Below are 52,587 nucleotides of genomic sequence, written 5' to 3'. Positions count from 1 at the left end.
CTATAACCTCACGGCCAAACTGTAATGAACGCTTGCACAAAAGGGGGCGTCCATGTACGGGGACGACGAGTAAAGGGCGCTGGAACGACGATCAGATCGCCATCTCCCTGAGCACCTTCGACGCCTCCCGGCTCGCCGTCAACACCACCCCATCCCGCATCTGGATCACCAGCTGCGACTGATCGTCCGCCCGCATCGAATCGACAAAATCCAGGTTCACCAGCGCCGAGCGGTGCACCCGGATGAAGCGCGCCGGGTCCAGCTGCACCTCCAGTTCCGAGATCCCGATCCGCACCAGGAAGGTCTGTCCGCGCGCCGCGATGGCCGTGTATTTGGAGTCGGCCTTCAGGTATTCGATCTCGTTCAGCGACAGCGGGAAGATGCGGCCGCGGTCGCGCACGAGGATGCGTTCCAGGGGCTTCGGCGCGCGTTGGGCCGCCTGCTCCAGCGCGGCGTCGACGATGGCGCGCGGCGGCGTGGGCGACTCCAGCAGGCGCGCCACGGCGGCATCGAAGCGGGCGCGCGTAAAAGGCTTCAACAGGTAGTCGACGGCGTTCAGCTCGAAGGCCGTGACCGCGTACTGGTCGTAGGCCGTGGTGAACACGATGGCGGGCGTGCAGCTCAGGCGGCGCAGCACTTCCAGGCCGGTCATCTCCGGCATCTGGATGTCCAGGAAGACGACGTCCGGGCGGATGCGCTCGATCTGCTCGAGGGCAGACGCGCCGTCGCCGGCTTCGCCCACCAGGCGCAGGGCCGGATGGGCGTAGATGGCGTCGCGCAGCAGGTCGCGGGCCAGCGGTTCGTCCTCGGCGATGAATACGGTTTTGGTGTCCAATGAAAGCTCTCTCAGGCAGGTTGCAGCGGGATCGACATCGTGACCGTGAAGCCGGCGCCGGGCGCGGTGGCGATCGCCAGCCCGCCCCGCTCGCCGTACGCCAGCTGCAGGCGCCGTTCGACGGTGCGGATGCCCAGGCCGTTCGACGCCCTGACGGCGGCGAGGTCGGCGCCCGGACCGTCGTCGCCCACGCTCATGGTCAGGGCCTGCGCCGCATCGTCGACGCGGGTGCGGATGCGCAGCAGGCCGGGACGGCTATGCGGATTGAAGGCGTGCTTGATGCTGTTCTCGACCAGCGGCTGCAGCGACAGCGCGGGCAGCGGCAGGCCGGCGGCGTCCATGTCGAGCTCCCACTCGATCTTCAGGCGCGGCCCCAGGCGCAGGCTTTCCAGCTCGAGGTAGTCGCGCACGAAGCGCAGTTCGTCTTCCAGCGTCACGCGGTCGCTGCCGCTCTTTTCGGTGTCGAGCACGTAGCGCAGCATGTCGGAGAACTGGAAGAGGGCCGTCTCCGCAGCCTCCGGATTGCGGCGCGTCAGCGCGATGATGGAGTGCAGGGTGTTGAACAGGAAGTGCGGGTTCAGCTTGTTGCGTAGCGCGTTCAGCTCGGAGGCGACCAGCAGGGTGTGGGCCTGCTGGATGGCGATGGCCTGGCGCTGCCGGGCATGGTTCACGCGCACCAGGTGGAACATGGTGGCGATCACCCCATAGCTCATGATGCCGTACAGGACGGGCCAGACATACCAGGACAGCGCCTGCTTCAATCCGGTCACCAGGAACAGCAGGGCATAGGAACCGATGGCGTAGAAACAGGCATTGAACGCATGCAGCAGGAATTCCAGCACGGGCCGGGGGCGCTTCCGCTCAAGCCAGCCGCTCAGCGGCCACAGCAGGGCAAGGATGCATGCCTGCGGTGCGGTCCACATGGCCTGGCCGATCACGGCCCAATTGAAACGGCCGGCGCGCAGATCGTCGACTTGCAGCGCCATGATCAGCAGGCACAGGTAGGCAAGCCAGCCCAGCGCATACAGGCGCCACATGCGGCCGGTCGGGATGTCGTGGTGTGTGGTGGTCAGTTCCATAACGGAAAGTATGGCGCATAAGCCGGGCCAGAGCGATGCCCATGACGCCAACTGCGGATTTCGTGCAACGAATTGCGGGATCGGCCTGGAACCATTGGCGCGCAGCAGCTTCGGGGGCGGTGCTATATTCGGCTGTACTGCGTAGCTCGCAGCAGGGCAAGCGGGGAGTTTGATGGCTGAAGCAGGCAGCGATGACATGCGCGCTTTTCTGCGCGAACACAATATCCACGAGGTCGAGTGCGTCATCGCGGACATGACCGGCATCGCACGCGGCAAGATCATTCCGAAAGACTTGTTCCTGTCCGGCGAGCACATGCGCTTGCCCAAGAGCGTGCTGCTGAACACGGTCCACGGCGAGCAGCCCAACAACACGCCCTACGTCGGCGCCATCGATCCCGACATGGTCTGCGTGCCCGACCCGGCAACGATCCGCGTCGTCCCCTGGGCCACCGAGCGGGTCGCCTGCGTGATCCACGATTGCCAGAACTTCGACGGCAGCCCGGTCGGCCTGGCGCCGCGCTCGGTGCTGCGGCGCGTGTTGGAAAGCTACCGCGAGCGCGGCTGGAAGCCGGTGGTGGCGCCCGAGATGGAGTTCTACCTGGTCGCGCGCAACCTGAACCCGCACGAGCCCCTGAGCCCGCCGACCGGCCGCAGCGGCTTCACGGAGCAGGGCCGCCAGTCCTACTCGATCGACGCGGTCAACGATTTCGATCCCTTTTTTCTCGAGCTGTCGGCCTTCTGCAAGCAGCACGAGCTGGGCGTCGAGACCTTGATCCACGAAGCCGGCGCCGGCCAGATGGAAATCAATTTTACGCACGGCGATGCGCTCGAGCTGGCCGACCGCGTCTTCCTGTTCAAGCGCGCCGTGCGCGAGACGGCGCTGCGGCACGGCATCTTCGCCACCTTCATGGCCAAGCCGATGGAGACCGAGCCGGGCAGTGCCATGCACGTGCACCAGAGCGTGGTAGACATTGCTAGTGGACGCAATATGTTCTCGAACGAGGACGGCAGCGAAAGCACGCTGTTCCGTCAATTCATCGGCGGGCTGGAAAAATACGTGCCGCCAGCGACCTTATTGTTCGCGCCCCATGTCAATTCCTTCCGCCGCCTGTCGCGCTTCCAGTCGGCGCCGATGAACGTGCACTGGGGCTACGACAACCGTACCTGCGGCATCCGCGTGCCGAATTCCACGCCGCTCAACCGCCGGGTCGAGAACCGCGTGCCGGGCGTGGACGTGAATCCCTACCTGGCGATGGCGGCGACCCTGGCCTGCGGCTGGCTGGGCATGACGGAAGGCTTGCAGCCGGCGCCGCCGACGGCGGAAAGCGCGGAGCACGTGCATGGCGAACTGCCGCGCAACCTGGAGGATGCGATCTTCAAGCTGCGCGGCTGTCCGGCGCTGGCGGAGATGCTGGGGCCGCTGTTCGTGGCGGCGTTTTGCGAGGTGAAGGAGCTGGAGTTTGCGACGTTTTCGCGGGTGATCAGTTCCTGGGAGCGGGAGCATCTGATGCTGCTGGTATGACGGCTTCGAGACCGTCGTCCCCGCGCAGGCGGGGACCCAAGTTTGCGTGTGGCGTGTTAGCACGTGCTATCGGCCCGCGACGAACTTGGATTCCCGCCTTCGCGGGAATGACGGTTACACGCAGGGGAGGGTGATCGTCAACCGGGTGTGCCCATCCCCCGTATCCATCGCCGCCCCGCCACCCTGCACCTCGGCCATCAAGCGAATCGAGTAGGTCCCCAACCCGGCCCCATCTTCCTTATCGGCGGTCGCATACTTCTCGAAGAAGCGTCCGCGCATGGTCAGCGGCACCTCGCCCTCGTTGTCGATCACCACGTGCAGGCTGCCGTAGCCCGGCGAGACGTCCACCTTGATGACGCCGCCTTCCGGCGAGGCCTCGGCCGCGTTCTTGAAGGCGTTCGAGAACATCGAGTAGCACAGCAGCGGTTCGCCCAGGCAGCTGGTGTCGCCAGGCGCCGCAAAGCGGATGTCGATCTGGTTGGGCGCGAAGGCGAGGCGGGTCTGCTGGGCCACGCGCTCGAGCAGGGCGCCCAGGTCGAAGGCTTGCAGCGCCGGCTGGTACTCGCCCTTTTCCATGCGGTAGATGTCGAGCGTGCGGTTGATCATCTCGAGGGCGTTATTCGCCGCCATCTCGATCATGCGCGCGTGCTCGCGCTGGCTGTCGGTCAGCGCGGAGTCCTGCAAGGCCTGGCTGCCGTGCAGGGCGACGGCCAGCGGGCTTTTCAGGTCGTGGCGGGTCATGCGCTCGACGTCCTCGCGCAGGTGGGCATTCTCCACCAGCAGCGCGTTCTGGCGCTGCAGGTCGGCGGTGGCCGCGGCCAGCGTCAGGTGGGTCGCGATGCGCGCCTTCAGGATGGTCGGGTCGGCCGGTTTCGATACGTAGTCGACCGCGCCCAGGCGCAGGCCGCCGACCACGTCGTCGACCGCGTCCTTCGCCGACAGGAAGATGATCGGGATGCCGGCCGTCTTCGGGTTCGCCTTCAGCTCGCGGCAGGTCTCGAAGCCATCCATCACCGGCATCATGATGTCGAGCAGGATCAGGTCGACCTGGAAGCTGTTGGCGATCTCGATCGCCTTGCGGCCGCTGATGGCCACCTTGATCGCGTACTCGTCCTTCAGGGCGCCGGCCAGGATCTCGATATTCGTCGGCACGTCGTCGACGATCAGCACTGTGCTCTTCTTGATGCGTTCCGCCAGCGGCTGCTGCAGGCCGATCACATGGGCGCCGGTGTCGAGCGGCGCGGCCAGCGGGGCGGGCGCCGGCGCCGGTGCAGCTGAAGGGGCAGGGGCGGGCTTCGCGGGCGCGGCCGCGCGCTGGAAGGGCAAGGCAGGCGCTTCCTGGGGCGAGCCGATCATCGCCATGAATTTGCTGGCGAAGCTGTGCACCGTGAAGGGCTTGATCATGTAGGCGCTGACGCCCGCCTGCAGCGCGCTGCGCACCGAGGCCGGATTCGACTCGGCGGTCAGCATCATGTACAGGGTCCTGGCGTAGCGCGCGTCCTTGCGCATCCAGCCCAGCAACTCGATGCCGCTCATGATCGGCATGCTCCAGTCGCCGATCACGATGTCGATCGGTTGTTTACGCATCAGGTCCTGCGCGGTCTTGCCGTTCTCGGCCTGGAAGATATTGATGAAGCCGAGTTCCGTGAGCACCTGGCGCACCGCGGTGCGGATCAAGAGGTAGTCGTCGACGATCAGAATGGAGGCGGACTTGTCCATGATTTTTAACTCTTTTTCTATTGGCCGAGTGTAACAACGAAACCGCTCCCAACCAACTAGCAGTGCCTGATTTGTTGTCAATATGCATGCAGAATACGCATGAACATGCTTAAAATTTGCATGTATGTGCTGGTTTATGCGTAAACGTGTAAGATGATCCATCGAACAAACGAAGGACAGGTATGCAGTTAGCGGAAGAGCGTCGGCAACGGATCGTCGACATGGTGGACCAGCAGGGCAAGGTGCTGGCTGCCGAGCTGGCGCTGCGTTTCCAGACCTCCGAGGACACGATCCGGCGCGACCTGCGCGAGCTCGACGCCGCCGGCCTGCTGCGTCGCGTGCACGGCGGCGCGATGCGGCGCACGCGGGCCGAGCCCAGCTTCGGCCAGCGCGTCGACGACGCCGGCGCGCGCAAGGCGATGCTGGCCCAGGCGCTGTGCGAGGCGGTACGCCCCGGCGATACCGTACTGGTCGACGCCGGCACCACCAACCTGGCCTTCGCCCGCCTGCTCGAAGACGGGCGCGCCGCGGCCATCATCACCAACAGCCCGCAGATCGCGCTGGCGCTGGGCGAGCTGCGCAAGACCAGGGTCATCCTGCTGGGCGGGATCTATGCCGGCCATGCCGGCGCCGTGCTGGGCGCGCAGACCGTGGACGAGATCCGCAGGCTGCGCGTGAACCTGGCCGTGGTCGGCGTCTGCAGCGTCGAGGCCGATCGCGGGCTGGGCGCGAGCGATGCCGAGGAAGCCGCCGTCAAGCGGGCCATGCTGGCCGCCGCCAGCCGGCGCGTGGTCGCGGCGCTCAACGAACGCCTGGAAGCGCCGGCGCCCTTCCTGATTGCGCCCCTGGGCGAAGTCGACCAGCTGGTGCTGGAAGCCGCCTGCCCGCCCGAGGTGCTGGAGCGGCTGCGGCAGCTCGACCCCACCCCCGACATCAAGCTCGCAGCGAAAGTCAAACCATGAAACCGGCCGAGAATCTCCAACCAGCCGGCACCGGCACGGTCGACAGGGCGCGCTGGGCCATCTCCACCATCTTCCTGCTGAACGGCGCCGGCATCGGCCTGTGGGCCGCCCACGTGCCGCTGGTGCAGGCGCGCGCCGGCATCGACACCGGCGTGCTCGGCCTGCTGCTGCTGACCATCGCCGGCGGCGCCATCGCGGCGATGCCCTTGTCGGGCTGGCTCGCGGGGCGCTGGGGCACGCGCACGGTGGCCCTGGTAAGCGCCTTCCTGTTCGCCATCACGACCGCGGTGCTGATGAACGCCGACGGCCTGCCGGCCCTGTTCCTGGCGGCCTTCGCCTTCGGCGCCAGCAACGGCGTGCTGGACGTGTCGATGAACGCCAACGCCAGCGAGGTCGAGACCGCGCGCGGAATCCCGACCATGTCCTCTTTCCACGGCTTCTTCAGCCTGGGCGGCTTGACCGGCGCGGCGCTGGGCGGGATGCTGATCGGCGCCGGGCTGGGCGACGGCCGCGGCGCGCTGATGGCGGGTGTCGTCATCGCGCTTGTCGTCGCCCTGTGCGCGCCCTTCGTGCTGAAAGTGGCGGCGGCGAAGCACGAGAGCCACTTCGCGCTGCCGCGCGGGCCGGCGCTGTTCCTCGGCTTGCTCGGCCTGCTGTGCTTCGCCGTCGAAGGCGCGCTGGTCGACTGGAGCGCGCTGCTGCTGACCGGGCGGACCAAGGCCGATCCGGCGTCGGCGGCCTTCGGCTACTCGGCCTTTTCGGTGGCGATGGCGGCCTGCCGCTTCGCCGGCGACCGCCTGGTGCTGCGCTTCGGCCCGATGCGGGTGATGGTGGCGGGCGGCCTGGGCATGTTCTGCGGCCTGATGCTGGCGGTGCTCAGCACCCAGTTCGTGCTGTCGGCCTGCGGCTTTGCGCTGATCGGCCTGTCGGCGGCGAACGTGGTGCCGCTGATTTTCTCGGCCGCCGCGCGCACGCCGGGGATGTCGGCCGGCGGCGGGCTGGCGACGGTGGCGACGCTGGGTTATGCGGGGCTGCTGCTGGCGCCACCCTTGATCGGGTCGGTGGCGGCGCATACTAATATCGCGGTGGCGCTGGGGATCCTGTCGATATCCGGCATCGTGATCGCGGCGAATGCGCGGGCCGTGAAGGGGTAATGTGCAACGTGGGCACGGTGTGCCCACCCTACGGCAGCGTAATCGTAGGGTGGGCTCCCCAAGCCCACGCGGACATCGTTACCTGTATTCGCGCAGCACGGTATAACCGCTGCCATCACCAGTCTTGGACTCGACCAGCGTGTAGTGGTCAATCGGCCAGTCAATCGACGGCCCATTCGCAGGAATCTCCACCCGGCCAGCCCGCCGCGCCATGGTCACATGCGGCCGATAATCCCGCGCCTCCGGCTGCAGTCCCACACCAGGCAAGGCGCCCGACAAGGCCGCATGCAAATCGATCAGCTCTTGCGGCACGGAGGAAGGCGCCAGCACCGCAATCCCGCCATGCCACAACTCGGCCACGCCAAGCTGCAGGCGGAACGGCGAGAAGGGCACGGCCAGGCCATCCAGCAGCGCAGGCACGGCATCGCAGGGCTGGTTGCCGAGGAAGTGCAAGGTCATGTGCAGCTTGCCGGTATGGACCGGCGAAGCGCCGCGCGGCCAGTCCCACAAGTCGCGCCATGCGCGCAGCTGCTCGCGCACGGCCGCATCGGGCCAGAGCGCGAGGAACAGGCGCGTGGTGTCCATCTCAGAAGCAGTGTTCCGGCGCCGGGAAGCTGCCGTCCTTCACCGCCGTCACATAGGCCGACACCGCGGCGTCGATACTGGTTTGTCCGTCCATGAAGTTCTTCACGAAGCGCGCCTTGCGGCCCGGGAAGACGCCCAGCAGGTCGTGCATCACCAGCACCTGGCCGGTGCAGTCCGGACCGGCGCCGATGCCGATGGTCGGCACCTGCAGCATCTCCGTCACTTCCTTGCCCAGCGCCGCCGGCACCGCTTCCAGCAGCACGATGGCCGCGCCGGCATCCTGCAGCGCTTGCGCATCGCGCTTGAGCTGGTCGGCGCCTTCGCTGGTCTTGCCCTGCACCTTGTAGCCGCCCAGCTGGTGGACGAATTGCGGGGTCAGGCCGATGTGGGCGCACACCGGGATGCCGCGCTCGACCAGGAAGCGCACGGTTTCGGCCAGCCAGGCGCCGCCTTCGATCTTGATCATCTGGGCGCCGGCGCGCATCAGGGTCGCGCAGCTGTCGTAGGCCTGCTCCTTGGTGCCGTAGCTGCCGAAGGGCAGGTCGGCCAGCACCAGCGCGTTCTTGCGGCCGCGGACCACGGAGGCCGTGTGATAGGCGACGTCGGCCACCGTCACCGGCAGGGTCGAATCGTAGCCGGCGCAGACCATGCCGAGCGAGTCGCCAATCAGGAGGATCTCGACGCCGCAGCGGTCCATCAGCGAGGCGAAGCTGGCGTCATAGCAGGTGAGCATGGCGATCTTCTGGCCGGCCGCGCGCATGGCGCGCAGCGACGGAATGGTCACGGCCATCGGGACTGGTTTCGCCGGGGCCGCAACCGGCGCCTGCGCTCCGCTGTCCGCGCCCGGTGCCGCCATGTCCTTGCCCTGCAAATATCCGCTCATCGTTTTTCCTTTGTAGATCGTAAAAAAGCCTGCCGGCTGCAGCCATGGCGCGCCGACGGCGTAGTGTAATGCCAGTACGGGATTTTTGCCCGCCTGCCCGCGGGTGGCTGGCCTAGTACAATGCGCTACCCCCGACTCAGGCCGCCCCGATGTTACAGCTTCCGCTCTCTCCCGCCGTGGTATTACCGATCGCCCTGCTGTCCACCGCCGGCGTGCTGGTCCGGCCGTTCCGGGTCGCGGAAGCCTGGTGGGCGGTGCTGGGTGCGCTACTGTTACTGTTGACCGGACAGGTGGAACTGGCCGAGCTTGCGCGCGCGGTCGGGCAGGGCACGGACGTCTATCTGTTCCTGATCGGGATGATGCTGATTGCCGAGATGGCGCGTATCACGGGGCTGTTCGACTGGATCGCGGCGCACGCGGTGGGCTGGGCCAGGGGGGCCGCCAGCCGCCTGTTCTGCATCGTGTACGCGGTCGGCATCCTCGTCACGACCTTCATGTCGAACGATGCGACCGCGGTCGTGCTGACGCCCGCGGTGCTGGCGGCCGCGCGGGCGGCGAAGCTCGAGCGTCCCCTGCCTCACTTGTTCGCCTGCGCCCTGATTGCCAATGCCGCGAGCTTCGTCCTGCCCGTCTCCAATCCCGCCAACCTGGTGGTGTACGCCAGCCGGATGCCGCCGCTGCTGGACTGGTTGCGGCTGTTCCTGCTGCCTTCCGCCATCGCGATCGCCGTCACCTTCGCCGCCCTGTACTGGACCCAGCGCGCCGACTTGAAACTGCGCCTGAACGAGGACGCCGAAGTCCCGCCGCTGTCGGGGGACGCGAAAACCGTGGCGGGCGGGATCGGCCTGATGGCCGTGCTGCTGCTGGTGGCCTCGAGCCGCGGGATCGACCTGGGCTGGCCCAGCTTCGCGGCCGGCCTCGCCACCTTCGTGGTCGTGTTCCTGCGCGCCCGTCCGGCGGCGCTGAGCGCGGCGCGCGAGATGTCCTGGTCGGTCCTGCCGCTGGTCGGGGGTTTGTTCGTGCTGGTGGCGGCGCTGTCGAAGATCGGTGTCGCCGACGCGCTGGCGCGCATGCTGGAACAGCTGCACGCGACGGCGCCGGCGTGGAGCGCCTGGGCGGCCGGCATCGCAACGGCGCTGGTGTCGAATATTGCGAACAACCTGCCCGCCGGCCTGATCGCCGGCGCGACCATGGCGGCCAGCCACGCGGCGCCGAATGTGAGCGCCGCGACCCTCATCGGCATCAATCTCGGGCCCAACCTGTCCGTCACCGGTTCCCTGGCGACCGTCCTGTGGCTCACCGTGCTGCGGCGCGAGGGGATCGAGGTCGGCTTCTGGCAGTTCCTGAAAGTCGGCGCAATCGTGATGCCGCTGGCGCTCTTGCCCTGCCTCTGGGCCGTCGCCTTCAGCTGAAACTAGCGCAGCCTTTCGATGGCCTGGTCCGCCACGCCGGGCAGCAAATCCGCCACGCGGCCGCGGCCGGGAATCGCCAGCCCCGGCGCCAGCTCGGCCAGCGGCGCCAGCACGAAGGCGCGCTCGTGCATGCGCGGGTGCGGCACAAGAAGCGCGGGAGCGTCAGCGATGACCTCGTCGTCATACAGCAGCAGGTCGAGGTCGAGGGTGCGCGGGGCATTGCGGTAGGGGCGCTCGCGGCCGTGGGCCTGCTCGATGCCGTGCAGCGCGGCCAGCAGGGCGCGGGGGCTCAGCGAGGTGTCGAGTTCGGCCACCGCGTTGACGTAATCCGCGCCCGAGGAATCGATGGGCGCGGTGCGGTACAGCGAGGACGCGCGCAGCAGGCGCACCCCGGGCACCCAGGCCAGGCGGTCCAGCGCATCGAGGACGTTGGCGTGCGCATCGCCCAGGTTGGCGCCGATGCCGACCCAGGCGCTCATTCGTCGTCGGTGCCCGCAGCCTGGACGCCGGCGTCGTGCTGGACCCCGCCGTCCTCGCCGGTCTTGCGCGGGCCGCGGCGGCGCGGGCGCTTCTTCTTGTCGGCGCCGGCCGGTTCGCGGGCGGTGTTGATCAGGCGTTCGCGCTCGGCGATGTCGCCGGCATAGAAGGTGGCCCACCAGTTGCCCAGCTCCGCATCGAGCTCGCCCGATTCGCAGCGCAGCAGCAGGAAGTCGAAGCCGGCGCGGAAGCGCGGATGCTCCAGCAGCTTGTACGGCGCCTTGCCGGTGCGGCGTTCGAAGCGCGGCTGCATGGCCCAGATGTCGCGCATGTCGGTGGCGATGCGGCGCTGCAGGGCCAGCGAGTCGGTCTGGTTGTCGAGCACGTCGTCGGCGGCCAGGTGCAGGGCAGGGATCGGCGCTTCATTGGCGGCGCGGTAGGCGTTCCACTTTTCCAGCACCTGGTGCCACAGCAGGGAGGCGAACAGGAAGCCGGCCGAGACGCCCTTGCCGGCGCGGACGCGGGCGTCGGTCGATTCCAGCGCCAGGGTCACGAACTTCATGCCGATCGGCTGTTCCAGCACCACGTCCAGCAGCGGCAGCAGGCCGTGGTGCAGGCCGGAGGCGCGCAGCTCCTTCAGGCAGGCCAGCGAGTGGCCGGACTGCAGCAGCTTCAGCATCTCGTCGAACACGCGCGCGGCCGGCACATTGTTGATCAGCGGGGCCATCACCGGGATCGGGGCGCGGGTGGCCGGCTCGATCGTGAACTGCAGCTTGGCCGCAAAGCGCACCACGCGCAGCATGCGCACCGGGTCTTCGCGGTAGCGCGCTTCCGGCTGGCCGATGATGCGCAGGATCCTGGCGCGGATGTCCTCGATGCCGCCGTGGTAGTCGAGCACCGACTGCGTGGCCGGATCGTAGTACATGGCGTTGATGGTGAAGTCGCGCCGCTCGGCGTCTTCGTGCTGGGGGCCGAAGTTATTGTCGCGCAGGACCCGGCCGTGTTCGTCCTTCGGTGCGTTGTTGTTGACGGCGTTGCCGCGGAAGGTGGTCACCTCCAGCAGCTCCTGGCCGAACATCACGTGCACGATCTGGAAGCGGCGGCCGATGATGAAGGCGCGTCGGAACAGCTTCTTGACTTCTTCCGGCGTGGCGTCGGTGGCGATGTCGAAGTCTTTCGGCTTCACGCCCAGCAGCAGGTCGCGCACGGCGCCGCCGACCACGAAGGCCTTGAAACCGGCTTCCTGCAGGGTCTGGGTGACGCGCACCGCATTGGGAGAGAGCAGCTTCGGGTCGATGCCATGCTCTTCAGCGCCGAGGATCACGGGCTGGGTGGGGTCGCGCTCGTCTTTCACGCCAAGGATCTTGCGGATGAATTTTTTAATCATTGAACAGGTGAAGTAAAGGCCAGCCGTGGGTGCTTGCGTGTTCGGCCAGTCTGGCGCTCGGATTGGTCGCCACCGGGTGCGAGACGACGGACAGCAGCGGGATATCGTTGTGCGAATCGCTGTAGAACCAACTACGCTCGAACGTGTTGAAGGGTTTGCCCAGGCCTTCCAGCCAGGCATGCATGTGCACGACCTTGCCGTGGCCCTGGGTCGGGGTACCTGCTAGCCTCCCGGTCGGGTGGCCGCGTTCGTCCAGGTGCGGGCGGGCCGCGATCAGGTGTTCCACGTTCAGCGCGCGGGCGATCGGCGCCGTCAGCCAGCCGTTGGTGGCGGTGATGATGGCGACCAGGTCGCCGGCGTCCAGATGGCGCTTCAGCAGCTCGACGGCCTTCGGCTTGATGGCCGGTTCGATCACGTCGCGCATGTACTGCGCGTGCAGGTCCTGCAAATGGGCGGGCTCGAAGCCGGCCAGGGTGCCGAGGGCGAATTCCAGGTACTCGACCGGGTCGAGGGTGCCGGCCTGGTACTGGGCGAAGAATTCTTCGTTGCGGCGCTGGTAGGCATCGCAATCGACGACCTTGTTCCGCACCAGGAACTGGCCCCACTCGAAGTCGGAGTCGATCGGCAGCAGCGTATGGTCGAGGTCAAACAGCGCGAGATTGCTCATTCTTTTACATCGTTTTGCGGGTTTCCCTGCAGCAGCAGGTCACGCAACAGGGGCAGCGTGACCGGGCGCTGGGTCTCGAGCGAATACTGGTCGAGGGCGTCCAGCATGGTCGACAGGGAGCGCATGTCGCGCTTGAAATGGGACAGCAAATAGGGTAACACGCTGGCCGACAGCGTCAAACCGCGCGCCTCGGCGGCCTGGGTGAGGGCGGCGATCTTCTCGTCGTCCGACAGGCCGTGGATCTGGTACACCAGGCCCCACCCCATGCGGGTACGCAGGTCTTCGCGCACCGGCAGCACGGCCGGCGGCACCGGGCCGGCGCAGACCATGTAGGCGCCGTGCTCGCGCACCTGGTTGAACAGGGCGAAGGCGTCGATCTGGCGCTTGGGCGACAGGCGGTTGATGTCGTCGACCAGGTAGAGGCTGATGTCCGGCGTGTACGTGAATTCCTTGGCGCTTGCGTCGGCGGCGATGTAGCGCGAGCCGGGCGTGGCGGCCAGGCCGTGCAGGATGTGGGTCTTGCCGGCGCCGGTTTCGGCCCACAGATAGCAGAAATGCTCGCGCGAGGCGCGTTGCGCGAACTGGTGCATCAAGTGCGCCATTTCGGCATTCGCTCCTATCTGGAAGGTGTCGAGGCTTTGCGCCGGGTCGGCCGCGCCTAAATCGAGCACCAGCTGTTTCATGGCTTGCATCTCATCCGGGCAGAGGGAAAAAAGGCATCTTCTTCTTGTTATTGCTAAAATAGCGGATTGACCAGTTGGCCGTTCCCGGCAGTGACGCGGGTGCGTTCAGTTGATTCACCGCTATCTATTTTACCGCCTCCGCTGCCAAATATCATGAGCCAACCGTCTAATGTTTCTCTCTCCTACCGCGATGCCGGTGTCGATATCGATGCCGGCGATGCCCTGGTCGAAGCGATCAAACCGTTTGCCAAGCGCACCATGCGCGAAGGAGTGCTCGGCGGCATCGGTGGTTTCGGCGGCCTGTTCGAGATCAGCAAGAAGTACAAGGAGCCGGTCCTGGTGTCCGGCACCGACGGCGTCGGCACCAAGCTGCGCCTGGCTTTCGAGCTGAACCGCCACGATACGGTCGGCATCGACCTGGTCGCCATGAGCGTCAACGACATCCTGGTGCAGGGCGCCGAGCCGCTGTTCTTCCTCGACTACTTCGCCTGCGGCAAGCTGGACGTCGCCACCGCCACCGCCGTGGTGAAAGGCATCGCCCTGGGCTGCGAACAGTCCGGCTGCGCGCTGCTGGGCGGCGAAACCGCCGAAATGCCGGGCATGTACCCGGACGGCGAATACGACCTGGCGGGCTTCGCCGTCGGCGCCGTGGAAAAATCGCAGATCATCGACGGCTCTAAAATCACCCCTGGCGACGTCGTGCTGGGCCTGGCATCCTCGGGCATCCACTCGAACGGCTACTCGCTGGTGCGCAAGATCATCGACGTCGCCAAGCCGGACCTGGACGCCGACTTCCACGGCCGCAAGCTGGCCGACGTGCTGATGGCGCCGACCCGCCTCTACGTCAAGCCGCTGCTGGCCCTGATGCAGTCGATGGAAGTGAAGGGCCTGGTGCACATCACCGGCGGCGGCCTGGTCGAGAACATCCCGCGCGTGCTGCAGGATGGCCTGACCGCCGTGCTGGATGCCAAGTCGTGGACCATGCCGCCGCTGTTCCAGTGGCTGCAGCAGCATGGCGGCGTGGCCGACGCCGAGATGCACCGCGTGTTCAACTGCGGCATCGGCATGACCGTGATCGTCTCGAAAGAGAACGCGGACGCCGCCATGGCCCAGCTGCAGGCAGCCGGCGAGACCGTCTACCGCATCGGCGAAATCCGCGCCCGCGCCGAGGGCGAGGCCCAGACCATCGTCAACTGAGAGGCTGGAAACGATAAAAAAGGCGCCTGTTTTTACCAGGCGCCTTTTTTGTTGCCTTACTGTATCACGGCGTCCTTGCCGATATGCCTGTCGAGGAAGGTCTCGACGCGGCCCCAGAAATCGATCTGGTTCTTCGGCAGCGACCAGCCGTGGCCTTCGTCCTGGTACTCGATCCATTCGACCTGCTTGTTGGTTTTGGTGACGGCGTCGTAGAACTTGCGGCCATGGTACATCGGCACACGGTGGTCGACGCCGCCATAGGCCATCAGCAGCGGCTGCGTGATGCGCGCGGCCTGCTGCAGCGGCGAGGTGGCGGCCAGCTGCGCCGCATCCTTGACCGGGTCGCCGACCATCTCCGGCATCCCGTACGACTTCCACTCGTCGCTCATGTCCGATTTAAAGCTCCAGTGGCCGTCGTACAGCAGCTGGATGTCGGTGACGCCGACCCAGTCGACGCCGCAGCGGTACAGGTCGGGATCCTTGACGAGGCCCATCAGGGTCGCGTAGCCGCCGTAGCTGGCGCCGGCGATGCAGATGCGCTTCGGATCAGCGATGCCCTTGGCGATGGCCCAGCGCGTGCCGTCGGCGATATCGTCCTGCATCTTGAGGCCCCACTGCTTCCAGCCGGCCCTGAAGTGGCGCGCGCCGAAGCCGGTCGAGCCGCGGAATGCCGGCTCCAGCACCGCATAGCCGCGCGAGGCCAGGAACTGGGTCTGCGCGCTCCAGCCCCAGCTGCTGCCGTGCACATAAGGGCCGCCGTGCACCAGCACTACCATCGGCAGCTTCGCGCCTTTCGGGGTGCCGGCCGGGATGGTCAGCAGGGCCGGGATCTCCAGGCCGTCGCGCGCCTTGTAGCGCAGGACTTCCTGGCTGGCCATGCGGCGCGTGTCGATGGCGGGACGGGCTTCGCCGACCTTGTTCAGCTTCCCGCTCTGCACGTTGTACAGCATGTAGACGGCGGGCTGCACGTCGGAGTAGGAACGTACCAGTACCCAGGGTGCGTCCGGGCTTGCGGCCACCGAGACCATGTTCACGGTGGAAGGCAGCAGCTTGTCGATCTTCTCCTGCAAGGCCTTCATGGCCGGGTCGAACCAGATGCTGGCCTGGGCATCGGTTTCGTAGCGCACGCCCAGCAGCTTCGCGCGGTTGGCGACCAGGTCGCCCGTGAAATCGTAGCCCTGGGTCTCGATCAGGGGCTCGTCCTGGACCTTGCCGGCCTGGTAATCGAAGGCGTACAGCGCCAGGGTGTCCTTGCCGCGGCGCGCGGTCACGTACAGCGTGCCGTCGGCGCCGAAGCCGAGCGGGGTGAAGCCGCCCTTGCTGCCGGTGAAGGACTGGTAGCTGACCAGGGCGCGCCACTTGTCGTTGGCCGGGTCGAGGTAATACAGGGTGGTCTGGTCGCGCTCGTGGCCCATGGCCAGGCGCGGCTTGCCCTGGTGGTCGAGCATCCAGCCGTCCACGCGCGCCGGGCGCTGCACCACGCTGCTTTGCCCGGTCAGGGTGTTCAGGCGCAGCAGGTTGACGTTGCGGACATGGCCATCGTCGTCGTCGAAGTCGTAGCTGGTGACGTACAGCCATTCCGAATCCTGGGCGCCGTCCTCGCCCATCAGGAAGGTGGACCAGGGCAGGATCTTCTTCGCCGCAAAGCTGCCGGCCTCGCTGACGAATTCCTCGCCGCGGCGGTCGGCCAGCTGGCGCATGTTGCTGCCGTCGCGGTTGACCGCGAACAGGCCGGCGCCGAGGTAGGTGTCGCGCGGGCCGACTTCACGGTCGGTCAGGTCGAAGGCCAGGCGCTCGTCGTTCACCCAGGTGACGTGGCCGATGTCGGCGTCGCGGAATCCGGCCACCACCTTGAGCGTGTTTTGCTGCAGGTCGATCACGGCCAGCACGGTGCGGCGGCCGGGCGCGCCGGAACGCGCGGCCAGGTAGCGGCCGCTGGGCGAGAGCAGGGCGCCGCCGAAGCTACTGCCGTCGAAGAAGCTGGCCAGCGGGACCGGGGCCGCGGCATTGCCGGCTGGCGCGGACTGGGCCGAGGCAGCGGGCGCGGCGGTGGCGGCGAGCGGCAGGGTAAGCAGGAGTGCCAGCGCGGCGCGGCGGCACAGGGACGGGAAGTACATGCGGATCCTTGACGAAATGCGGCGGCAGGTTCGCCGCCGCGGTTCGAAAAGAATAACAGCGTGTAAATTCTTTGTAGGCAACATTTCTGAAAAACGTTGCCTTCGTGATACATCTTTACAATTCCTCCGGCGCCCGGATATGGTCGACCAGCCCGATGGTCTCGCGCGGCGGCGCGGGAGTGAGCAGGCTGACCGCGGCCAGCACCGCCAGGCCCGCCGGCACTCCGAACACCCCGGCCGAGATCGGCGCGATGTGGAACCAGGCGCTGTCCGCGTTGCCGCCCAGGATCGGGTTGGTGTGCAGCATGTAGTAGACGCAGACCAGGAAGCCGGCCAGCATCCCGGCGATCGCGCCCTGCTGGTTGGCGCGCTTCCAGAACACGCCCGCCACCAGCGCTGGAAACAAGGTTGAACCCGCCAGCGAGAAGGCGGCGCCGACCAGGGAAAGGATGTCGGCCGGCTTCTGCGAGGCGACGTAGGCGGCGATGAAGGCCACCGCCAGCAGCAGCAGTTTCGAGATCGTGACCCGCTTCTGGGTCGAGGCGCCCGGGTCGACCATCTTGAAGTAGATGTCGTGCGAGAGCGCGTTCGAGATCGCCAGCAGCAGGCCGTCGGCGGTCGACAGCGCCGCCGCCAGGCCGCCGGCCGCCACCAGGCCCGAGATCACGTAGGGCAGTCCGCCGATCTCCGGCGTGGCCAGGGTCAGCACGTCGCCGTCGATCGCGATCTCGGCCAGCTGCACGATGCCGTCGCCGTTGATGTCGGCGATGCTGATCAGGGGATTCGCCTTGTCGACGTTGGCCCAGTAGGACACCCAGGTCGGCAGCTTGGCAAAGTCGCTGCCGACCAGCGCGGTGTAGATGTCGTACTTGGCCAGCACCGCCAGGGCCGGCATGGTCAGGTAGATCAGCAGGATGAAGAACAGGGTCCAGAACACGGATACGCGGGTCTCGTGCACCGAGGGCGTGGTGTAGGCGCGCATCAGGATGTGCGGTAAAGCGGCGGTGCCGAACATCAGGCAGAACACCAGCGCCAGGAAGTTGTTGCGGCGCTGGTTTGACTCCTCGCTGGTCTTGCCGGGGAAAGGTTCGGCGTGCGGCTCGGGCGGCTGGGCGCGCGCGAGGTTGGCCGCGCGTTGCTCGAGCCAGATGCGCGCGGCTTCGTCGGCGGTGCGCGGATAGGCGATCAGCTCGCGCTCGGCGTTGCGCACCTCGCCCAGCGAGGCATTGCGGGCGCGCGCCTTGTCGAGGCGGCGCTGGACCTCGATGCGTCCGGCTTCCCAGGATTGCGGCAGCGTGGCGAGGCGGGCCGCGTATTCGTCGGCCCTGGCCTGGAAATGCGCACGCACTTCCAGTTCGCGCGGATCCCGCGCCAGCTGGGCTTCGCGCTTGGCCAGCTTGGGCAGCACCGAGCCGTAGGCCACCTGCGGCACCGGATTGCCGGCGAACTTCATGGACAGCCACACGGTCGGAATCGAAAAGGCGACCAGGATGATGATGTATTGCGCCACCTGGGTCCAGGTGATCGCGCGCATCCCGCCCAGGAAGGAGCAAACGAGGATCGAGGCCAGGCCGAGGAAGATCCCGACCGAGAAATCGACGCCGGTGAAGCGCGAGGCGATCAGGCCGACCGCGTAGATCTGCGCCACCACGTAGGTGAAGGAGACCACGATGGTGGCGCTCACCGCCAGCGCCCGCACCACGTTGCCCCGGTTGTCGCTGCCGCCGTAGCGCGCCGCCAGGAAGTCCGGCACCGTGTACTGCGCGAACTTGCGCAAATAGGGCGCGATCAGGAGCGCCACCAGGCAGTAGCCGCCGGTCCAGCCCATCACGTAGGCCAGGGCGTCGAAGCCGTGCAAATACAAGGTGCCGGCCAGGCTGATGAAGCTGGCCGCCGAGATCCAGTCGGCCGCCGTCGCCATGCCGTTGAACAGGGCCGGCACCCGCCGCCCCGCCACGTAGTACTCGGACACGTTCGAGGTGCGCGCCACCACGCCGATGATCGCGTACAGCACGATGGTGGCGAACATGTACAGGTGGCCGATCCACTGGCGCGGCATGCCCTCGTTTTCGAGGATGGTGAGCGCCACCAGGAACAGGGCCAGGCAGGCCGTGAACCACAGGTAGTAGCGCGACAGGCGGCGGAAGTAGCTGCGGTTCTTGCTCTTCTGCGTGTTCACGCGCCCTCCCTCAGCATGCGCACGAACTCGCGGTCGAGAATCCGCATGCGCCAGGCGTAGGCGCCGAGGATGGCCAGGTAGATCAGCGAGGCGCCCTGGGCCGCCAGGTAGAAGGACAGCTGCCAGCCGAACACGGACAAATGGGCCAGGTCGCGCGCGAAGAACACGGTGCCGAAGCCGGTCGCCAGCCACAGCGCCAGCAGGACCAGGACCAGGCGGCGCGTGCGCTGCCAGTGCCGGGCGCGGGCGGCGAGGATGCGTTCGCGCGGCGGCGGGGGAGGTGGGGAGGCGCTGTCAGTCGGCATCGGGTTCTAGCGGTGCGGGTAAGGGTGGGAAGCTCAGGCGGAACAGGCTGCCCGGGTATTTTTTCTGGATGCTGCGCGGGTTGTTGAAGATCTCGATCTCGGCGCCGTGCTGCTGCGCGATCTCGCGCACGATCGCCAGACCGAGGCCGGAGCCGGAGGCGCTGGAGCCGAGGATGCGGTAGAAGCGCTCGAACACGCGCGGACGCTCGCCCGGCGCGATGCCGGGGCCGGTGTCCTCGACCTCGAGCAGGGCCAGCTCGCCATCGCTGCGCACGCGCACGGTGACGCTGCCGCCTGCGGGTGTATAGCGCAACGCATTGTCGATCAGGTTCGACAGCAGCTCGCGCAGCATCATCGCGCTGCCGGCGATTTCCAGCGCGCCGTCCGGGTCCTCGTAACCGAGGTCGATCTCGTGGACGAAGGACGCCGTCACCCAGTCCTGCACCACGCTGCGCGCGAGCGCCGCCAGGTCGAGCGGCTCCAGCGCCAGGCCGGCATGCGGCTGGTTCTCGGCGCGCGCCAGCGCCAATAACTGGTTCACCAGGCGCGTCGCCGATTCCGAACTCTTCGCCAGCTGCTCCAGCGAGCGATGGATCTCTTCCGGATCGACCTGGCGCAGGGCCAGTTCGGACTGCATGCGCATGCCGGCCAGCGGGGTCTTCATCTGGTGCGCGGCGTCGGCAATGAAACGCTTCTGGGCGTCGATGGTGTGCGCCAGGCGCGCCAGCATGTCGTTCAGCGAACCCACCAGCGGCGAGATCTCTTCCGGCACCTGGCGCGAATCGATGGGCGACAGATCGTCCGGCGGCCGTGCGCGGATCCGCTCCTGCAGCTGGGCCAGCGGCGACAGTCCCCGCGACAGCGCGAACCAGACCAGGGCCAGGATCACGGGCAGGATGATGAACTGGGGCAGGATCACGCCCTTGATGATCTCGTTGGCCAGCTGGGCGCGCTTTTCCAGCGTCTCCGCCACCTGCACCACGGCCAGGCGCGCTTCCGGACTGGCGGCGCCGGCATCGAGCAGCGGCTGGAGCTTGACCCAGGCATAGGCGACCCGCACCGGCGTGCCGTGCAGGCTCTCGTTGCGGAAGTGGACGCGGCCGCTGCGCTCGGCGTCGTCCAGCGGCGGCAGCGGCAGCTCGCGGTCGCCGTCGATGACTTCGTTGCGCGGCCCGGTGATCTGGAAGTAAACGCTGTCGACGTCGTCGGCGCGCAGGATGTCGCGCGCGCTGCCGGGCAGGCGCGCCACCACCTTGCCGTTCACTTCCTTGACCTGCTGGGCCAGCACGGTGACGCTGTCTTCCAGCGCATGGTCGAAGGGTTGGTTGGCGATCGATTTCGCCACCAGGTAGGTGATGGCGATGCTCATCGGCCACAGCAGCAGCAGCGGCGCCAGCATCCAGTCGAGGATCTCGCCGAACAGCGAGTGCTGGATGCTCTCTTCGGCCTCGGGGGGCGGCGGCACATACACCGGTTCAAGCGCAGGCTCGAGCGCCGTGTCGTAGCCGGCGACGGGCTCGGGCGCGCGGCGCCGCTTCAGGGACCTCACTGGGCAGTCTTGCGCGCGCCGTCGGAATAGCGCTCAAGGCAGTAGCCCAGGCCGCGCACGGTGGCGATGCGGATGCCGCCGGTTTCGATCTTCTTGCGCAGGCGGTGCACATAGACCTCGATGGCGTTGTTCGACACTTCCTCGCCCCATTCGCACAGGTGGTCGACCAGCTGTTCCTTGGACACCAGGCGCCCGGTGCGCGCCAGCAGGATCTCGAGCAGGCCGAGTTCGCGCGCCGACAGGTCCAGCATCTGGTCGTCGATGTAGGCGCTGCGGCCGACCTGGTCGTAGGCCAGCGGGCCGTGGCGGATCACGGTCGAGCCGCCGCCCTGGCCGCGCCGGGTCAGGGCGCGCACCCGCGCTTCCAGTTCCGACAGGGCGAAGGGCTTGGCCATGTAGTCGTCGGCGCCGGCGTCGAGGCCGCCCACGCGCTGCTCGATCGAGTCGGCCGCGGTGAGGATCAGCACCGGCAGCAGGGAGCCGCGCGCGCGCAGGCGGCGCAGCACGTCGAGCCCGGACAGCTTCGGCAGGCCGAGGTCGAGGATCAGCAAATCGAACTCCTGGGTCGAGAGCGCGGTGTCGGCATCCTGGCCGTTCTTGACGCAATCGATGGCATAGCCGGACTGGCGCAGGGAGCGCGTCAGGCCATCGGCGAGTACGCTATCATCCTCGGCTAGTAAAATACGCATCTCTGTTACCCTCGGTTGTTGGTTGGACCCTGATTGCTTGCATATTGTGTGTGATCTTTCGCAACATGTCGATTGCGTCAAACGGCAGTAAATATCGCTTGCCAAAACCACTGGGATTTTATACAGTACTTCCTATTGAAATCGCGCGAGCGGCCCTTATCTTGGTTCACTCTAGGACAGAAAGAAAGTTATGGACGACAAAAAATCCGCAGTAAACGCAGCAGAGAAGGGCAAGGCGCTGGCAGCAGCCCTCGCGCAGATCGAAAAGCAGTTCGGCAAGGGCTCGGTCATGCGCATGGACGCCAACGCGCCGGTCGAGGAAGTGCAGACCGTGTCCACCGGCTCGCTGGGCCTGGACATCGCCCTGGGCGTCGGCGGCCTGCCGCGCGGCCGTATCGTCGAGATCTACGGTCCGGAGTCGTCGGGTAAAACCACGCTGACCCTGCAAACCATCGCCCAGATGCAAAAGCTGGGCGGCACCTGCGCCTTCATCGACGCCGAGCACGCGCTGGACGTCGGCTATGCGCAAAAGCTGGGCATCAAGCTGGACGAGCTGCTGATCTCGCAGCCGGACACCGGCGAGCAGGCCCTCGAAATCACCGATGCGCTGGTGCGCTCGGGCAGCGTCGACCTGGTGGTCATCGACTCGGTGGCGGCACTGACCCCGCGCGCCGAGATCGAAGGCGACATGGGCGACTCCCTGCCGGGCCTGCAAGCCCGTCTGATGTCGCAGGCGCTGCGCAAGCTGACCGGCTCGATCAACCGTACGAACACCCTGGTGATCTTCATTAACCAGATCCGTATGAAGATCGGCGTCATGTTCGGCAGCCCGGAAACCACCACCGGCGGTAACGCGCTGAAGTTCTACGCCTCCGTGCGCATGGACATCCGCCGTACCGGTTCGATCAAGTCCGGCGACGAGGTGATCGGTAACGAAACCAAGGTCAAGGTCGTCAAGAACAAGATCGCGCCGCCGTTCAAGGAAGCCCACTTCGACATCCTGTATGGCGAAGGCACTTCCCGCGAAGGCGAGATCATCGACCTGGGCGTGGACAACAAGATCGTCGAGAAGGCGGGCTCGTGGTACAGCTACGGTGGCGAGCGTATCGGTCAGGGCAAGGACAATGCACGTCAGTTCCTGAAAGACCGCCCGGCCCTGGCGCGCGAGATCGAAAACAAGGTCCGTGCCGCCCTGGGCGTGCGCGAACTGGCGCCAGTGGCTGCCGGTGAAGCGCCGGCCGCCGTGGCAGCCGCTGCCGACGAGTAAGCGTTTGTTGGCGCCCCAGTGAGGCAGGTCCTTAGTCTGAAAGCGCGCGCATTGAAATACCTTTCGATGCGCGAGCACAGCCGGCTCGAGCTGGGGCGCAAGCTGTCTCGCTATGCCGAGGAGGGTGACGATGTCGAAGCCCTTCTCGATTTCCTTGAAAAGAACAACTGGCTGTCGCAGGAACGCTTCGCCGAATCCCTGGTGCACCGGCGTGCCGGCCGCTACGGCAACAGCCGCGTGCTGGCCGAACTCCAGCAGCATGGGGTGAAGGGCGAGGATCTCGACGAGCTCAAGTCCGGCCTGAAAGAAACCGAAGTTGCCCGCGCCCGCGAAGTATGGCGCCGCAAGTTCGACCGGGTCCCGCAGGACGCCGAAGAACGTAGTAAACAAATGCGCTTCCTGATGGCGCGTGGTTTTTCGCAGGGCGCGATCCGCAGCGCCATGCAGGGACGGGACGAGGACGACGAGTCCTGATCCTCAACGCGTCATCCTTAACGCGTCTAACAAAGCCCTCAGGGCAAGGCGCACCGTCGAAGACAGTACGTTAGTACGGCGAGACGGAGCAACGCCGCCATGAGGGCTTTGTTAGACGCGGGAGGCCCAAGCGCACAGCGCCATCCGCCGACGTGCCCTGGCACGTCTCCTCAACGGCGGAATGACGCTGTGCGCTTGGAACACAACAATTCTCTTTATCTTCCTTGCAAAACTGCCTACAAAATCAGCAGCCGGGTGCATCCGCCAGCGCCCTGTGCTAAACTTTCATGGTTTAAGCAGCGCCGCAAGAGCGGTTGTTGCCGTAGAAGCTGCGGCAACGTGCATCAGGCACAACGGCTGCATACTTTTTTCGCCGCATTCCGGCATTGGTGTTTATGCCCCTGTCATCCCCCGCTCCGCGTAAGCTAAGGCACACGCGCGCCATTACCGTCGAAGCGTACGCGCGCGACGATGGGCTGTGGGACCTCGACGCCTGCATTCGCGACATCAAGACCCACGATATCGAACTGCCTTCCGGCCAACGTCCGGGCGGCCTGCCTGTGCACGACCTCAAGCTGCGCGTGACCATCGACCGCGACATGCTTGTCACGGACGCCGAAGCTTCGTCGGATGCCGTACCCTATCCCGGTTATTGCGACACCATCGCGCCCGCTTACAAAAAACTGATCGGCTTGTCGCTGATGAAACATTTCCGGCTGCACCTGAAGGACCGCCTGTCCGGTGTCCTCGGATGCACCCACTTGACCGAGCTGGCACAGGTCCTGCCCACCGCGGCAATCCAGGCCTTTGCCGACGAAGCCATGGAAAATCGCGAAGCCGCGCAATCGGCCGAGCGTCCATATGAACTCGACCGCTGCCACGCGCTGCGCACCGACGGCCCCGCCGTCGCGAAGTACTACCCGCGCTGGGCCTTGAAGGTGGTATCGGGGTAGTATTTTTATTTATCCAACCGTATTCACATCAGTAAACGAAGAAGGGAAGCCAGCATGAAAATCCATGAGTATCAAGGCAAAGAGATCCTCCGAAAGTTCGGAGTGACCGTTCCGCGCGGCATTCCGTGCATGTCGGTGGACGAAGCCGTCAAGGCAGCTGAAGAGCTGGGCGGCCCGGTCTGGGTAGTCAAGGCGCAGATCCATGCTGGCGGCCGCGGCAAGGGCGGCGGCGTGAAGGTTGCCAAGTCGATCGACCAGGTGCGCGAGTACGCGAACCAGATCATGGGCATGCAGCTCGTCACCCACCAGACCAGCCCGGAAGGCCAGAAAGTGCGCCGCCTGCTGATCGAAGAAGGCGCCGACATCAAGCAAGAACTGTACGTCTCGCTGGTCACCGACCGCGTCACCCAGAAGATCGTGCTGATGGCCTCGTCGGAGGGCGGCATGGACATCGAAGAAGTCGCGCACAGCAACCCGGAAAAAATCCACAACGTCGTGATCGAGCCGTCGGTCGGCCTGACCGACGCGCAGGCTGACGACGTCGCCCGCAAGATCGGCGTGCCGGAAGGCTCGATCGCCGCTGCCCGCGCCAACCTGCAAGGCCTGTACAAAGCCTACTGGGAAACCGACTGCTCGCTGGCCGAGATCAACCCGCTGATCGTGACCGGCGACGGCAAGGTCATCGCCCTGGACGCCAAGTTCAACTTCGACCCGAACGCCCTGTTCCGTCACCCGGAAATCGTGGCCTACCGCGACCTGGACGAAGAAGATCCGGCTGAAGTCGAAGCATCGAAATTCGACCTGGCCTACATCTCCCTGGACGGCAACATCGGCTGCCTGGTGAACGGCGCCGGCCTGGCCATGGCCACCATGGACACCATCAAGCTGTTCGGCGGCGAGCCGGCCAACTTCCTGGACGTGGGCGGCGGCGCAACTGCCGAGAAGGTCACCGAAGCATTCAAGATCATGCTGAAGAACCCGGGCCTGAAAGCCATCCTGGTCAACATCTTCGGCGGCATCATGCGCTGCGACGTGATCGCCGAAGGCGTGATCACCGCATCCAAGGCCGTCTCGCTGAAGGTGCCGCTGGTCGTCCGCATGAAGGGCACCAACGAAGACCTGGGCAAGAAGATGCTGGCCGATTCGGGCCTGCCGATCATCGCCGCAGACACGATGGAAGACGCAGCGAAGTCGGTCGTCGCCGCTGCTGCTGGCCAAGCCTAATTCGCAAAGGAAATAACATGTCGATTCTGATTAACAAAGACACCAAAGTCATCACCCAAGGTATCACCGGCAAGACCGGCCAGTTCCACACCCGCATGTGCCGCGATTACGCGAATGGCCGTGAAGCCTTCGTCGCCGGTGTGAACCCGAAAAAAGCTGGTGAAGACTTCGAAGGGATTCCGATCTTCGCATCGGTCAAGGAAGCCAAGCAGAACACCGGCGCCAACGTGTCCGTGATCTACGTGCCGCCGGCAGGCGCCGCCGCCGCGATCTGGGAAGCCGTCGAAGCCGAACTCGACCTGGCAATCTGCATCACCGAAGGCATCCCGGTCCGTGACATGATGGAAGTCAAGGACCGCATGGCCAAGGCCGGTTCGAAGACCCTGCTGCTGGGCCCGAACTGCCCAGGCCTGATCACCCCGGACGAGATCAAGATCGGCATCATGCCGGGTCACATCCACAAGAAGGGCCGCATCGGCGTCGTTTCGCGCTCGGGCACCCTGACCTATGAAGCAGTCGGCCAGCTGACCGCACTGGGCCTGGGCCAGTCGTCGGCAGTCGGCATCGGCGGCGACCCGATCAACGGTCTGAAGCACATCGACGTGATGAAGATGTTCAACGACGATCCGGACACCGACGCGGTCATCATGATCGGCGAGATCGGCGGCCCGGACGAGGCGAATGCTGCTCACTGGATCAAGGACAACATGAAGAAGCCGGTCGTCGGCTTCATCGCTGGCGTCACCGCGCCTCCGGGCAAGCGCATGGGCCACGCCGGCGCGCTGATCTCGGGCGGCGCCGATACCGCGCAAGCCAAGCTGGAAATCATGGAAGCCTGCGGCATCAAGGTCACCAAGAACCCGTCGGAAATGGCTCGCCTGCTGAAGGCCATGCTGTAATCGATTCGTTCTAATAGTAGTGATGCAAACGGGGAGCTTCGGCTCCCCGTTTTTTTTGCCGGGATGCCGACATTTTTCGACAAGGGACAATTTTTGACATACCCGGCTGACAAAAATTGTCATACGGCAAGGGTAGTACTGACAAAAAGTGGCGCTGGCACGGCGTTTTGATGTCTCGGTGCTAACGATTCTGCCTGGAAACGACCTGGCACGGCGGTTGCATATAGTAGAGGGCAGAAGCAAGCAGTCACCCTTTAAACGTCGTACCAAAACTGGAGAAACACCATGAAAGCACCGAAAATGATGAAGAAAGCCGAAGCCGGCTTCACCCTGATCGAACTGATGATCGTTGTTGCCATCATCGGTATCCTGGCAGCTGTTGCTATCCCGGCTTACTCGAACTACACCATCAAGGCCAAGGTTGGTGCGGCAATGAGCTCTGTTGCTTCGCTGCAGACCGCGGTTGCTAACTGCATCCAGGAAAACGGCGGCGTGGCAACTACCTGCGACAGCGGCACTGCCGAAGTCCCGGCCTTCACCCCGACCAAAGAGCTGTCGGGCGCTGTTGTCACCGACGGCGAAATCGTCGCAACCTTTGCTGCAGCCGGTATCGGTAGCGGTGTGAATGGCACGACCTTCACGATGACCCCGTCGGCTGTCGCAAATCAGACCACCATTACTTGGCGCGTCACTACCACTGCTTCGAATAGCACGGCGGCACAGACCCTGACCAAGAACAGCGTGACTCCTCCGTCGGGTTCGTAATCTGACCACAGTACAAGAAAGCCGCCCTCGGGCGGCTTTTTCTTTTCCTCTCAAAAATCCTCCAGGCACGAGGTGACCCATGTCCAGCTCCGCACATCCGGTTTCGCGCTTGTCTCTTCCCGCATTTTCGGACCGGCCCTGGTTCTCCCTGCTCCTGATCGCCGCCATGGCAGTGGCGTTCCTGTGGTGCTCCGGCCACGACGAGCAGCGTTGTGCCCAGCTCGTGCTGCTGGCAATCCTCGCCGGCGCGGTCATCGCAGGGCGCGGTGCGGCGCAAGCCGTTAGCGGCATGCGTCCCGCCGCCCGAATGTGCCTGGCAGCTTTCTTCACGCTGGGCGCGATCTCGGTGTCGATGGCTTTTTCGCTGCGCCATGCGATCTACGAGTGGTCGATCCTGTTGCTCCTGCTGCTGGCCGCAGCACTCCTCGCCGCGGAACTGGCCCGCACCGGCAAAGGCGGCCTGCAAGCCGTCCTGGTCTGCATGGGCGTGGCCTGCCTGCTTCATTCCCTGCGCGTCCTGCTGATGTATGCGGCGGCGCTGACCAGCGGTGTGCAGATCGACATGCATGTGCTGGCCGTCGGCTTCAGCAATGTCCGCTTCCTGAACCATACCCAAACCGCGCTGCTGTCCCTGATCGTCCTGCTGTGCCTGCAGGCGCCGAAAAGAACCGTCATACGCCGCACCTGGTTTGCCCTGGCCGCGTTCTGGTGGGCGCTTCTCTTTGTCAGCGAAGCGCGCGCTACCATATTGGCGTTCGGCGCCGCCGGCGTCGCAGTCCTGCTCTTGCGCCGCTCGCATGCACGCGCACTGCTGGAAATGATGGCGCTGACCGCCCTTGCCGGCGTCGTCGTCTATGTGCTCGGATTCATTCTGTTGCCTCTGCTCGCCGGACTGGGGTCGATCGGCGTGCCATCGAACGTCGTGGCACGCACGGCGGCCGACCCGTCTTCGGGCCGCACGCTGCTGTGGAAACTGGCGCTGCAGCTGATCGCTGCCCACCCCTGGCTGGGCGTCGGCCCGCAGCACTTCGCGCACGAGGGTGCAAAGCTTTATATTGGCGCCCACCCTCACGATTGGCTGTTCCAGATCGGCGCCGAATGGGGCGTTCCGGCCCTGCTGTGCCTGCTCGGCGCCATCGTTCTGGGCGTGCGCGCATTGGCCGGCAGCGGTAAACGGATTGCGGCGGAGGATGTGCACAACCAGCAGATCCTGGCCGCCTTGTTGATGGCTTGCGCCGCCATCTTCGTGGATGGCCTGTTTTCGGGCGTGCTCGTGATGCCGCAGAGTCAGCTTGCCATCGCACTCGTCATCGGCTGCGCCGGCGGCTGGCTGCGTTCGCTCGATGCAGGTATGGCGCCGCCGGCGCCATCGCCGGCAGCGCGCATCGTCACGGCCATGCTTGCGGCGGCAGCCTTGTGCGGACTGGTATGGTCGGTAGCGCCCGACTTCATGCGCCATGCCCGGGGCGATGCACCGACGCCTGCCGAAAAGGCAATCAACAACAAGGGAAACTGGCCCCGCCTCTGGGAAGCCGGCTACTTCTAGACGATATTCTGCCGGTCCGCCAGCAGCACCTCATAAGTGAGGTTCTGGATCATCGTGTGGTGGACCGGGTCGAGATCGAGGAACTGGACGCCGTAGGCGAACATCTCGCTGCCGTCGGCCTCCTTGCGAATCGCATTCACGTTGCGGACCACTGCCTGGGTCCGCACCCGCATTTCGCCGTCGCCGAGCGGTGAGGGCAAGCCGAATTCCAGCGTGATCTCGCCGCCGCTTTCCGGCAGGGTGAGGGCCGACTCGATGCGCGCGCCGCTGACACTGACATTGCTGAGCGCGCAGTCGACGGCTGCGCCGGCCTGCGGCGGCAGGACCTGGGCCGGGATGTCGACCTTGACCCGCATCGCCGCGCGCAGGCTGGTGCCCTGGATGGTGTCGGGGAAGGACAGGTGGACGTAGAGCAGGGGGCGGTCGAAGACGCGCTGGACCGTGCAGGCGAAGGAGCACACATTCATGCCTGAGAAGACCCGGATGGTGATGCGTTCGCCTTCGACCAGGCCCACCGGAGTGCCGTTTTCCAGCGGAACCTTGACGATCAGGTACTCGTCCTTGACGTAGCCGATCAGCGTCGAAAAATACTGCATCGGCTTGATGCGCCGATAGGTGATGAACTGCAGTCGTACGCCGACCTGCAGGTTCATTGACTCGAATGTAAATTCCTTGGGCGCGAGTTCGCGCTCCGTCTGCATACTGCCCATGTTGTTTTCTGTGGTTTCACTTGCAAAATGGCAACCAAGAATGATAGCACTGGGGTAATTTCTACGCAGCTTGCATGTAAAAAATGCCCGCTCCAAGGCGGGCATTGTGTCAAGCAGACATCGAATCAGGGCTTGATGTGCTGGTCGAGCCAGTCGATGACGGTGTGGTGCCACAGCACCGAATTGGCCGGCTTCAGCACCCAGTGGTTTTCGTCAGGGAACACCAGCAGCTTGCTCTCGATGCCCCGGCGCTGCAGGGCCGTGAAGGTCGACAGGCCCTGGGCGGTCGGGATGCGGAAATCTTTATCGCCTTGCACCACCAGCATCGGCGTCTTCCACTTGTTCACGTGCAGGACCGGGTTGAAGCGCTCGTGCTTTTCCGGCACCGAGAAGTAGGGGCCGCCGTTTTCCCAGTCGGTGAACCACTGTTCCTCGGTCGAGTAGGCCATGCCGCGGGTGTCGAACACGCCGTCGTGGTTGACGATGCACTTGAAGCCGTCCGACCAGTTACCCTCGATCCAGTTCATCATGTAGCCGCCGTAGGACGCGCCCAGCGCGCAAGCCTTCGAGCGGTCCAGCCACGGGTATTTCGCCACGGCCGCGGCCAGGCCCTTTTTCAGGTCTTCGAGCGGCTTGCCGCCCCAGTCGCCGCTGATGGCGTCGGTGAATTTCTGGCCGTAGCCGGTCGAGCCGTGGAAGTCGAGGAACACGGCGGCATAGCCGGCGCCGGCGTAGGTTTGCGGGTTCCAGCGGTAGCTCCAGCCATTGCCGAAGCTGCCCTGCGGGCCGCCGTGCACCAGGAAGGCGATCGGGTATTTCTTGCCCGGCTCATAGTTCCAGGGCTTCATCACGTAGCCGTGGACGGTGTCGCCGTTCGCGCCCTTGAAGGAGAACTGCTCGTACTCGCCAAAGCGGACCTCACCCAGCTTGTCCGTGTTCACGTCGGTCAGCTTGACCGGATTGCTGGCGCCCAGTTTCATGGCGTACAGCTGGGCGCTCGAGGCCAGGCTTGCCTGGGTGAAGGCGACCGTGTCGCCGCGCACGTCGAAGCCGCCGATCGAGCCCTTGTTGGTCAGCGCGGTGACCTTGCCGTTGGCGACATCGATGGAGAACAGCTTATGCTGGCCGATGTCTTCGGCGTCGGCGATCAGGGTCTTGCCGTCGCGGGTCCACTGGATGCTGCCCGGCGAGCGGTCCCAGCTCTCGGCGATGTTGCGCTTCTTGCCCGTCGCCATGTCGAGCAGCACGATGTGGTAGCGGTCGGCCTCGAAGCCCGGACGCGTCATCGACAGGTAGGCGAGGGTGCGGCCGTCCGGCGAGAACACGCCCTTGGTGTCCCAGGCTTTATTGTCCGCGGTCAGGTTGCGCGGCGTGCCGCCGCTGGCCGGCACCGAGTACAGGTCGAAGTTGGTCGACCAGGCTTCGGTCTTGCCGGCGATGCGCACCGAGAACACCACGGTCTTGCCGTCCGGGCTGAAATGGAATTCCTCGCGGTCGCCGAAAGGCTTGGAGGGCACGTCGCCATCCAGCGAGCCGGACAGGCTGACCGGCGCGGCCGTCACGCGGCCGTTGGCGTCGAGCGGCGCGGAATACAGGATCGCGTTGCGGCCGTCCGCCCAGGTGTCCCAGTGGCGCACGAACAGGCGGTCGTAGACCTGGCCGGTGGCCTTGTCCTTGTCCTTCGCATCGGCCTTGGCCTTGGTGCAGGCCAGGTCCGGGCAGTCGCGGAACACCGACATGCCGAGCGCGATGCGGTCACTGCTGGGCGAGACGCGGTAGGCGTCGACGTCGACCGGCATGTTCGTTACCTGGGTGGCGTCGCCGCCCTCAAGCGGCACGCGCCAGACCTGCGAGGAACCCGAGCGCGCGGACAGGTAATAGATGGCATCGCCGCTGGCCGACCATTCCGGATCGGTGCTGCTGGCGGCATCCGAGGTCAGGCGCTGCGGCTTGGCGTTGGCGACGCGCAGGTCGATCAGCCAGAGATCGGTGTGGCCCTTGTTCTTCGCCATGTCGGTGCTGCGCACCGTGTAGACGACGCGGCTGCCGTCCGGCGAGACCGCCGGCGTGCCGACGCGTTCCATCGTCACCAGGTCTTCGACCGTGAAACCGCGTCCGGTGTTTGCGGCGGCTGCTGCCATCGGCGCCATGGTGACGGCGGTCGTGGCGAAGGTCGCGGCAACGGTGGCTGCCAGCGCTAGCATGCGTAGTTTCATCCTGTCCTCGTGCTTCTGTGAAAAGAAGCAATTTAACATGTGGAAAGGATGATGGCGACTTCCTCTACTCGGATCGATCAACTACGCATCGGTTACCATTTAGACATTTGCAATACGATCCGATTGAGGAATCCGAAGATGCAGTCGACTGACACTACGCAGTTCCCCCGAGGATTGCGCGCTGGCTTAACGGTCATCACGCTGGCCTTGCTTCTCATAATCCTGGGCTTGCTCTTCACCTGGGTCTATATCGCGTGCAGCTATGGGAATCCAAGACCCGTCAACTGGTTCCGGCTCGAACTGATTTCTGAGGTCATTGGCAGCAGCCTTTTGCCCTTGGCCGGAATCTGGCTGCTGGCGCTTGTGACTCGAAGCTTGGCGAGCTTTGTGGCAAGCAGGCGTGCATGGTTATTGCTCATCCCTGCTTTGGCCGTTCTTCCGCTGCTCATGCTTGTTGGTGCAAAGGCATACAGGATCTACGTGAACGGTCTGGATCATGTCCGCGACTGCGAAGCCGTCATTATTCTTTGCTTCATTCCGAACCTCGAGAGTGGATCCGTGAACTTGCCCCGGTCTCTCGGCTGACTGGGTACGGCTTGCCAATCAATCAGATATCAGCTGCCCAGTCCCCGCTCTTCCCACCATGCTTCTCCAGCACCCGCACATTGCTCATCACCATGCCCCGATCCGCCGCCTTGCACATATCGTAAATAGTCAGCAACCCAACCTGCACCGCAGTCAGCGCCTCCATCTCGACCCCGGTCTTGCCGACGGTCTCGACCTGCGCCCGGCAATGCACGGAACTAGCCTCTGCATTCACCTCGAAATCGACGGCAACGCGGGTAATCGGCAGCGGATGGCACAAAGGCACCAGATCGCTGGTCCGCTTCGCCCCCATGATCGCCGCAATCCGTGCAATGCCCAGCACATCGCCCTTCTTGGCCGACCCCGACTGGATCAGCGCCAGGGTCTCCGGCTTCATGCGGATCGTGCCGGCGGCGATGGCGATGCGGTGGGTGTCCTGCTTGGCGCCGACGTCGACCATGTGGGCCTGGCCGGTGGCGTCGAAGTGGGTCAGTGGCGATTCCTGGTTACTCATGGTGTCTTAAAAGAAGGTTAACTGGCTTACAGCCCGACCGTGACAAGGCTGCGGAAACAAGTATCATAGCATCGTGAAAACGAACCAGAATCCAGCGATGTTGCAGCTTTCACCATCCGCAAACCGCCATCAAAAATGGCGCGCCGCTCTCACGGCCGTCGCCCTGGCCGCGTCCGCCACCTGCGCCCTGGCGGCGCCCACCACGCCGACCACGCCGGTGCTGCGCACGCCCGACGCCACCCTGCCGACGCTGGGCGACGCCGCGCGCGCCGACCTGTCTCCCGTCATCGAGCGCAAGCTCGGCGAGGAGATCATGAACGACATCCGGCGCGACCGCGATTACCTCGACGACGACGCCATCATCGAGTACCTGAACAACTTCGGCGAAAACCTGGTCTCCTTCGCGCCGGGCGCGCGCGGCGAGACGAATGCCGATTTCTTCTTCTTTGCCGTGCGCGATCCGATGATCAATGCGTTCGCGCTGCCGGGCGGTTTCATCGGCGTGCACTCGCAATTGCTGATCGCGGCGCAGAACGAGTCCGAGCTGGCCTCGGTGCTGTCGCACGAAATCGGCCACGTGCAGCAGCGCCACATTGCGCGCATGCTGGGGCAGCAGAAGCAGGATGCGCTGCTGCCGCTGGCGGCCCTGATCCTGGCGGCGCTGGTCGGCAAGGCCGGCGGCGGCGCCGATGCGGCGATGGGCGTGGTGATGGGCGGGCAGGGCCTGGCCATCCAGCGCCAGCTGAATTTCAGCCGCGATGCCGAGCGCGAGGCCGACCGCGTCGGTTTCCAGACCATGCGCGCGGCCGGCTACGATACCTCCGGCATGGTGTCCTTCTTCAAGCGCCTGCAGGGCACGACCCGCCTGTACGGCGAGGCGCCGGCCTGGCTGTCCAGCCACCCGCTGACCGGCGAGCGCATCGCCGACATCCAGAACCGGATCCGCGAGGCGCCCAAGGCCGGCCACATCAAGCCGGATGCGATCGAGTTCCACCTGGTGCGTGCGCGCGCCCGCGTGCTGCAGGATCCGAGCGCCAAGGGACACGAAGACACCAAGGCGGCCTTCGAGAGCCAGCTGAAGCAGGACAACACCCAGCAGCAGACCGCCGCCATGTACGGCCTGTCCTTCCTCGCGCTCAAGCAGGGCGACCTGAAACTGGCGCAAAGCTGGCTCGACAAGGCCCGGGGATCGATGAAGCCCCGTCCTGGCGTGCTGTCGGCCGAGCGCACCGGCTCCGACGGCTCGGCCATGTTCGCCAGCCTCGGCGTCGAGATCAAGCTGGCGCCGGGACAGCCGCCGGAAGTGCTGGCGCAGGCGGTGCAGGACGCCGAGCACATGCACCAGAAGTTCCCGCTGTCGCGCATGCTGGCGCGCCAGTACGCCGATGCGATGATCGCTTCCGGCAAGCTGGACCAGGCGGCGTCTTTCCTGCGCGACCAGGTCCAGCAGTACCGCGAAGAGCCCAAGCTCTACGACCAGCTGGCCAGGACCTATGCGGCGCAGGGCAAGATCGCGCTGCAGCACATGGCGCTGGCCGAATCCTATGTCTTGAGCGGGGCGACGCCGGCCGCGGTCGACCAGCTGAACCTGGCGCGCAAGGCCCAGGACGTGTCCTTCTACGACCAGGCCGTGATCGACGCCCGCGAACGCGAGCTGCAGCAGCGCCAGAAAGACGAGAAGCAGGAGAAGAAGGACCGGGGAGACAATTGGGCGGCCGGCGCGAACGGCGGACCGAAATTCAAGGTCGAGACCAGCACCGAGACCCTGCCCAATTCCAGGTTCGGCACCACGCCGGGCAGCGAGACCCGCTCCGGCTTCGATTCCTTCGATGCCTTCGACAAGCGTCTGCAGAAACGCAGCCAGTGAAAGAATCTTTCATCTGGCAGCGCTGGATGAAATATTATTTCTGGACGGCTAACTGATCGGGCCGCTGCACGAAGCCGAAACGCCGCGGCGCCTCGTTCGCCGCCAGGCGTTCCACGGCGGTTTCCCGGCCCTGCCAGCGCAGGGCCAGGCGGCCCGAGCCGCCTTCCAGCCAGGCCAGCAAGCCCTCGTCCGTCACGGGGCGGCCATCCAATTCCAGAGCCTGGAGCAGCTGGGCCACATCGCGGTCGTCCACTTGGGCGATCCGGTCACCGGCGCACACCACAACGCTGCCGGCTTCCAGCATGAAGGCCTGTTCCGGCGCCGGCATCGCTTCGCCGGTGTGCAGGACGAATCCGTGGGCGGGATCGGTGCGGGCGATGAAGGGCGTGGCCTCCAGGTTCACGTAGACGCGCTGCGGGCCGTTCTGGAAATACCAGCAGCCGCGCTCGTCACGGGCGTAGTTGCGATCGATGAAGCCGACCAGGGCAGTGTTGTTGAGCTTGTCGCCGGGCGCGTCGGCGCGCTGGGCTGCTTCGTCGCGCATGCGCCAGGCGCCGCGGGCGTCGAGCGCCAGCCAGCCATAGCAATGGGGCACGTTCGGCCATTTGGCCATGGCCTGTTTTACGATGTCGTCCATGTGGTCAAGCTTGGCATAGTTGGGCAGCGCCTGGCGCGCGCGTGCGGGCTTGTCCGGCTGCCTGGTCGAAGAAATGCAGGATGCGGCGCGGCAGCCAGTCGATGCGGCCAGGGAAGGGACCGGCCGGAAAGCCGACGTGGCCGCCGGTGGCCGGGTATTCCAGCGTGACGGCGCTCGATGCCGTTTCCGGCAGATGCTTGCCCGGTAAAAATGGATCGTTGCGGGCGTTCAGCACCAGGGTGGGCACGGTGATGTCGTGCAGCACGTGCTTGGCGCTGGCGCGATGCCAGTAGTCGTCGGTGTCGCGGTAGCCGTGCAGCGGCGCGGTGACGACGTTGTCGAAAGCATAGAGGTCGCGGGAGGCGAGCAGGGCGGCGCGGTCGAACAGGCCGGGAAAGCGTTCCAGCTTGGCGAGTGCCTTGGGTTTCAAGGTCTCCAGGAACATGCGCGTGTAGAGCCGGTTGAAGCCGGACGACAAGGCCGCGCCGCCGGCCGCCAGATCCAGCGGCGCGGAGACGGACACGGCCGCATCGACGATCTCGGCGCCATGCTGCTGCTCGCCCAGCCAGCGCAGCAGGGCATTGCCGCCCAGCGAGACGCCGGCCACGTAGAAGGGACCCGTCAAGCGTGGACGCAGGCGGCGGATGATCCAGTCGAGTTCCTGGGCGTCGCCCGAGTGGTAGAAGCGCGGCGCCAGGTTGGCTTCGCCGGAGCAGCCGCGGAAGTGGGGAATCGCGCCGTGCCAGCCGCGCGCCGCTACCTGCGCCATCAAACCGCGCGCGTAATGGCTGTTCGACGAGCCTTCGAGGCCGTGAAAGAGCAGTACGAAAGGCGCATCGGGCTTGAGGCCCTCGACGAAATCGACGTCGATGAAATCCTGGCCGCAAGGCGTGTCCCAGCGCTCGCGCCGGAATGCCACTTCAGGTTTGCGAACGCAGACGGCCGGCCAGATCGTCTGCAAGTCGCCGCCGGGGAGCCAGAGCGGGGCGCGATAGGCGGGCATGTTCTCGAACAGGCCGCTGCAATCGGTGCAATAGCGGCGCATGGCCGGCCCGACCTGGGATCAGTGGTGTTTCAGGGCGCCTGGCGCTACCTGGTACTGGGTGCCGCAGTAAGGGCATTTGGCGTGGCCGTGGTGGTCGAAATCCAGGAAGACGCGCGGGTGGGACGACCACAGCGGCATGGCCGGGTTCGGGCAGTAGGCCGGCAGGTCCTTGGCTTCCAGTTCCACCACAGGAATGGTCTTCTCGTTCATGTTTGACTTCTCCGTCATTGCGAAATATGCGAAGCCATGATTTTAACGGATTCACACTGAATGCCGGAATGCTCCGGTAGAATAACGGGCCGATTACTGCCGAGTAGATTGTAGATCCCGTTCGATGCCCGACTGTCACCCGTCTGCCGCGTTCTTAGTCTCCGTTCAATGTTGCAGGAAAGCGACATGAACCAGCCGCATCCGGCGCTGCCGGTCGACCAGGAAGCGGATGCGCGCGGCTGGCGCGAGGGCTTCCAGACCGGTCTGCCCACCCTGTTCGGCATCGGCGCCTGGGGCATGGTGGTCGGGGTGGCGATGGTCAAGAGCGGCCTGACGGTGGCCCAGGCCAGCGGCATGACCCTGGTGGCGTTCGCGGGTTCGGCCCAGCTGGCCTCCCTGCCGCTGATCGCCGCCGGCGCGCCGGTCTGGGTGATCTTCCTGACGGCCCTGGTCGTCAACCTGCGCTTCGTGATCTTTTCCGCCCTGCTGGGCCCGCACTTCTCGCGCCTGCCGCTGTGGCAGCGCTTCTACCTTGGTTACATCTCCGGCGACGTCTCGATCGCCCTGTTCCTGCAGCGTTATCCGACCCCGGCGCCCGCGCCCGGCAAGCTGGCCTTCCTGAAGGGCCTGATGTACCCGAACTGGTTCGCCTGGCAGATCGGCTCGCTGATCGGCATCTTCCTCGGCAGCGCCGTCCCCAGCGAATGGCAGCTCGGCTTTGCCGGCACGCTGGCCATCCTCTGCATCACGGTGCCCCTGATTATCAATAGCGCCGCCCTGTGCGGCGTGCTGGTGGCCGGCGTGACGGCGGTGCTGGCGCACGGGCTGCCGTATAAACTGGGCCTGCTGGCGGCGGTACTGGCCGGCATGGTCACCGCCATGGTCTGCCAGGAAACCATGGAAAAGCGACATCGAGGGAGCGGCACCGGCCATGGCTGACTGGGAAATCTGGGGCGTGATCCTGGTGCTCGGCGTGGCCACCGCCTGCACCCGCAGCACCTTCTGGCTGATCGGCCACAAGGTGACGATCCCGCCACGGGTGCAGGAAATGCTGCGCTATGCGCCGGCCTGCGCGCTGGCCGCGATCGTGTTCCCGGACATGGTGCTGGGGCCGCAGGGCGAGCTGCAGCTGGCGCTGGCGAACCCGAAACTGATCGCCGGCATTGCCGCATTGCTGTTCTACCTGTGGCGCCGCGCCATGCTGCAGACCATCATCTTCGGCATGCTGGTGCTGACACTGTTGCGTGTGTTTCATGTTTTCGGCAACATCGGCTAAGGTAAAATAGCGTTTTTTCACCAATCTACCTACCGGATCCACGCTGACATGGCTGTCCTCAATTTCACCCGCTTGCAAGACCTGATCGACCAAGATGCGCTGAAGGGCAAGCGCGTCTTCATTCGTGCCGACCTGAACGTTCCGCAGGACGACGCCGGCAACATCACCGAAGATACCCGCGTGCGCGCCTCGGTCCCCGCGATCCGCGACGCCCTGCAGGCAGGCGCGGCCGTGATGGTGACCTCCCACCTGGGCCGCCCGACCGAGGGCGAATTCAAGCCGGAAGACAGCCTGGCGCCGGTCGCCAAGCGCCTGTCCGAGCTGCTGGGCCAGCCGGTCGAGCTGAAGCAGGACTGGGTCGATGGCGTCGACGTCGCCCCGGGCCAGGTCGTGCTGCTGGAAAACTGCCGAGTCAACAAGGGTGAGAAGAAGAACGACGACGCCCTGGCCCAGAAGATGGCCAGGCTGTGCGACGTCTACGTGAACGACGCCTTCGGCACCGCCCACCGCGCGGAAGCGACCACCCACGGCATCGCGAAATTCGCGCCCGTGGTGGCCGCCGGCCCGCTGCTGGCCGCCGAGCTGGATGCGCTGGGTAAAGCACTGCACGCGCCGCAGCGTCCGCTGCTGGCCATCGTCGCCGGTTCGAAGGTGTCGAGCAAGCTGACCATCCTGCAGAGCCTGGCCGACAAGGTCGACAACCTGATCGTCGGCGGCGGCATCGCCAACACCTTCATGAAGGCCGTCGGCCTGAACGTCGGCAAGTCGCTGATGGAAGCGGACCTGGTGGGCGAAGCAAAAACCATCATCGACAAGATGGCCGCGCGCGGCGCGACCGTGCCGATTCCGGTGGACGTGGTGTGCGCGAAGGAGTTCTCGCCGGCCGCCGCCGCCACCGTCAAGGACGTGGCCGATGTGCTTGATGACGACATGATCCTGGACATCGGTCCGAAGACCGCGGCCCAGCTGGCAGAGCAGATTTCCAAGGCTGGCACCATCGTCTGGAACGGCCCGGTGGGCGTGTTCGAGTTCGACCAGTTCGCCGAAGGCACGAAGACTTTGGCCACGGCCATCGCGCAGTCCAGGGGCTTCTCGATCGCCGGCGGCGGTGACACCCTGGCTGCCATCGCAAAATATAATATTGCCGACCAGATCGGCTATATCTCGACCGGCGGCGGCGCCTTCCTTGAGTTCCTCGAAGGGAAGACGCTGCCGGCGGTGGAGATCCTGCTGCAACGCAGCGCCAGTAAAAACTGAGTGAGACCCCAGCGCAGCCCCAGGCTGCGCTTTTCATTGAAGGATAACCATGTACCGTGGCACCAAGATCGTAGCAACCATCGGCCCCGCATCGACCGATTTCGACATTCTCGTCAAGATGATTCGCGCCGGCGTCGACGTCGTCCGCCTGAACTTCTCGCATGGCCGGGCGCAAGACCATATCGATCGCGCTGCCCTGGTACGCCGCGCCGCCGCCGAGTGCGGCCGCGAAGTGGCGATCATGGCCGACATGCAGGGTCCGAAGATCCGCGTCGGTAAATTCGAGGAAGGCAAGATCTTCCTGAACAACGGCGACGCCTTCATCCTGGACGCCAAGTGGGGCGAAAACGGCGAGCTGGGCAACCAGGAACGGGTCGGCCTCGACTACAAGGCACTGCCGCGCGACGTCAAGCCGGGTGACAGGCTGCTGCTGAACGACGGCCTCATCGTCCTGGTCGTCGACAAGGTGGTCGGCAGCGAGATCTACACCACGACCAAGGTCGGCGGCGAACTGTCGAACAACAAGGGCATCAACCGCCAGGGCGGCGGCCTGACCGCGCCGGCCCTGACCTCGAAGGACATGGAAGACATCAAGACCGCGATGAGCTTCCAGGCCGACTACCTGGCGATCTCCTTCCCGAAGAGCGCCACCGACATGGAAATGGCGCGCCAGCTGGCGAACATCGCCGGCGAACCCTTCGGCCACAAGCCGATGATGATCGCGAAGATCGAGCGCGCCGAAGCGATTCCGGTGCTGCAGGAAATCCTGGACGCCTCCGACGGCATCATGGTCGCCCGCGGCGACCTGGCGGTCGAAGTCGGCAACGCGGCCGTGCCGGCGCTGCAGAAGCGCATGATCCGCATGGCGCGCGAATCGAACAAGCTGGCGATCACCGCGACCCAGATGATGGAGTCGATGATCGTCAACGCCGTGCCGACCCGCGCCGAAGTCTCGGACGTGGCGAACGCCGTGCTGGACGGTACCGACGCCGTCATGACCTCGGCCGAGACCGCATCGGGCAAGTACCCGATCGAGACCGTCGAGATGATGTCGGCGATCTGCGTGGAAGCCGAGCAGTCCGAATACAACAAGCTCGAAGCCGACTTCCTGAACGTGAAGTTCACCCGCATCGACCAGTCGATCGCCTACGGCACCCTGTTCACCGCCCATCACCTGGGCGTGAAGGCGATCGTGGCGCTGACCGAATCGGGCTCGACCGCGCTGTGGATGTCGCGCCACTCGATCGATACGCCGATCTTCGCCTTGACCCCGTCGCAGACCACGCAGCGCAAGGCTTCGCTGTACCGCAATGTGCGTTCCTTCCACCTGATGCAGGAAGGCGGCAGCCACGCCGTGCTGCGCAAGGCTGAGGAACTCCTCATGCGCGAAGGCGTCGTACGCAAGGGCGATCTGATCGTTGTGACCTGGGGCTCGCCGATGGGCCAGGCCGGCGGCACCAACGCGCTGAAGATCGTGCGTGTGGGCGATGCGGAGAATTTTTTGAAGGAATCCTCGTAATACCCTGCGACGCTTCATACCGTCATTCCCGCGAAGGCGGGAATCCAAGTTCTGCGTGAGCTGACGTAACGCGTCCAACCTGGGTTCCCGCCTTCGCGGGAACGACGTCTTAACAATAAGAAAAGCGTACGGCTTAATCGAGGTTCCACACACAAGTTTTTTATTGTTTGGAGCTACATCATGGCACTCGTATCAATGCGTCAACTGCTGGACCACGCCGCCGAAAACGGCTATGGCCTGCCGGCGTTTAACGTCAACAACCTGGAGCAGGTCCAGGCCATCATGGCCGCCGCCGATGCCGTCAACAGCCCGGTGATCATGCAGGCCTCGGCCGGCGCCCGCAAATATGCCGGCGAAGCCTTCCTGCGCCACCTGATCGACGCCGCCGTCGAAGCCTACCCGCACATCCCGGTCGTCATGCACCAGGACCACGGGCAGTCGCCGGCCGTCTGCATGGCCGCGATCCGTTCGGGCTTCTCGTCCGTCATGATGGACGGCTCGCTGGAAGCCGACGGCAAGTCGGTCGCTTCCTACGAGTACAACGTCGAAGTCTCGAAGGAAGTCGTGAAGTTCGCGCACGCTATCGGCGTGACCGTCGAAGCCGAACTGGGCGTGCTCGGTTCGCTGGAAACCATGAAGGGCGACAAGGAAGACGGCCACGGCGCGGACCGCACCATGACCCGCGAAGAGCTGCTGACCGACGTGGCGCAAGCCGCCGACTTCGTCGCGCGCACCCAGTGCGACGCGCTGGCCATCGCGATCGGCACCTCGCACGGCGCCTATAAATTCACGCGCCAGCCGACCGGCGACATCCTGGCCATCGACCGCATCAAGGAAATCCACGCGCGCATCCCGAACACCCACCTGGTGATGCACGGTTCCTCGTCGGTGCCGCAGGAGCTGCTGGCGATCATCCGCGAATTCGGTGGCGACATGAAAGAGACCTATGGCGTGCCGGTCGAAGAGATCCAGGAAGGCATCAAGCACGGCGTCCGCAAGATCAACATCGACACCGACATCCGCCTGGCGATGACGGCCGCGATCCGCAAGTACCTGTTCGAGAACCCGTCGAAGTTCGACCCGCGCGACTACCTGAAGCCGGCCCGCGAAGCCGCCACCATGATCTGCAAGGCGCGTTACATCTCCTTCGGCTGCGAAGGCATGGCCTCGAAGATCAAGCCGGTGCCGCTGGATAAGATGGCCGAGCGTTACAAGGCTGGTGAGCTGGCGCAGATCGTGCAGTAATAGCTGGACCGCGCAATAACAGCGAACCCGCAGCTGTAAAACCGTCATTCCCGCGCAGGCGGGAAGCCAAGTTTTTCGGTACGCCACGAACTTGGGTTCCCGCCTCCGCGGGAACGACGGGGCAAAATGACGTAAAATTACGCACTTCCTCACCGGCGGCCCCCCGCCGGTTTCGCTTTATCAAGATACCCCCTCTATGAAAAGCCTCTACCAATCCACTATTTCCTCCCTGCCACTGCTTGGACGCGGCAAGGTCCGTGACAACTATGCCGTCGGCGAAGACAAGATCCTGATCGTCACCACCGACCGCCTGTCGGCCTTCGACGTCGTGATGAACGAGCCGATTCCCGGCAAGGGCATGGTGCTGAACCAGATGAGCGATTTCTGGTTCGACAAGCTCGGCCACATCGTGCCGAACCACCTGACCGGCGTGGCGCCGGAATCCGTGGTGGCGCCTGAGGAAGTGGACCAGGTCAAGGGGCGCGCCGTGGTCGCCAAGCGCCTCAAGCCGATCATGGTCGAGGCCGTTGTGCGCGGCTACATCATCGGTTCCGGCTGGAAGGATTACCAGGCCAACGGCGCCATCTGCGGCATCCACCTGCCGGCCGGCCTGCGCCAGGCCGACAAGCTGCCCGAGCCGCTGTTCACCCCGGCCGCCAAGGCCGACCTGGGCGAACACGACGAGAACATCAGCTACGAAGAGATGGAACACCGCATCGGCATCGAACTGGCCGAGCAGATCCGCGACGTCAGCATCAAGCTGTACAACGCCGCATCGCAGTACGCGGCCGAGCGCGGCATCATCATCGCCGACACCAAGTTCGAGTTCGGCCTCGATGACAATGACGTGCTGCACCTGATGGACGAAGTCCTGACCGCCGATTCCTCGCGCTTCTGGCCGGCGGATTCGTACGCCCCGGACATGTCGCCGCCTTCCTTCGACAAGCAGTTCGTGCGCGACTACCTCGAAACTTTGACCGAATGGAAAAAGTCTCCGCCCGCGCCGGCGCTGCCACAGGACGTGATCGACAAGACCCAGGCCAAGTACTTCGAAGCCATCGAACGCCTGACCGGCGAGAAACTGAAGGTCTGAGCAATGGCAGATAACAATAAGCCGCTGGTCGGCGTGATCATGGGTTCCAGTTCCGATTGGGACGTGATGCAGCATGCGGTCGCCATCCTCAAGCAGTTCGGCGTGCCGCATGAAGCGCAAGTGATCTCGGCCCACCGCATGCCGGACGAGATGTTCGCCTACGCCGAAAGCGCGCGTGGCCGCGGCCTGCGCGCCATCATCGCCGGCGCCGGCGGCGCTGCCCACCTGCCGGGCATGGTGGCCGCCAAGACCATCGTGCCGGTGCTGGGCGTGCCGGTGCCTTCGCGCTACCTGCGCGGCGAGGATTCGCTGCTGTCCATCGTGCAGATGCCGAAGGGCGTGCCGGTGTCGACCTTCGCCATCGGCGAGGCCGGCGCCGCCAACGCGGCCCTGACCGCGGTCGCGATCCTGGCCGCCAACGACGACGCACTGGCTGCGCAGCTGGAAGACTTCCGCGCGAAGCAGACCGCCGCCGCCAGGGCCATGACCCTGCCGCTTGAATGAACCGTGATGAGTAATCAGGAAACCAGGCCCCTGCTGCCTGCCGCGAATCCGTCCACCTGGCTGGGCGTGATGGGCGGCGGCCAGCTGGGCCGCATGTTCGCCCAGGCCGCGCAGGCCATGGGCTTCAAGGTGGCCGTGCTCGAGCCTTCGAAGGATTGCCCGGCCGGGCAGGTCGCCGAGCATCTGGTCGAAGCGGGCTATACGGACGCCGCCGGCCTGGATGCGCTCGCAAGCCGGTGCGCGGCCGTCACCACCGAATTCGAAAACGTGCCGGCCGACAGCCTGTCGCGCCTGGCGCAGCAGGTGTTTGTCGCGCCGAATGCGCATGGCGTGTCGGTGGCCCAGGACCGGGTCGCCGAGAAATCCTTCTTCGTGTCCTGCGCGGCCAAATCCGGCGTGATGCCGGCGCCGCACAAGGTGATCGCCTCGACGGAAGACGTCGATGCGATTCCGGACGAGCTGCTGCCCGGCATCCTGAAAACGGTGCGCATGGGCTACGACGGCAAGGGCCAGGTGCGCGTGCGCTCGCGCGAGGACGTGCGCGCCGCCTTCGAATCCATGGGCAAGGTCACCTGCCTGCTGGAGAAGATGCTGCCGCTGGCCTATGAAGTTTCGGTGCTGACCGCGCGCGGTCATGACGGTTCCTCGGTCGTGTATCCGATCGCCGAGAACGTGCACCGCGACGGCATCCTGTTCACCACCACCGTGCCGGGCCCGAACGTGTCCGCGGACTGTGCCCGCAAGGCGCAGGATGCCGCGCGCGCGATCGTCGCCGAACTCGGTTACGTCGGCGTGCTGTGCATCGAGTTCTTCGTGCTGGCCGACGGTTCGCTGGTCGTCAACGAAATGGCGCCGCGCCCGCACAACAGCGGCCACTACACCATCGACGCCTGCGTCACCAGCCAGTTCGCGCAGCAGGTGCGGGCGATGGCGCGCTTGCCGCTGGGCGATGTGCGCCAGCATTCGCCGAGCGTGATGCTGAACATCCTGGGCGATGTCTGGTTCGACGGCGACAGCAATGTGGCGCGCGAGCCGGCCTGGGATAAAGTGCTGGCCCTGCCGGGCGCCAACCTGCACCTGTACGGCAAGGACGATCCGCGCCGCGGCCGCAAGATGGGCCACGTGACTTTCGTAGCGCCGACGCTGCACGAGGCGCAGCGCCAGTTCGAGGCTGCCTGCGCCGTGTTGGGCATCGAGCTGTGACCCGCACCGTGACCCAGCAGCAAGCCATGGAAGCAAACCAGGCCGACATCGACGCGGGCGCACGCGCGCTCGAAGCCGGCAGCCTGGTCGCCTTTCCGACCGAGACCGTGTACGGCCTCGGCGCCGATGCCGAGAATCCGGCGGCCGTCGCCGCCATCTATGCCGCCAAGGGCAGGCCGCAAGACCACCCGGTGATCGTGCACGTGGCGCCGGGCGCTTCGCTCGATTACTGGTGCGCCGACATTCCGCTTGAGGCGCGCCAGCTGGCCGATGCCTTCTGGCCCGGCCCGCTGACCATGATCCTCAAGCGCGCGGCGAATATTCCCGACGCCGTCTCCGGCGGCCAGGACACGGTCGGCATCCGCTGCCCCTCGCACCCGGTGGCGATCCGCCTGCTGCAGGCCTTCAAGGGCGGGCAGGGCGGTGTCGCTGCGCCGTCCGCCAACAAGTTCGGCCACGTCAGCCCGACCACGGCCCAGCATGTGCGCGACGAATTCGGCATTGACTCCCGCATCGCCGCGGTGCTGGACGGCGGCCAGAGCGAGGTCGGGATCGAATCGACCATCGTCGACCTGTCGCGTTTGGCTAGCCACGGCCCGGTTCTTCTGCGTCCCGGCCATATCTCGGCCGAAGCGATTGCCGCCGTGATCGACCAGGTGCCGGCCCGTCCGGATGCGGCCGCACCGCGCGCTTCCGGCACGCTGGAATCGCATTACGCCCCGCACACGCCGGTGGCGATGCAGGACACCGCCACCCTGGCCTCTACCCTGGAACGCCTGCATGGGGCAGGGCGCAAGGTCGCGCTGATCCATTACTCGCCGCTGCCCGCCGTGCACGCGGAAGTCGCGCTGCCGGCCACGCCGGAAGGCTTTGCCCACGCGCTCTACGCCGCGCTGCGCGCGATGGACGGCGCCGGCGCCGACCTGATCCTGGTCGAAGCGCCGCCGCAGGACGGCGCCTGGCTGGGCGTCAACGACCGCCTGCGCCGCGCCGCGCACGGCTCGAGCGGGATCGTGCACGGACTGATAAACAACACTCCTGCCTTCTGATACAAAGCCAGGCTTCTCAAAAACGCATGCAGAAGGCATGCTTGTCGGAAATTTAGTTTCTCCGTCGTCCCCGCGCAGGCGGGGACCCAAGTTTGCTTGCGTTAACAAGACGCTGAGAGAACTTGGGTCCCCGCCTTCGCGGGGAGTCTTTTTTGGCAATGCCAAAAAAGGCAACATTTGCATTTTCGTTTTATCAGAAGGACAATCCATGCGTTCGTTCCAAACCCTGGCCCTCAGCCTCGGCCTGGGCATGCTGCTGGCCGCTTGCAGCGGCGGCACCACCACCGGCGGCACCCCGGTCGGCGTCACCAATCCCGCACCGCTGCCAGTGCCCATCCGCGGCAGCCTGGTCGGCCAGGCCGCGTCGGTCGCCGTGAATATCGCCGGCAATAGCCTCGCCACCCTGTCGCCGAGCGTGCTGGCCGGCTTCCTCGAATCGGCCCAGACCGGCACCCTGGCCGTGGCCGGCCAGCCGCAGTGCGCTGTTTCGGTTTACCGCGTGCACTACAACACCATCGGCGGCGCCGGCGAGCCGACCGATGCCAGCGCGGCCATCTTCGTGCCGACCGGCAGCGGCAATTCCTGCGGCAATTCGCGTCCGGTGCTGTTGTACGCCCACGGCACATCGCTGCAAAAGTCCTACGACATGGCGGACATCGCCAACAACACGGAAGCGCGCCTGGCCGCCGCCGTGTTCGCGGCCCAGGGCTTCATCGTCGTCGCGCCCAACTACGCCGGCTATGGCGGCTCTTCGCTCGGCTACCACCCCTACCTCGACCGCGTGCAGGAAGGGGCCGACATGATCGACGCCCTGCGTGCGGCGCGCAGCAGCTTCACGGCCATCGGCGTGCGCGATTCGGGCAAGCTCCTGGTGACAGGCTATTCCCAGGGCGGCTATGTGGCGCTGGCGGCCCAGCGCGCGATGCAGGACCTGAACAACGCCGAGTTCACGCTGACAGCCGCGGCCGGCATGTCGGGCCCGTATGCGCTCTCGCGCTTCGGCGACGAGCTGTTCGGCGGCGCGCCGCGCGACGGCGCGACCGTGATCGTGCCGACCATCATCAACGCGGCCCAGCACGCCAGCGCCGCCATCTACGGCAAACCGGCGGACGTGTACGAGGCGCAGTACGCCGCCACCATCACGGACCTGGTGCCGGGCACCTTGGGCAGCAGCGAGCTGGTCAGCCTGGGCAGGCTGCCGGCCACGGCGCTGTTCGCGGCCGACTCGATGCCGCAGACGCCGGGCCATACCCAGTACTTCGGCGCCGGCAACCTGATCCGCAGCGATTACCGCGCCGCCTATCTTGCCGATCTCGCCGCCCATCCCTGCGAGCAGAGCCCCAGCGCGCCGCTGAACTGCGCGCCCGCGCACACCCTGCGCAAGTGGCTGCTGCGCAACGATCTGCGCAGCTACCTGCCGATGGCGCCGACCCTGCTGTGCGGCGGCCATGACGATCCGACCGTTCCTTACTTCAATACGACGGCGGCAGCGGCTTATTTCCGGGCCCGCGGCGCCGCGATCACCGAGCTCGACATCGACGATACGCCCAGCCTGAACGACCCCTACCGCAGCGCCAAATCCGGCTTCGTTGCGGCGCGGACCATCCTGCGTGCGGCCAACGGCGACGGCGCCGTCGCCTCGAGCTACCACGCCGGCCTGGTGGCGCCATTCTGCATGGCCGCCACACGGGATTATTTCCAGTCCGTCCTGGCCATGAAGGGTTGAGCGCCAATACACTTTTCCCGTATGACAAGCTCAGCGGCGTTGCTATAATCCCCAGCGCTGCCGGGCTTCATCCGTACTGTGTTGCAAATTTAGTTTCCTGAATGCGATACGGAAGGCTTTCCCTATACAACCAAGCTGAACACTGGCATATTAGTTGTGATACGAATAGCACGGGCGTTCGTTTCAAAAAGCAAAGAAAACCTCATCTAGGAGACACAATGCGTAAGACCTCTTTCGCGCTCGCGCTGCTGACCGCAGCCGTTCTGACCGCTTGCGGTGGCAACGGCCCAAGTGCTGGCGACCAGACGCCCAAGACCAAGTTCAGCAACCAAATTACCTTTGGCGATAGCCTTGCCGACGTCGGCAGCTACGCCGTCGGCACCGTCGCAGCACTGGGCGGCGGCCAGTTCAACATCAATGGCAATAACACCTCGATCAACCCTGAGCTGACCGGCAAGAACTTTACCCAGCTTATCGCAGCCCAGATTGGTCTGCCGGCCCCGTGCGCGGCCCAGACCGGCTTGCTGGGCAGTGCGGCCGCAGGCTTCTCGGTCCCGGTGACCGACCATCCGGAATGCTTCGGCTACGCCATGGGCGGCGCCCGCGTGACCAACCCGATCGGCCCGCGCAACAAGGCGCTCGACAAGCCGGGCGCGGTGTCGTTCGGCGCACTGACCGTCCCGGTCGTGACCCAGATCGCCAATCACCTGAAAAAGGTCGGCGGCAAGTTCAAGGGCGATGAACTGGTCATCGTCATGGCAGGCGGCAACGATGCACTGCAACAGCTCGACGAGCTGTCGACTGCCGCCACTGCCGCCGGCGGCCAGGCCCTGGCGCAGAGCCTGGTGACCCAGCTGGCACCGGGTACCGCCAATCCGGCAACCGGCGCGGCCGCCATCGGCGCAGCCATCCAGGCTGAAGCAGCCAAGCCGACCGCGACGCCGCAAAGCATCATCGGCGCCGCGATCACCGCTGCCGCCATGAACGGCAACACCACCGCTCCCGCGAATGCAGCCACCATCGGCGGCACCGCCGGCGCCGCTGCAACCGCCGCCGGCCTGGCATACTCGGCTGCGCACGGTGCGGACGTGGTCAAGAACATGGCCACCGCCGGCGCCGAGCTGGGCGTGCTGGTCAAGACCCAGATCCTGGCCAATGGCGCAGGCTATGTGGTCGTGAACAACCTGCCGGACGTGTCGATCTCGCCATCGGCCAAGGCGCAGTCGGCCGACACCCAGAAGCTGATCGCAGCCATGGTCGACGCCTTCAACTCGCAGCTGAAGGCAGCCGTCGGCGCCGAGCCGAAAGTGCTGTACGTCGACGTTGCCGCCGTCAGCCACGACCAGGCGGTCAACCCCGGACCGTACGGCCTGACCAATACCACGACCCCGGCTTGCGACCTGAGCCCTGCCAAGAACCCGCTCGGTTCCGCGCTGGTCTGCAACAAGAACAACCTGATCGCCGGCGACGTCAGCCACTACATGTTTGCCGACGCCGTGCACCCGAGCCCGTTCGAGTACGCACTGCTCGCGCGCTACGTGCTGGAGCAGATGACCGTCAAGGGCTGGCTGTAATTTTCGCGAATAAGGATCAGGAGAACATATGAAAGTAAGTAAAAATGTCGTGAAGATGCTGGTTGCCGCGGGCATCCTGGCAGCCGCGAACGGCGCCATGGCGCAAGCGCAGGGCCAGTTCACCGTGTCGGTCGGCGCCAACATGCTGAAGCCGGACGTGACCAGCGGCGCGATCTCGGCGCCGGCGCTGCCGAACTCGCAGGGCGACGTCTCGAAGGACACCCAGCCGGTCGCCGTCATCAACTACGGCCTGACCGACAATATCTCGATCGAGTCCGCAATCGGTACGCCGTACAAGCACAAGATCTACGGCGCCGGCGCGATTACCGGTACCGGCCAGCTGGGCACCGTGCAGGCCCTGCCGGCGATCGCCCTGGTGCAGTACCGCTTCTTCTCGCCGGATGCGATGATCCGTCCGTACATCGGCCTGGGCGTGACCTATGCGATGTTCCAGAAGGAACGCGGTTCGTTCGCGATGACCGCGCTGACCAACCCGGGCGCCGGCACCCCGACCACCTTCAGCATCGACAACAAGTGGACCTACTCGGGCCAGCTCGGCCTGCAGATCAACGTCACGCCGAAGTGGTTCGCCAACGTGTCCTACATCAAGACCAAGCTGAGCACCGACGTGCACTTCTCGACCGGCCAGTTCCAGCACATGAAACTGGATCCGGATTCGTACATCGTGTCGGTCGGCTACAAGTTCTGAGCCGGTTCCAGCACTGCTTCAAAAACCCGCTTCGGCGGGTTTTTTTATTGCCGCTCAGGAAAAGGTGGCGCGGTAGGCGGGCGGCAGATCGATCGCGTAGAAGGCGCCGCTGAAGGCCGCCACGACCAGCACCGCCAAGACCGCGCCGAGCGCGATGGCGCCCCAGGCCAGGCGCTCGCGCGAGGCCAGCGGCATGCGCGCCGGCAGCAGGCGCCGCAGCGCGCAGGCCAGATGGACGAACAGCGCCGCCACCGCCAGGCCGTAATAGGGCACGAAGAACAGCGGCCAGGGCCGCATCTGCAGGCCGGCCGCGGCATAGTAAAAGTTCGTGTCCAGCCGCAGCAGTGCGCGGCCGAACAGCACCGAGACCACGTGCACGAACAGGAAGAAGGCGAGCCAGGCGCCCGACAGCACCTGCAGCCGGTCGAACAGCAGGCGGCGCTGCCCGCGGCGGCGCCACAGCAGCCGCAGTCCCGACCCCGCCTGCAGCGCGACGGCGGCCAGCAGCAGCGCCTCGACGGCCGGCACCCGCGTGAACTTGCGGACGCCCTGCATGAAGGCGATGTGCGCGGCGGCGCCTTGCAATGCCAGCAGATGGTTCACGAGGTGCGCCAGCAGGTAAAGGCCGGTGAGGACGGCGGCGATGCGGTGCAGGCGGCGCGGCAGGTCGATGCGCCTATCCATGGAAGGGGCAGGCGTGCAGGCCGGCGGGCGAAGGCGCCGGCGCGGCCTGCGCCGGACCGGGTACGCGCGCCTTCAACAGCAGCCGCAAGCCGCGCGCGGGCCGCAGGGTCACCTGCATCTTCGCTTCGGGAATGCCCTGGCCGGGCGCCGGCGCCAGCGTGAAACGCTGCACCAGCATGGCCAGCGCCAGCGTCATCTCCATCGTGGCAAAACCGTTGCCGATGCAGACGCGCGGCCCGGCGCCAAACGGGATATAGGCGCCGCGCGGCAGCTCGCGCGCCGCATCGCCCAGGAAGCGGCCGGGGTCGAAGCCTTCGGGCTGCGCGAACCAGCGCGCATCGCCTTGCGGGATGAAGAAGGGGATCGTGACCAGGCTGCCTTTGGGGAGCAGCCACTCGCCGATGCGCACCTCCTCGGCCGCGCGCCGCATCAGCACCCCGGGCACCGGCGGATAGCGGCGCAGGGTTTCCTTCACGACAGCCGCCAGCAGGGGCAGGCGCGGCAAATCGGCCATCGCGGGCGCGCGCGCGCCGAGCACGCCGTCGGCTTCGGCGGCCACGCGCGCGGCCATGTCCGGATCGGCTGCCAGCGCCCAGGCCGCCCAGGCCAGCGCGGTGGCGGTGGTCTCATGGCCGGCCAGGAAGATGGTCATCAGCTGGTCGCGGATTTCGTGGTCGGGCAGCGGGGCGCCATCGCCTTCCTCGTCGCGCGCGGTCAGCAGCATGCCGAGCAAATCTTCGCTTGCGCCAGCGCCGGTATCGATCAGGGCGCGGCGTTCCCGGATGTGCGAGCGCACCAGGCGGTCGAGCAGGCGCAGCTCCCGGCGTTTCGCGCCCTGGCGCGGCAGCGGCGCCCAGGCGGGGATCGCGAAGGGGAGGAACATCTCCGCATAGCCGATCGCGGACAGGGTGCGGATCGCCTGCTCGATGCGCGCCGTGTCTGCCTCGATCCGGCTGCCGAACATGGTGCGCAGGATGATGTCCATCGCCAGCATGTTCATCGCGTGCTCGGCGTCGATTGCCGTGGCGCCGTCGGCCGGCAAGCTGCCGAAGGCCTCGGCGGCGGCGGCCGTCACCTGGCCCGCATAGGCTTCGAAGCGCTTCGGGCTGAAGGCGGGCTGCAGGGTGCGGCGCTGGCGCTGCCAGGTGGCGCCTTCGCTCATCAGGAGGCTGTTGCCGTGCAGCTGGCGCATGACGGTGATGTGCTGCTCGTAGCGGATGAAGGAGCGCGCCTTGTCGACCAGCGCTTCGCGCACCTGGTCCGGATGCATGAAGGCGTAGTGCTGGAGCCAGCCGTGGCGCATGTAGACCGTGTCGCCGTATTGGCGCTGGGCTTGGCGCCAGAAGCCGAGGTAGTCGCGTTCCATGTCGGCCAGCAGGCGCAGGCCGAAGGCGCGGTCACGCGGACCGGGCGGGCGGGGGATGGTCGTCATCGGTGAACTCATCGGCAAATTCCAGTCGGTAGACCCAGTCGGCTTCTTCGCGCATCACATCGCGCGCCAGCTGGGCGGGGGTGCGGCCGGTCTGCGCCTTGCAGTCGCGCGTCAGGTGCGACTGGTCGGCGTAATCGCAATCCAGCGCGTGCTCGGCCCAGTCGTGCGGCTGGCCGGCAAGATGGCGCCGCTGGGCGGCCAGGAAACTGCGCTCGCCGCGCCGCAGGCGGTTCAGGGTCTGCAGGCTGGTCCCGAGCTCGCGCAGGGCCAGGCGCTGCAGCTGGCGCGGGCCGATCCCGAGCAGGCTGGCGGCCATGCCCAGGCTGATGCGGCTGCCCATGCGGCGCAAGCGCAGCCAGGCCGGCAGCTTGTGGCGCTGCGCGTGTTCGCGGATGCAGTCTTCGACCAGGACCTGGCGCGCGCTGTGCGACGCAGCCGCGAACACGGCGTCGGCCAGCTCGCGACCGCGCGCCGGCAGCACCGCGTGCGCATCGACGAATTTGTTCTGCAGCGCGGCCAGGTCGGCGCCGAACAGGGACTGGAAGGCATCCGGATAGAACATCGCCATGAAGCCGTGGGTATCGCCGCGATTGCGCGAGACGACGGGCTGGGTCTGGCAACCGCTGATCACGCAGCCCGACAGCACCAGGCCCTGCTGGCCGCCGGTGTCGCTCAGCAGCTCGGCCTCGCCCTCCAGGAACCAGGTCATCACGCAATGCGCGCTGGCCGGAAAGCGGTTCAGCAACTGCTCGCCCTGCAGTGCGCACTGCCGCGTGTCGCGCAGCATGAAGGCGCGCACGAAGGGCGCCACGTCCACCGAAGGCTGGTAGAGGCGGGCGCTGGGCGATCGCAGGGAAGACGGAGCGTTCATGGTCAATATTGTGGAATTGTCATTCCCAGCAATATAGAACGATCGCGACATGCAGGCATAAAAAAGGTTCTTCACGGATTCCCGGGAAACGCGGCTTTGATCTTGAGGAAGAAGAAGGCGCTGTCCCGGTAC

Annotated in this window: 49 protein-coding genes; 26 read left to right on the top strand and 23 right to left on the bottom strand. The window is 65.8% G+C overall.

Annotated elements, in window-relative coordinates; all coding sequences use genetic code 11:
- Positions 1-91 precede the first annotated feature (91 nt).
- Both ACFPO9_RS22470 and ACFPO9_RS22465 read right to left on the bottom strand, forming a co-directional pair.
- The gene (locus ACFPO9_RS22470) at positions 92-835 is read right to left on the bottom strand and encodes a LytR/AlgR family response regulator transcription factor (protein WP_379775199.1); all 744 of its coding nucleotides are present in this window, start codon (positions 833-835) and stop codon (positions 92-94) included.
- Positions 836-846: 11 nt separating this feature from the next.
- On the bottom strand, positions 847-1,914 hold the full coding sequence (locus tag ACFPO9_RS22465) for a sensor histidine kinase (RefSeq protein WP_379775196.1): 1,068 nt from the start codon (positions 1,912-1,914) through the stop codon (positions 847-849).
- Positions 1,915-2,110: 196 nt separating this feature from the next.
- On the opposite strand from ACFPO9_RS22465, the gene ACFPO9_RS22460 reads away from it, so the two are divergent.
- Positions 2,111-3,436, top strand: coding sequence for a glutamine synthetase family protein (locus ACFPO9_RS22460; RefSeq protein ID WP_379775193.1), 1,326 nt, complete (start codon positions 2,111-2,113; stop codon positions 3,434-3,436).
- A gap of 114 nt (positions 3,437-3,550) precedes the next feature.
- On the opposite strand, the gene ACFPO9_RS22455 is transcribed toward ACFPO9_RS22460, so the two are convergent.
- A complete protein-coding gene (locus ACFPO9_RS22455) occupies positions 3,551-5,155 on the bottom strand; it encodes a response regulator (RefSeq protein WP_379775191.1) in 1,605 nt (534 codons plus the stop codon).
- A gap of 182 nt (positions 5,156-5,337) precedes the next feature.
- Here ACFPO9_RS22455 and ACFPO9_RS22450 point away from each other — a divergent pair, with 182 nt between their 5' ends.
- Together ACFPO9_RS22450 and ACFPO9_RS22445 are read left to right on the top strand one after the other, a co-directional pair.
- Positions 5,338-6,117 (top strand): DeoR/GlpR family DNA-binding transcription regulator, encoded by a 780-nt coding sequence (locus ACFPO9_RS22450; protein ID WP_379775189.1) that lies wholly within the window; start codon positions 5,338-5,340, stop codon positions 6,115-6,117.
- Positions 6,114-7,271, top strand: coding sequence for an MFS transporter (locus tag ACFPO9_RS22445; protein ID WP_379775187.1), 1,158 nt, complete (start codon positions 6,114-6,116; stop codon positions 7,269-7,271). The genes ACFPO9_RS22450 and ACFPO9_RS22445 overlap by 4 nt, the downstream gene beginning before the upstream one ends.
- A gap of 78 nt (positions 7,272-7,349) precedes the next feature.
- Here ACFPO9_RS22445 and thpR read toward each other — a convergent pair whose 3' ends face one another.
- Together thpR and panB are read right to left on the bottom strand one after the other, a co-directional pair.
- The gene (thpR, locus tag ACFPO9_RS22440; protein WP_379775184.1) at positions 7,350-7,856 is read right to left on the bottom strand and encodes an RNA 2',3'-cyclic phosphodiesterase; all 507 of its coding nucleotides are present in this window, start codon (positions 7,854-7,856) and stop codon (positions 7,350-7,352) included.
- A 1-nt stretch (position 7,857) separates the two neighbouring features.
- Complete coding sequence (gene panB, locus ACFPO9_RS22435; RefSeq protein ID WP_379775182.1) at positions 7,858-8,739, bottom strand: 3-methyl-2-oxobutanoate hydroxymethyltransferase; 882 nt, start codon at positions 8,737-8,739, stop codon at positions 7,858-7,860.
- Between the two features lie 149 nt (positions 8,740-8,888).
- On the opposite strand from panB, the gene ACFPO9_RS22430 reads away from it, so the two are divergent.
- Positions 8,889-10,151, top strand: a complete 1,263-nt coding sequence (locus ACFPO9_RS22430) for an arsenic transporter (RefSeq protein ID WP_379775179.1) — start codon at positions 8,889-8,891, stop codon at positions 10,149-10,151.
- 2 nt (positions 10,152-10,153) lie between these two features.
- On the opposite strand, the gene folK is transcribed toward ACFPO9_RS22430, so the two are convergent.
- The 4 genes from folK to hda are packed head-to-tail and all read right to left on the bottom strand — an operon-like array spanning position 10,154 to position 13,365.
- Complete coding sequence (gene folK, locus ACFPO9_RS22425) at positions 10,154-10,630, bottom strand: 2-amino-4-hydroxy-6-hydroxymethyldihydropteridine diphosphokinase (RefSeq protein ID WP_379775177.1); 477 nt, start codon at positions 10,628-10,630, stop codon at positions 10,154-10,156.
- On the bottom strand, positions 10,627-12,015 hold the full coding sequence (gene pcnB, locus ACFPO9_RS22420) for a polynucleotide adenylyltransferase PcnB (protein WP_379775174.1): 1,389 nt from the start codon (positions 12,013-12,015) through the stop codon (positions 10,627-10,629). The genes folK and pcnB overlap by 4 nt, the downstream gene beginning before the upstream one ends.
- Positions 12,008-12,682 (bottom strand): HAD family hydrolase, encoded by a 675-nt coding sequence (locus tag ACFPO9_RS22415; RefSeq protein WP_379775171.1) that lies wholly within the window; start codon positions 12,680-12,682, stop codon positions 12,008-12,010. The genes pcnB and ACFPO9_RS22415 overlap by 8 nt, the downstream gene beginning before the upstream one ends.
- Positions 12,679-13,365, bottom strand: coding sequence for a DnaA regulatory inactivator Hda (gene hda, locus ACFPO9_RS22410; protein WP_379775168.1), 687 nt, complete (start codon positions 13,363-13,365; stop codon positions 12,679-12,681). Before hda ends, ACFPO9_RS22415 begins: the two co-directional genes overlap by 4 nt.
- Positions 13,366-13,518: 153 nt before the next feature.
- Here hda and purM point away from each other — a divergent pair, with 153 nt between their 5' ends.
- Positions 13,519-14,562: a phosphoribosylformylglycinamidine cyclo-ligase gene (purM, locus tag ACFPO9_RS22405; RefSeq protein WP_379775166.1), complete on the top strand. Its 1,044-nt coding sequence runs from the start codon at positions 13,519-13,521 to the stop codon at positions 14,560-14,562.
- A gap of 56 nt (positions 14,563-14,618) precedes the next feature.
- On the opposite strand, the gene ACFPO9_RS22400 is transcribed toward purM, so the two are convergent.
- The 5 genes from ACFPO9_RS22400 to ACFPO9_RS22380 all read right to left on the bottom strand — a co-directional run bounded on the left by ACFPO9_RS22400 (position 14,619) and on the right by ACFPO9_RS22380 (position 21,401).
- Positions 14,619-16,679 carry an alpha/beta hydrolase family protein gene (locus ACFPO9_RS22400; protein WP_379775164.1) on the bottom strand — a complete coding sequence of 687 codons (2,061 nt, stop codon included), beginning with the start codon at positions 16,677-16,679 and terminating at the stop codon, positions 14,619-14,621.
- A gap of 115 nt (positions 16,680-16,794) precedes the next feature.
- A complete protein-coding gene (locus tag ACFPO9_RS22395; protein WP_379775160.1) occupies positions 16,795-18,858 on the bottom strand; it encodes a sodium:solute symporter family protein in 2,064 nt (687 codons plus the stop codon).
- The gene (locus tag ACFPO9_RS22390) at positions 18,855-19,163 is read right to left on the bottom strand and encodes a DUF4212 domain-containing protein (RefSeq protein WP_379775158.1); all 309 of its coding nucleotides are present in this window, start codon (positions 19,161-19,163) and stop codon (positions 18,855-18,857) included. Before ACFPO9_RS22390 ends, ACFPO9_RS22395 begins: the two co-directional genes overlap by 4 nt.
- Positions 19,153-20,712, bottom strand: a complete 1,560-nt coding sequence (locus tag ACFPO9_RS22385) for a sensor histidine kinase (protein WP_379775155.1) — start codon at positions 20,710-20,712, stop codon at positions 19,153-19,155. Before ACFPO9_RS22385 ends, ACFPO9_RS22390 begins: the two co-directional genes overlap by 11 nt.
- Entirely contained in the window at positions 20,709-21,401 is a 693-nt protein-coding gene (locus tag ACFPO9_RS22380) for a response regulator (protein ID WP_230026594.1), read from the bottom strand. The genes ACFPO9_RS22385 and ACFPO9_RS22380 overlap by 4 nt, the downstream gene beginning before the upstream one ends.
- A 190-nt stretch (positions 21,402-21,591) precedes the next feature.
- Between ACFPO9_RS22380 and recA the strand changes: the two genes are divergently transcribed.
- From recA to ACFPO9_RS22345, 7 genes are all read left to right on the top strand, one after another.
- Positions 21,592-22,668, top strand: coding sequence for a recombinase RecA (gene recA / locus ACFPO9_RS22375; RefSeq protein ID WP_379775152.1), 1,077 nt, complete (start codon positions 21,592-21,594; stop codon positions 22,666-22,668).
- 18 nt (positions 22,669-22,686) lie between these two features.
- Positions 22,687-23,142: a recombination regulator RecX gene (gene recX, locus ACFPO9_RS22370; RefSeq protein ID WP_379775149.1), complete on the top strand. Its 456-nt coding sequence runs from the start codon at positions 22,687-22,689 to the stop codon at positions 23,140-23,142.
- A gap of 395 nt (positions 23,143-23,537) precedes the next feature.
- On the top strand, positions 23,538-24,095 hold the full coding sequence (locus ACFPO9_RS22365) for a DUF2889 domain-containing protein (protein WP_379775146.1): 558 nt from the start codon (positions 23,538-23,540) through the stop codon (positions 24,093-24,095).
- Positions 24,096-24,149: 54 nt separating this feature from the next.
- Positions 24,150-25,319 (top strand): ADP-forming succinate--CoA ligase subunit beta, encoded by a 1,170-nt coding sequence (sucC, locus tag ACFPO9_RS22360; RefSeq protein WP_379775144.1) that lies wholly within the window; start codon positions 24,150-24,152, stop codon positions 25,317-25,319.
- 17 nt (positions 25,320-25,336) lie between these two features.
- Positions 25,337-26,218, top strand: coding sequence for a succinate--CoA ligase subunit alpha (gene sucD / locus ACFPO9_RS22355; RefSeq protein ID WP_379775141.1), 882 nt, complete (start codon positions 25,337-25,339; stop codon positions 26,216-26,218).
- A gap of 285 nt (positions 26,219-26,503) precedes the next feature.
- Positions 26,504-26,983: a pilin gene (locus ACFPO9_RS22350; RefSeq protein WP_379775138.1), complete on the top strand. Its 480-nt coding sequence runs from the start codon at positions 26,504-26,506 to the stop codon at positions 26,981-26,983.
- A gap of 79 nt (positions 26,984-27,062) precedes the next feature.
- Positions 27,063-28,529 carry an O-antigen ligase family protein gene (locus ACFPO9_RS22345; protein ID WP_379775135.1) on the top strand — a complete coding sequence of 489 codons (1,467 nt, stop codon included), beginning with the start codon at positions 27,063-27,065 and terminating at the stop codon, positions 28,527-28,529.
- On the opposite strand, the gene ACFPO9_RS22340 is transcribed toward ACFPO9_RS22345, so the two are convergent.
- Together ACFPO9_RS22340 and ACFPO9_RS22335 are read right to left on the bottom strand one after the other, a co-directional pair.
- Positions 28,526-29,239 carry a flagellar brake protein gene (locus tag ACFPO9_RS22340; RefSeq protein WP_379775133.1) on the bottom strand — a complete coding sequence of 238 codons (714 nt, stop codon included), beginning with the start codon at positions 29,237-29,239 and terminating at the stop codon, positions 28,526-28,528. The two genes, ACFPO9_RS22345 and ACFPO9_RS22340, sit on opposite strands and share 4 nt — an antisense overlap.
- Positions 29,240-29,364: 125 nt before the next feature.
- Positions 29,365-31,443, bottom strand: a complete 2,079-nt coding sequence (locus tag ACFPO9_RS22335; protein WP_379775130.1) for a S9 family peptidase — start codon at positions 31,441-31,443, stop codon at positions 29,365-29,367.
- Between the two features lie 150 nt (positions 31,444-31,593).
- Here ACFPO9_RS22335 and ACFPO9_RS22330 point away from each other — a divergent pair, with 150 nt between their 5' ends.
- Entirely contained in the window at positions 31,594-32,040 is a 447-nt protein-coding gene (locus tag ACFPO9_RS22330) for a hypothetical protein (protein WP_379775127.1), read from the top strand.
- A gap of 22 nt (positions 32,041-32,062) precedes the next feature.
- Here ACFPO9_RS22330 and moaC read toward each other — a convergent pair whose 3' ends face one another.
- Positions 32,063-32,554, bottom strand: coding sequence for a cyclic pyranopterin monophosphate synthase MoaC (moaC, locus tag ACFPO9_RS22325; protein WP_379775124.1), 492 nt, complete (start codon positions 32,552-32,554; stop codon positions 32,063-32,065).
- A gap of 97 nt (positions 32,555-32,651) precedes the next feature.
- Between moaC and ACFPO9_RS22320 the strand changes: the two genes are divergently transcribed.
- Positions 32,652-34,421, top strand: coding sequence for a M48 family metalloprotease (locus tag ACFPO9_RS22320; RefSeq protein ID WP_379775121.1), 1,770 nt, complete (start codon positions 32,652-32,654; stop codon positions 34,419-34,421).
- 34 nt (positions 34,422-34,455) lie between these two features.
- Here the strand turns inward: ACFPO9_RS22320 and ACFPO9_RS22315 are convergent, their stop codons facing one another.
- Genes ACFPO9_RS22315 through ACFPO9_RS22305 form a run of 3 tightly spaced genes read right to left on the bottom strand, consistent with a single transcriptional unit; the run spans position 34,456 to position 36,313 of the window.
- Positions 34,456-35,058: a DUF2946 family protein gene (locus ACFPO9_RS22315; RefSeq protein ID WP_379775118.1), complete on the bottom strand. Its 603-nt coding sequence runs from the start codon at positions 35,056-35,058 to the stop codon at positions 34,456-34,458.
- A gap of 4 nt (positions 35,059-35,062) precedes the next feature.
- Positions 35,063-36,103: a YheT family hydrolase gene (locus ACFPO9_RS22310; RefSeq protein WP_379775115.1), complete on the bottom strand. Its 1,041-nt coding sequence runs from the start codon at positions 36,101-36,103 to the stop codon at positions 35,063-35,065.
- A gap of 18 nt (positions 36,104-36,121) precedes the next feature.
- Positions 36,122-36,313: a zinc-finger domain-containing protein gene (locus ACFPO9_RS22305; protein WP_230026653.1), complete on the bottom strand. Its 192-nt coding sequence runs from the start codon at positions 36,311-36,313 to the stop codon at positions 36,122-36,124.
- Positions 36,314-36,499: 186 nt separating this feature from the next.
- On the opposite strand from ACFPO9_RS22305, the gene ACFPO9_RS22300 reads away from it, so the two are divergent.
- The 12 genes from ACFPO9_RS22300 to ACFPO9_RS22245 all read left to right on the top strand — a co-directional run bounded on the left by ACFPO9_RS22300 (position 36,500) and on the right by ACFPO9_RS22245 (position 49,468).
- Entirely contained in the window at positions 36,500-37,252 is a 753-nt protein-coding gene (locus ACFPO9_RS22300; protein ID WP_379775112.1) for an AzlC family ABC transporter permease, read from the top strand.
- A complete protein-coding gene (locus ACFPO9_RS22295) occupies positions 37,245-37,589 on the top strand; it encodes an AzlD domain-containing protein (protein ID WP_379775109.1) in 345 nt (114 codons plus the stop codon). The genes ACFPO9_RS22300 and ACFPO9_RS22295 overlap by 8 nt, the downstream gene beginning before the upstream one ends.
- Before the next feature lie 48 nt (positions 37,590-37,637).
- Positions 37,638-38,846, top strand: a complete 1,209-nt coding sequence (locus ACFPO9_RS22290; RefSeq protein ID WP_379775107.1) for a phosphoglycerate kinase — start codon at positions 37,638-37,640, stop codon at positions 38,844-38,846.
- 49 nt (positions 38,847-38,895) lie between these two features.
- Positions 38,896-40,365, top strand: coding sequence for a pyruvate kinase (gene pyk / locus ACFPO9_RS22285; RefSeq protein ID WP_379775104.1), 1,470 nt, complete (start codon positions 38,896-38,898; stop codon positions 40,363-40,365).
- Between the two features lie 180 nt (positions 40,366-40,545).
- Positions 40,546-41,610, top strand: coding sequence for a class II fructose-bisphosphate aldolase (gene fba / locus ACFPO9_RS22280; protein WP_379775101.1), 1,065 nt, complete (start codon positions 40,546-40,548; stop codon positions 41,608-41,610).
- 196 nt (positions 41,611-41,806) lie between these two features.
- Positions 41,807-42,703 (top strand): phosphoribosylaminoimidazolesuccinocarboxamide synthase, encoded by an 897-nt coding sequence (locus ACFPO9_RS22275; RefSeq protein WP_379775098.1) that lies wholly within the window; start codon positions 41,807-41,809, stop codon positions 42,701-42,703.
- A gap of 3 nt (positions 42,704-42,706) precedes the next feature.
- Positions 42,707-43,207 carry a 5-(carboxyamino)imidazole ribonucleotide mutase gene (gene purE, locus ACFPO9_RS22270; RefSeq protein WP_379775095.1) on the top strand — a complete coding sequence of 167 codons (501 nt, stop codon included), beginning with the start codon at positions 42,707-42,709 and terminating at the stop codon, positions 43,205-43,207.
- 6 nt (positions 43,208-43,213) lie between these two features.
- Positions 43,214-44,410 (top strand): 5-(carboxyamino)imidazole ribonucleotide synthase, encoded by a 1,197-nt coding sequence (locus tag ACFPO9_RS22265; protein ID WP_379775092.1) that lies wholly within the window; start codon positions 43,214-43,216, stop codon positions 44,408-44,410.
- Positions 44,411-44,436: 26 nt separating this feature from the next.
- The gene (locus ACFPO9_RS22260; RefSeq protein WP_379775089.1) at positions 44,437-45,459 is read left to right on the top strand and encodes an L-threonylcarbamoyladenylate synthase; all 1,023 of its coding nucleotides are present in this window, start codon (positions 44,437-44,439) and stop codon (positions 45,457-45,459) included.
- 208 nt (positions 45,460-45,667) lie between these two features.
- A complete protein-coding gene (locus ACFPO9_RS22255) occupies positions 45,668-47,185 on the top strand; it encodes an alpha/beta hydrolase family protein (RefSeq protein ID WP_379775086.1) in 1,518 nt (505 codons plus the stop codon).
- Positions 47,186-47,403: 218 nt separating this feature from the next.
- Positions 47,404-48,759: an SGNH/GDSL hydrolase family protein gene (locus ACFPO9_RS22250; RefSeq protein WP_379775083.1), complete on the top strand. Its 1,356-nt coding sequence runs from the start codon at positions 47,404-47,406 to the stop codon at positions 48,757-48,759.
- A 28-nt stretch (positions 48,760-48,787) separates the two neighbouring features.
- Positions 48,788-49,468: an OmpW/AlkL family protein gene (locus ACFPO9_RS22245; protein ID WP_379775079.1), complete on the top strand. Its 681-nt coding sequence runs from the start codon at positions 48,788-48,790 to the stop codon at positions 49,466-49,468.
- A 54-nt stretch (positions 49,469-49,522) separates the two neighbouring features.
- Here the strand turns inward: ACFPO9_RS22245 and ACFPO9_RS22240 are convergent, their stop codons facing one another.
- The 3 genes from ACFPO9_RS22240 to ACFPO9_RS22230 are packed head-to-tail and all read right to left on the bottom strand — an operon-like array spanning position 49,523 to position 52,455.
- Positions 49,523-50,152 (bottom strand): hypothetical protein, encoded by a 630-nt coding sequence (locus ACFPO9_RS22240; protein WP_379775077.1) that lies wholly within the window; start codon positions 50,150-50,152, stop codon positions 49,523-49,525.
- Complete coding sequence (locus tag ACFPO9_RS22235) at positions 50,145-51,584, bottom strand: cytochrome P450 (RefSeq protein ID WP_379775074.1); 1,440 nt, start codon at positions 51,582-51,584, stop codon at positions 50,145-50,147. Before ACFPO9_RS22235 ends, ACFPO9_RS22240 begins: the two co-directional genes overlap by 8 nt.
- A complete protein-coding gene (locus ACFPO9_RS22230) occupies positions 51,550-52,455 on the bottom strand; it encodes a helix-turn-helix domain-containing protein (RefSeq protein ID WP_379775072.1) in 906 nt (301 codons plus the stop codon). The genes ACFPO9_RS22235 and ACFPO9_RS22230 overlap by 35 nt, the downstream gene beginning before the upstream one ends.
- Positions 52,456-52,587: the final 132 nt, after the last annotated feature.

The organism is Massilia aerilata (assembly GCF_042656905.1).
GTDB lineage: Bacteria > Pseudomonadota > Gammaproteobacteria > Burkholderiales > Burkholderiaceae_D > Telluria > Telluria aerilata.
This window is presented reverse-complemented; position numbering and strand designations above follow the sequence as displayed.

Bases quoted from the DNA above. Each gene is read 5' to 3' on its own strand.
- ACFPO9_RS22330 (WP_379775127.1), top strand. From the start codon at position 31,594: ATGCAGTCGACTGACACTACGCAGTTCCCCCGAGGATTGCGCGCTGGC.
- ACFPO9_RS22255 (WP_379775086.1), top strand. From the start codon at position 45,668: ATGCGTTCGTTCCAAACCCTGGCCCTCAGCCTCGGCCTGGGCATGCTG.
- ACFPO9_RS22240 (WP_379775077.1), bottom strand. From the start codon at position 50,152: ATGGATAGGCGCATCGACCTGCCGCGCCGCCTGCACCGCATCGCCGCC.
- pcnB (WP_379775174.1), bottom strand. From the start codon at position 12,015: ATGATTAAAAAATTCATCCGCAAGATCCTTGGCGTGAAAGACGAGCGC.
- purM (WP_379775166.1), top strand. From the start codon at position 13,519: ATGAGCCAACCGTCTAATGTTTCTCTCTCCTACCGCGATGCCGGTGTC.
- recA (WP_379775152.1), top strand. From the start codon at position 21,592: ATGGACGACAAAAAATCCGCAGTAAACGCAGCAGAGAAGGGCAAGGCG.
- thpR (WP_379775184.1), bottom strand. From the start codon at position 7,856: ATGGACACCACGCGCCTGTTCCTCGCGCTCTGGCCCGATGCGGCCGTG.
- ACFPO9_RS22320 (WP_379775121.1), top strand. From the start codon at position 32,652: ATGTTGCAGCTTTCACCATCCGCAAACCGCCATCAAAAATGGCGCGCC.
- folK (WP_379775177.1), bottom strand. From the start codon at position 10,630: ATGAGCGCCTGGGTCGGCATCGGCGCCAACCTGGGCGATGCGCACGCC.
- panB (WP_379775182.1), bottom strand. From the start codon at position 8,739: ATGAGCGGATATTTGCAGGGCAAGGACATGGCGGCACCGGGCGCGGAC.
- ACFPO9_RS22295 (WP_379775109.1), top strand. From the start codon at position 37,245: ATGGCTGACTGGGAAATCTGGGGCGTGATCCTGGTGCTCGGCGTGGCC.
- ACFPO9_RS22235 (WP_379775074.1), bottom strand. From the start codon at position 51,584: ATGACGACCATCCCCCGCCCGCCCGGTCCGCGTGACCGCGCCTTCGGC.
- ACFPO9_RS22345 (WP_379775135.1), top strand. From the start codon at position 27,063: ATGTCCAGCTCCGCACATCCGGTTTCGCGCTTGTCTCTTCCCGCATTT.
- ACFPO9_RS22315 (WP_379775118.1), bottom strand. From the start codon at position 35,058: ATGGACGACATCGTAAAACAGGCCATGGCCAAATGGCCGAACGTGCCC.
- ACFPO9_RS22250 (WP_379775083.1), top strand. From the start codon at position 47,404: ATGCGTAAGACCTCTTTCGCGCTCGCGCTGCTGACCGCAGCCGTTCTG.
- ACFPO9_RS22230 (WP_379775072.1), bottom strand. From the start codon at position 52,455: ATGAACGCTCCGTCTTCCCTGCGATCGCCCAGCGCCCGCCTCTACCAG.
- ACFPO9_RS22460 (WP_379775193.1), top strand. From the start codon at position 2,111: ATGCGCGCTTTTCTGCGCGAACACAATATCCACGAGGTCGAGTGCGTC.
- ACFPO9_RS22400 (WP_379775164.1), bottom strand. From the start codon at position 16,679: ATGTACTTCCCGTCCCTGTGCCGCCGCGCCGCGCTGGCACTCCTGCTT.
- ACFPO9_RS22450 (WP_379775189.1), top strand. From the start codon at position 5,338: ATGCAGTTAGCGGAAGAGCGTCGGCAACGGATCGTCGACATGGTGGAC.
- ACFPO9_RS22340 (WP_379775133.1), bottom strand. From the start codon at position 29,239: ATGGGCAGTATGCAGACGGAGCGCGAACTCGCGCCCAAGGAATTTACA.
- ACFPO9_RS22390 (WP_379775158.1), bottom strand. From the start codon at position 19,163: ATGCCGACTGACAGCGCCTCCCCACCTCCCCCGCCGCCGCGCGAACGC.
- moaC (WP_379775124.1), bottom strand. From the start codon at position 32,554: ATGAGTAACCAGGAATCGCCACTGACCCACTTCGACGCCACCGGCCAG.
- fba (WP_379775101.1), top strand. From the start codon at position 40,546: ATGGCACTCGTATCAATGCGTCAACTGCTGGACCACGCCGCCGAAAAC.
- ACFPO9_RS22455 (WP_379775191.1), bottom strand. From the start codon at position 5,155: ATGGACAAGTCCGCCTCCATTCTGATCGTCGACGACTACCTCTTGATC.
- ACFPO9_RS22465 (WP_379775196.1), bottom strand. From the start codon at position 1,914: ATGGAACTGACCACCACACACCACGACATCCCGACCGGCCGCATGTGG.
- pyk (WP_379775104.1), top strand. From the start codon at position 38,896: ATGTACCGTGGCACCAAGATCGTAGCAACCATCGGCCCCGCATCGACC.
- ACFPO9_RS22380 (WP_230026594.1), bottom strand. From the start codon at position 21,401: ATGCGTATTTTACTAGCCGAGGATGATAGCGTACTCGCCGATGGCCTG.
- ACFPO9_RS22415 (WP_379775171.1), bottom strand. From the start codon at position 12,682: ATGAGCAATCTCGCGCTGTTTGACCTCGACCATACGCTGCTGCCGATC.
- ACFPO9_RS22310 (WP_379775115.1), bottom strand. From the start codon at position 36,103: ATGCGCCGCTATTGCACCGATTGCAGCGGCCTGTTCGAGAACATGCCC.
- ACFPO9_RS22365 (WP_379775146.1), top strand. From the start codon at position 23,538: ATGCCCCTGTCATCCCCCGCTCCGCGTAAGCTAAGGCACACGCGCGCC.
- ACFPO9_RS22265 (WP_379775092.1), top strand. From the start codon at position 43,214: ATGAGTAATCAGGAAACCAGGCCCCTGCTGCCTGCCGCGAATCCGTCC.
- hda (WP_379775168.1), bottom strand. From the start codon at position 13,365: ATGAAACAGCTGGTGCTCGATTTAGGCGCGGCCGACCCGGCGCAAAGC.
- ACFPO9_RS22275 (WP_379775098.1), top strand. From the start codon at position 41,807: ATGAAAAGCCTCTACCAATCCACTATTTCCTCCCTGCCACTGCTTGGA.
- ACFPO9_RS22245 (WP_379775079.1), top strand. From the start codon at position 48,788: ATGAAAGTAAGTAAAAATGTCGTGAAGATGCTGGTTGCCGCGGGCATC.
- ACFPO9_RS22350 (WP_379775138.1), top strand. From the start codon at position 26,504: ATGAAAGCACCGAAAATGATGAAGAAAGCCGAAGCCGGCTTCACCCTG.
- ACFPO9_RS22430 (WP_379775179.1), top strand. From the start codon at position 8,889: ATGTTACAGCTTCCGCTCTCTCCCGCCGTGGTATTACCGATCGCCCTG.
- ACFPO9_RS22290 (WP_379775107.1), top strand. From the start codon at position 37,638: ATGGCTGTCCTCAATTTCACCCGCTTGCAAGACCTGATCGACCAAGAT.
- ACFPO9_RS22335 (WP_379775130.1), bottom strand. From the start codon at position 31,443: ATGCTAGCGCTGGCAGCCACCGTTGCCGCGACCTTCGCCACGACCGCC.
- purE (WP_379775095.1), top strand. From the start codon at position 42,707: ATGGCAGATAACAATAAGCCGCTGGTCGGCGTGATCATGGGTTCCAGT.
- sucD (WP_379775141.1), top strand. From the start codon at position 25,337: ATGTCGATTCTGATTAACAAAGACACCAAAGTCATCACCCAAGGTATC.
- ACFPO9_RS22300 (WP_379775112.1), top strand. From the start codon at position 36,500: ATGAACCAGCCGCATCCGGCGCTGCCGGTCGACCAGGAAGCGGATGCG.
- sucC (WP_379775144.1), top strand. From the start codon at position 24,150: ATGAAAATCCATGAGTATCAAGGCAAAGAGATCCTCCGAAAGTTCGGA.
- ACFPO9_RS22260 (WP_379775089.1), top strand. From the start codon at position 44,437: ATGGAAGCAAACCAGGCCGACATCGACGCGGGCGCACGCGCGCTCGAA.
- ACFPO9_RS22445 (WP_379775187.1), top strand. From the start codon at position 6,114: ATGAAACCGGCCGAGAATCTCCAACCAGCCGGCACCGGCACGGTCGAC.
- ACFPO9_RS22305 (WP_230026653.1), bottom strand. From the start codon at position 36,313: ATGAACGAGAAGACCATTCCTGTGGTGGAACTGGAAGCCAAGGACCTG.